The organism is Hydrobacter penzbergensis, assembly GCF_900106985.1.
Classification (GTDB): Bacteria; Bacteroidota; Bacteroidia; order Chitinophagales; family Chitinophagaceae; genus Sediminibacterium; species Sediminibacterium magnilacihabitans.
Window position 1 is genome coordinate 574,876 of sequence record NZ_FNNO01000001.1, and the last position, 57,671, is coordinate 632,546.

General features: G+C 46.3%; 44 protein-coding genes and 3 tRNA genes (2 of these 47 only partly in view). 19 read left to right on the plus strand and 28 right to left on the minus strand.

The features are described from left to right. Window positions 1–41, plus strand: the end of a protein-coding gene (locus BLU98_RS02680; protein ID WP_092721695.1) for a PQQ-dependent sugar dehydrogenase. Its footprint begins 1,225 nt before the window's first position; only the last 41 of its 1,266 coding nucleotides appear in the window; its start codon lies beyond the left edge, outside the window; the stop codon is at window positions 39–41. Between the two features lie 16 nt (window positions 42–57). Then, window positions 58–495, plus strand: a complete 438-nt coding sequence (locus tag BLU98_RS02685) for a c-type cytochrome (protein WP_092721697.1) — start codon at window positions 58–60, stop codon at window positions 493–495. Between the two features lie 97 nt (window positions 496–592). Here BLU98_RS02685 and BLU98_RS02690 read toward each other — a convergent pair whose 3' ends face one another. Continuing rightward, complete coding sequence (locus BLU98_RS02690) at window positions 593–2,020, minus strand: alpha-L-fucosidase (RefSeq protein WP_092721699.1); 1,428 nt, start codon at window positions 2,018–2,020, stop codon at window positions 593–595. Window positions 2,021–2,217: 197 nt separating this feature from the next. On the opposite strand from BLU98_RS02690, the gene BLU98_RS02695 reads away from it, so the two are divergent. Continuing rightward, entirely contained in the window at window positions 2,218–3,036 is an 819-nt protein-coding gene (locus BLU98_RS02695) for a DUF6263 family protein (RefSeq protein ID WP_092721701.1), read from the plus strand. Between the two features lie 125 nt (window positions 3,037–3,161). On the opposite strand, the gene BLU98_RS02700 is transcribed toward BLU98_RS02695, so the two are convergent. The 11 genes from BLU98_RS02700 to BLU98_RS02750 form a co-directional block, all read right to left on the minus strand. After that, complete coding sequence (locus BLU98_RS02700) at window positions 3,162–6,188, minus strand: alpha-L-fucosidase (RefSeq protein ID WP_257574662.1); 3,027 nt, start codon at window positions 6,186–6,188, stop codon at window positions 3,162–3,164. A 7-nt stretch (window positions 6,189–6,195) separates the two neighbouring features. Then, window positions 6,196–7,371, minus strand: a complete 1,176-nt coding sequence (locus BLU98_RS02705; protein ID WP_092721703.1) for an alginate lyase family protein — start codon at window positions 7,369–7,371, stop codon at window positions 6,196–6,198. A 1-nt stretch (window position 7,372) separates the two neighbouring features. Continuing rightward, the gene (locus tag BLU98_RS02710) at window positions 7,373–9,514 is read right to left on the minus strand and encodes a glycoside hydrolase family 31 protein (protein ID WP_092721962.1); all 2,142 of its coding nucleotides are present in this window, start codon (window positions 9,512–9,514) and stop codon (window positions 7,373–7,375) included. 22 nt (window positions 9,515–9,536) lie between these two features. Continuing rightward, window positions 9,537–12,119 (minus strand): glycoside hydrolase family 95 protein, encoded by a 2,583-nt coding sequence (locus BLU98_RS02715; protein WP_257574663.1) that lies wholly within the window; start codon window positions 12,117–12,119, stop codon window positions 9,537–9,539. Between the two features lie 81 nt (window positions 12,120–12,200). After that, the gene (locus BLU98_RS02720) at window positions 12,201–12,998 is read right to left on the minus strand and encodes a hypothetical protein (RefSeq protein WP_092721705.1); all 798 of its coding nucleotides are present in this window, start codon (window positions 12,996–12,998) and stop codon (window positions 12,201–12,203) included. 12 nt (window positions 12,999–13,010) lie between these two features. Further along, window positions 13,011–14,585: a RagB/SusD family nutrient uptake outer membrane protein gene (locus tag BLU98_RS02725; protein ID WP_092721707.1), complete on the minus strand. Its 1,575-nt coding sequence runs from the start codon at window positions 14,583–14,585 to the stop codon at window positions 13,011–13,013. 10 nt (window positions 14,586–14,595) lie between these two features. Continuing rightward, the gene (locus BLU98_RS02730; protein WP_257574664.1) at window positions 14,596–17,745 is read right to left on the minus strand and encodes a SusC/RagA family TonB-linked outer membrane protein; all 3,150 of its coding nucleotides are present in this window, start codon (window positions 17,743–17,745) and stop codon (window positions 14,596–14,598) included. Between the two features lie 159 nt (window positions 17,746–17,904). Continuing rightward, window positions 17,905–19,095: a mannonate dehydratase gene (gene uxuA, locus BLU98_RS02735; RefSeq protein WP_307777208.1), complete on the minus strand. Its 1,191-nt coding sequence runs from the start codon at window positions 19,093–19,095 to the stop codon at window positions 17,905–17,907. A 42-nt stretch (window positions 19,096–19,137) separates the two neighbouring features. Next, a complete protein-coding gene (locus BLU98_RS02740; RefSeq protein ID WP_092721709.1) occupies window positions 19,138–19,953 on the minus strand; it encodes an SDR family oxidoreductase in 816 nt (271 codons plus the stop codon). Window positions 19,954–20,058: 105 nt separating this feature from the next. Next, complete coding sequence (locus tag BLU98_RS02745) at window positions 20,059–20,979, minus strand: alpha/beta hydrolase (RefSeq protein ID WP_092721711.1); 921 nt, start codon at window positions 20,977–20,979, stop codon at window positions 20,059–20,061. A 31-nt stretch (window positions 20,980–21,010) separates the two neighbouring features. Continuing rightward, window positions 21,011–21,373: a DUF1573 domain-containing protein gene (locus tag BLU98_RS02750; RefSeq protein WP_257574665.1), complete on the minus strand. Its 363-nt coding sequence runs from the start codon at window positions 21,371–21,373 to the stop codon at window positions 21,011–21,013. Between the two features lie 331 nt (window positions 21,374–21,704). On the opposite strand from BLU98_RS02750, the gene BLU98_RS02755 reads away from it, so the two are divergent. The 7 genes from BLU98_RS02755 to BLU98_RS02785 are packed head-to-tail and all read left to right on the plus strand — an operon-like array spanning window position 21,705 to window position 31,799. Further along, on the plus strand, window positions 21,705–22,097 hold the full coding sequence (locus tag BLU98_RS02755; protein ID WP_092721715.1) for a response regulator: 393 nt from the start codon (window positions 21,705–21,707) through the stop codon (window positions 22,095–22,097). Further along, entirely contained in the window at window positions 22,094–23,263 is a 1,170-nt protein-coding gene (locus tag BLU98_RS02760) for a HEAT repeat domain-containing protein (protein WP_092721717.1), read from the plus strand. The genes BLU98_RS02755 and BLU98_RS02760 overlap by 4 nt, the downstream gene beginning before the upstream one ends. Then, complete coding sequence (locus BLU98_RS02765; RefSeq protein WP_092721719.1) at window positions 23,263–24,705, plus strand: glycosyltransferase family 2 protein; 1,443 nt, start codon at window positions 23,263–23,265, stop codon at window positions 24,703–24,705. Before BLU98_RS02760 ends, BLU98_RS02765 begins: the two co-directional genes overlap by 1 nt. 8 nt (window positions 24,706–24,713) lie before the next feature. Continuing rightward, the gene (locus tag BLU98_RS02770) at window positions 24,714–26,240 is read left to right on the plus strand and encodes a glycosyltransferase family 2 protein (protein WP_092721721.1); all 1,527 of its coding nucleotides are present in this window, start codon (window positions 24,714–24,716) and stop codon (window positions 26,238–26,240) included. Beyond that, the gene (locus tag BLU98_RS02775; RefSeq protein ID WP_092721723.1) at window positions 26,237–29,110 is read left to right on the plus strand and encodes a tetratricopeptide repeat protein; all 2,874 of its coding nucleotides are present in this window, start codon (window positions 26,237–26,239) and stop codon (window positions 29,108–29,110) included. Before BLU98_RS02770 ends, BLU98_RS02775 begins: the two co-directional genes overlap by 4 nt. Before the next feature lie 9 nt (window positions 29,111–29,119). Continuing rightward, on the plus strand, window positions 29,120–31,384 hold the full coding sequence (locus BLU98_RS02780) for a glycoside hydrolase family 20 protein (RefSeq protein ID WP_092721725.1): 2,265 nt from the start codon (window positions 29,120–29,122) through the stop codon (window positions 31,382–31,384). A gap of 19 nt (window positions 31,385–31,403) precedes the next feature. Next, the gene (locus tag BLU98_RS02785) at window positions 31,404–31,799 is read left to right on the plus strand and encodes a response regulator (protein WP_092721727.1); all 396 of its coding nucleotides are present in this window, start codon (window positions 31,404–31,406) and stop codon (window positions 31,797–31,799) included. Window positions 31,800–32,504: 705 nt separating this feature from the next. Here BLU98_RS02785 and BLU98_RS17665 read toward each other — a convergent pair. The 7 genes from BLU98_RS17665 to tgt form a co-directional block, all read right to left on the minus strand. Then, a tRNA-Pro gene (locus BLU98_RS17665) sits at window positions 32,505–32,575 on the minus strand. After that, window positions 32,557–32,808, minus strand: a complete 252-nt coding sequence (locus BLU98_RS18010; protein ID WP_092721731.1) for a GIY-YIG nuclease family protein — start codon at window positions 32,806–32,808, stop codon at window positions 32,557–32,559. The genes BLU98_RS17665 and BLU98_RS18010 overlap by 19 nt, the downstream gene beginning before the upstream one ends. Before the next feature lie 57 nt (window positions 32,809–32,865). Further along, window positions 32,866–32,932, minus strand: a tRNA-Ser gene (locus BLU98_RS02800). Between the two features lie 50 nt (window positions 32,933–32,982). Next, window positions 32,983–33,056: transfer RNA gene (locus tag BLU98_RS02805), tRNA-Ala, on the minus strand. Between the two features lie 271 nt (window positions 33,057–33,327). Further along, a complete protein-coding gene (locus BLU98_RS02810; protein ID WP_092721733.1) occupies window positions 33,328–34,650 on the minus strand; it encodes a citrate (Si)-synthase, eukaryotic in 1,323 nt (440 codons plus the stop codon). A 134-nt stretch (window positions 34,651–34,784) separates the two neighbouring features. Continuing rightward, the gene (locus tag BLU98_RS02815) at window positions 34,785–35,876 is read right to left on the minus strand and encodes an LptF/LptG family permease (protein WP_092721735.1); all 1,092 of its coding nucleotides are present in this window, start codon (window positions 35,874–35,876) and stop codon (window positions 34,785–34,787) included. Window positions 35,877–35,915: 39 nt separating this feature from the next. Beyond that, window positions 35,916–37,058, minus strand: coding sequence for a tRNA guanosine(34) transglycosylase Tgt (tgt, locus tag BLU98_RS02820; protein WP_092721737.1), 1,143 nt, complete (start codon window positions 37,056–37,058; stop codon window positions 35,916–35,918). A 38-nt stretch (window positions 37,059–37,096) separates the two neighbouring features. Between tgt and BLU98_RS02825 the strand changes: the two genes are divergently transcribed. Next, window positions 37,097–38,221, plus strand: a complete 1,125-nt coding sequence (locus BLU98_RS02825) for a glycosyltransferase (protein WP_092721739.1) — start codon at window positions 37,097–37,099, stop codon at window positions 38,219–38,221. Continuing rightward, window positions 38,191–38,835: a 16S rRNA (guanine(527)-N(7))-methyltransferase RsmG gene (gene rsmG, locus BLU98_RS02830; RefSeq protein ID WP_257574666.1), complete on the plus strand. Its 645-nt coding sequence runs from the start codon at window positions 38,191–38,193 to the stop codon at window positions 38,833–38,835. Before BLU98_RS02825 ends, rsmG begins: the two co-directional genes overlap by 31 nt. A gap of 97 nt (window positions 38,836–38,932) precedes the next feature. Here the strand turns inward: rsmG and BLU98_RS02835 are convergent, their stop codons facing one another. The 5 genes from BLU98_RS02835 to BLU98_RS02855 are packed head-to-tail and all read right to left on the minus strand — an operon-like array spanning window position 38,933 to window position 43,811. Next, complete coding sequence (locus tag BLU98_RS02835; protein WP_092721741.1) at window positions 38,933–40,804, minus strand: M1 family metallopeptidase; 1,872 nt, start codon at window positions 40,802–40,804, stop codon at window positions 38,933–38,935. A 34-nt stretch (window positions 40,805–40,838) separates the two neighbouring features. After that, the gene (gene rsmI, locus BLU98_RS02840; protein ID WP_092721743.1) at window positions 40,839–41,507 is read right to left on the minus strand and encodes a 16S rRNA (cytidine(1402)-2'-O)-methyltransferase; all 669 of its coding nucleotides are present in this window, start codon (window positions 41,505–41,507) and stop codon (window positions 40,839–40,841) included. Between the two features lie 8 nt (window positions 41,508–41,515). Continuing rightward, the gene (gene purS / locus BLU98_RS02845; protein WP_026769397.1) at window positions 41,516–41,764 is read right to left on the minus strand and encodes a phosphoribosylformylglycinamidine synthase subunit PurS; all 249 of its coding nucleotides are present in this window, start codon (window positions 41,762–41,764) and stop codon (window positions 41,516–41,518) included. After that, complete coding sequence (locus BLU98_RS02850; protein ID WP_092721745.1) at window positions 41,761–42,525, minus strand: CDP-alcohol phosphatidyltransferase family protein; 765 nt, start codon at window positions 42,523–42,525, stop codon at window positions 41,761–41,763. Before BLU98_RS02850 ends, purS begins: the two co-directional genes overlap by 4 nt. Beyond that, window positions 42,522–43,811: an aminopeptidase P family protein gene (locus tag BLU98_RS02855; protein WP_092721747.1), complete on the minus strand. Its 1,290-nt coding sequence runs from the start codon at window positions 43,809–43,811 to the stop codon at window positions 42,522–42,524. The genes BLU98_RS02850 and BLU98_RS02855 overlap by 4 nt, the downstream gene beginning before the upstream one ends. Before the next feature lie 148 nt (window positions 43,812–43,959). Here BLU98_RS02855 and BLU98_RS02860 point away from each other — a divergent pair, with 148 nt between their 5' ends. The 3 genes from BLU98_RS02860 to BLU98_RS02870 all read left to right on the plus strand — a co-directional run bounded on the left by BLU98_RS02860 (window position 43,960) and on the right by BLU98_RS02870 (window position 45,449). After that, window positions 43,960–44,745, plus strand: a complete 786-nt coding sequence (locus BLU98_RS02860) for a hypothetical protein (protein ID WP_092721749.1) — start codon at window positions 43,960–43,962, stop codon at window positions 44,743–44,745. A gap of 159 nt (window positions 44,746–44,904) precedes the next feature. Then, entirely contained in the window at window positions 44,905–45,138 is a 234-nt protein-coding gene (locus tag BLU98_RS02865; protein ID WP_092721751.1) for a hypothetical protein, read from the plus strand. Further along, on the plus strand, window positions 45,135–45,449 hold the full coding sequence (locus BLU98_RS02870; protein WP_092721753.1) for a type II toxin-antitoxin system RelE/ParE family toxin: 315 nt from the start codon (window positions 45,135–45,137) through the stop codon (window positions 45,447–45,449). The genes BLU98_RS02865 and BLU98_RS02870 overlap by 4 nt, the downstream gene beginning before the upstream one ends. Before the next feature lie 12 nt (window positions 45,450–45,461). On the opposite strand, the gene BLU98_RS02875 is transcribed toward BLU98_RS02870, so the two are convergent. The 3 genes from BLU98_RS02875 to recG all read right to left on the minus strand — a co-directional run bounded on the left by BLU98_RS02875 (window position 45,462) and on the right by recG (window position 52,432). Then, window positions 45,462–46,484: a PorP/SprF family type IX secretion system membrane protein gene (locus tag BLU98_RS02875; protein WP_092721755.1), complete on the minus strand. Its 1,023-nt coding sequence runs from the start codon at window positions 46,482–46,484 to the stop codon at window positions 45,462–45,464. An 8-nt stretch (window positions 46,485–46,492) separates the two neighbouring features. After that, window positions 46,493–50,242 (minus strand): DUF7948 domain-containing protein, encoded by a 3,750-nt coding sequence (locus BLU98_RS02880; RefSeq protein WP_092721757.1) that lies wholly within the window; start codon window positions 50,240–50,242, stop codon window positions 46,493–46,495. A gap of 78 nt (window positions 50,243–50,320) precedes the next feature. After that, window positions 50,321–52,432, minus strand: coding sequence for an ATP-dependent DNA helicase RecG (gene recG, locus BLU98_RS02885; protein WP_092721759.1), 2,112 nt, complete (start codon window positions 52,430–52,432; stop codon window positions 50,321–50,323). 113 nt (window positions 52,433–52,545) lie between these two features. Here recG and trpS point away from each other — a divergent pair, with 113 nt between their 5' ends. Then, window positions 52,546–53,559: a tryptophan--tRNA ligase gene (gene trpS / locus BLU98_RS02890; protein ID WP_092721761.1), complete on the plus strand. Its 1,014-nt coding sequence runs from the start codon at window positions 52,546–52,548 to the stop codon at window positions 53,557–53,559. A gap of 32 nt (window positions 53,560–53,591) precedes the next feature. Next, a complete protein-coding gene (locus tag BLU98_RS02895) occupies window positions 53,592–54,227 on the plus strand; it encodes a deoxynucleoside kinase (protein ID WP_026774687.1) in 636 nt (211 codons plus the stop codon). Window positions 54,228–54,317: 90 nt separating this feature from the next. Here BLU98_RS02895 and pckA read toward each other — a convergent pair whose 3' ends face one another. After that, entirely contained in the window at window positions 54,318–55,922 is a 1,605-nt protein-coding gene (pckA, locus tag BLU98_RS02900) for a phosphoenolpyruvate carboxykinase (ATP) (protein WP_092721763.1), read from the minus strand. A gap of 268 nt (window positions 55,923–56,190) precedes the next feature. Between pckA and BLU98_RS02905 the strand changes: the two genes are divergently transcribed. After that, entirely contained in the window at window positions 56,191–57,603 is a 1,413-nt protein-coding gene (locus BLU98_RS02905) for an FAD-binding oxidoreductase (protein ID WP_092721972.1), read from the plus strand. Between the two features lie 33 nt (window positions 57,604–57,636). Then, window positions 57,637–57,671, plus strand: the 5' end (the start) of a protein-coding gene (locus tag BLU98_RS02910) for a hypothetical protein (RefSeq protein WP_092721765.1). Its footprint extends 556 nt past the window's final position; 35 of the gene's 591 nt are visible here — the first part of the coding sequence; its start codon is at window positions 57,637–57,639; its stop codon lies beyond the right edge, outside the window.

The window sequence follows — 57,671 nt, forward strand, 5'->3', positions numbered from 1 at the left end:
ACAAAGGCACTATTTATCGCATCACTTATTCAGGAAAATAATTTACACTTCACAACCATGAAGAAGAAACTGATCACAGCAATGGCTTTGTTTTCTTTCGGCATTATGCTTTGGGCACAGACCAATAACCTTTCCGTTTCTGTTGCAAGGGGCGAAGCCGTTTATAAAAAAGAATGTTTGAGTTGTCACCAGGTAGATGGCGGCGGTGTTCCACACATGAACCCACCGCTGGCACAAAGCTCCAATGTGCTGAAGGACAAGCAAAAGATCATTACTGTTGTACTGAAGGGCATGTCGGACCGTATTCCGCTCGATGATGAATATTATTCCAATGTCATGGCATCGCACAGCTATCTCACTGACCAGCAGATAGCAGATGTACTCACGTATGTTCGCAATAGCTTTGGCAATAAAGCAACCGCCGTTACTGCTGCCGAAGTGAAAGCTATACGAGGGCCTGTTAAAAAAACAACTTCACAAGTAAAGAAAAGCTAGTGAGAAGATGTTAGTTGTTAGTTGCTAGTTGTAAGGCCAAAATGCTAACAACTAACATCTAACAACTATTAATCATTGAGCCATTAACCAGATTATCTTAATCCAACGCACCCGTTTTCATCTTACCGTTAGCGGCGGACTGCTGGCTTTCTACTTTTCCCTTCAATATTACTTTGATCACAGAAGCGTTTGCATCAGGCGAATTGAACGGCACTGCAATATTCAATCCATCCGTTGTAGTAGTTGTTTTCAAAGCAGCACCACCGGCAAGCAATTTGGCCGATACAACTGTATTCTTAATGCCGGGCACTAAGAGCTGCCCATCGGTGGGCCAATTGAAAACAGAAAAATAAAGAATGGTCTGGCCGTCATTTTCTTTCATGGTACAGCGGCCCCAATTCAGCGGTGCAAGCGGATTTGCTTTGGTTGCATAAATGGCTTCTCCGTTCACTTTCATCCACTGGCCGATTTCTTTCAGGCGCTCTATGCTGGCATCGGGGAATGTTCCATCTGGTTTGGGTCCTATGTTGAGCAGGTAGTTTCCTCCTTTGGAAGCAATATCTGCCAGGTTACGGATCAGTGTTTCGGTAGATTTCCATTTGGTATCGGAAGTTCTGAAACCCCAGGTACCATTCATGGTCATGCAGGTTTCCCAGTCTTTACCATCGAGTTCGCTGAGGCCGGGTATTTTTTGTTCCGGTGTTTTGGTGTCTCCGGGAAAATTGGGTCGCTTCAACCGGTCGTTCGTGATGATCCGAGGCTGCAGTTTCAAGAGCTCCTGTAATTTCAATGCGGCATCATCTGTCATGTTGGTGGGCGTATCCCACCACAATACAGCCACATCGCCATAATTGCTCAACAGTTCTTTCACCTGCGGTACGGCAACACGGTCAATGTATTGCGCAAAGGTGGATGTTTCCTGTGCTGCATCCCAATGGCCATTGTGCGCAGCGGTAAAAGCATCGATCTTCGCACTATCGGGATTAGCCCAGCCCTCCGACATCAATTTACGGGCAGCGGCGCCACCGGGGTTATTCCAATCCTGCGCCTGCGAGTAATAAAAGCCCAGCTTCATACCCTGTTTTTTACAAGCTGCCGCCAGTGCTTTTAAAATGTCTTTACCATAAGGTGTTGCATCGACAATATTCCACGGACTCGCTTTTGATCCGAACATGGCAAACCCATCGTGGTGCTTGGCTGTGATAACGATGTATTTCATACCCGCCTCTTTTGCCATCCTTACCCAGTCATCTGCATTGAATTTTACAGGATTGAATTGTTTGGCGTATTGCTGATATTCAGCAACGGGTATTTTAGAACGGTTCATGATCCATTCGGCACCGCCCCGCTGCTGCTCGTGCCCATTATATACTCCCGCAAGCTGGGCATATACACCCCAGTGTATGAACATACCGAAACGGGCTTCACGCCACCATTTCATGCGTTCGTCTTTCGGAAGTTGCTGACTGAAAATCAATTGTGAAGTAAAGAGACAAGCTACAATAAAAAAAACAGTTTTTTTCATGAGTTTAGCAATGATGATGAATGATGGGTACCGGCCGGGTTCAGATGCGTGAAATAAGCAAGAAGCCTCCAGCCTGCAATGCAGGGGATTAACTATCTATTCAGTGATTTTGGCGCGTAATAATTAATTATTAGGTCATGTTATCATATTCGATTACTTTTAATATCTATTGATTCATTCTTAACTAAACCTCATCTATGAAAATCTTATCCGCCCCGCTGCTGGTTGCAGCGATCTTGTCCGGCTCCATGACTTTTGCACAATCCAAAGTGCCTGTAAAGACCGGCGAGAAAATCCACAGCACCATCAATACAGTCAATAATATCACACAGAACATGATGGGACAGGAAATGAAAATTGTTTCCAATGTTACCATGACCGTTCAAACGGAAGTGAAAGAGATCAATCCTGATATTCATTTGTCATCTGTTGTTACAAAACTTTTATTGAAGAACGAAGCGATGGGACAGTCCATGGATTTTGATTCTGATAAAAAAGAAGATATGGATGGACAGATTGGCCAGGCGGTGAAAGGTTTCATTGGCACTGCCAACGATATCTTTATTTCAACCGATGGCAAGCCGGTTGAGAAGAAAAAAGACGACGGTGCTGCCTCTGCCGAAGCAGTATTGGGTGGCGACATCAACGATATTGCTCCTGAGTTGTTATTGGCAATACCTGCTTCTCTGAAAGCGGGTGATAGCTGGACCGAAGAACACAACAAGGACGCCGATAACAAAAGAAAAATTGTTTACACCATCCAGTCAATCAATGGTAATGAAGCTGTTATTGCATTTACCGGTGAAGAATCAACAAAGAAACCCAAATCTATCCAGGGCATGACAGCTACCATCAGCGGCACCAACAATTACAAAGGCACACTGACCATTGATACCACCTCTGGTGTGATCAAAGAAAAAAAGACCAACATAGAAGGTAAGGGTGAAACAGCTATTATGAGCCAGACTATTCCTTTTTCTATTTCAGCAATAGTGAGTACCAGCGCCCGTCAATAATTAAAAGAGCAATCATTAAATAAAAAAGGAGTCAGGAATATCTCTGGCTCCTTTGGTACTACTAAAATACCATTTATTGATCAGATCATCATTGAGGCATGGGTGTTTTCTTCATAAACAATAGCTTATTTAGCAAGTTGTAAAACAGGTTTACCTTCCTGCAAGTTCTTACCGCGCAGTAATGCTTCCAGGTAATAATAATCTGCATAGTTCAAAGGAACATCTACTTCACTGTTAGCCGGTTTGGCGCCGGTGCTGTGCAACAGAATGAAGCCTTTGTTTTCATTCGCGGGTGAAGTGTACTGGCTGCCTGCGAGGCTCTCCAGTATCTGATCTGCCGTTGCACGATATATCTTCGCATTCGTTTTGGTATAGGCGCTGAGTTCATACAATGCAGACGCTATCACTGCGGCGGCAGAAGCGTCTCTTGGTTCATTGGGAATACCCGGCGCATTGAAATCCCAGTAAGGCACTTTGTCTTGGGGAAGGTTGGGATGGTGTAAAATGAAAGCAGCGATATGCTCTGCATGATCGAGGTAGGCTTTGTTCTTAGTTTCACGATAGCACATCGTGTAACCGTACAATCCCCATGCCTGTCCGCGTGCCCAGGCCGATTCATTGGCATATCCCTGGTGCGTGGTTTTCTTTACCACTTTGCCGGTGAGCGTGTCATAATCTACTACATGATATGAGCTGTAATCGGGTCTGAAATGATTTTTCATAGTGGTATTTGCATGTGCTACGGCAATACGATAGAGTGAAGTATCGCCTGATAGCTTAGCGCCTTCGAACAATAATTCCAGGTTCATCATGTTATCGATGATCACCGGGAAGCCCCATTTATCGCGGCTGTGATCCCAGGAACGAAGCGTGCCAGTTGTTGCATTGAATCTTCTGGCCAGCGTGCGGGCCGCCTGTACGATCACTTCTTTATAGTGCGCATCTTTGGTGATCCTGTAACCTGTACCAAAACTGCAATACACTTTAAAGCCCATATCGTGCGTAGTGCCATTGGTCTTTTCTTTCTCTATGTTAGCAGTAAATTGTTTGGCAGCCTGCAACCATTCCCGTTTTCCTGTGTACGCATCCAGGAACCAAAGTACACCGGGAAAGAACCCGCTGGTCCAGTCGCGCGATGCTACCAGTTTCAGGTTACCATGTTCCAGTGTTCGCGGGGAAACCAGGTCGGGCTTGCCTGCATTGGCTTTGGCTATTTCCTGTATCATGAGCCTGCTTTGCGCTTCAGCGTTTGTAAATATTGCAGCCAGGTTTTGTGGTACCAACTGCACTTCCAGTAATCGCATCAGTTCACTTTTACCCAATGCAAGCGGCGCAATGGTAAGCTGGTGATATCCCGCAATCAAATCAGCAGTACCCAATTCTATTGTTTGTATCACATTCCCTTTTTCGGTAGCCTGTACTTTGCCCTCATATTTGTTTTGATCCAATTGCAATTGATAAGCACCTGCTGTTTCCGGTGTGGCTACATATTTCACTACTATTTTAAAACGCGCAGACTCTCCAAGATTGAAATGCCAGGCAATCTGTTGATTGGCCGACTTCCATCCATCTACATAATAACCGCTCGCCTTACCATCTCCAAAACCAAATCCTTTTCCTTTCAATATAGCATCAAAGGCCAGCAGCCTGGTAGCTGTATTGCTCGCTACAAAGCGAACCGAATCTGTCTTTGGCTTCTCTTTCAATGCAAGTACGATCACTGTATTGCTGGTATCAGGCGCCTGGGGTGGCACCATGATACTGGTCATTCGATTACCTGTAATTATTCTGAGCGGTTGTTTAGCCGGATCGGTAAGCAGATAGGCTTTGTCAATTTTGTTCAGTAAACCTCCGAGCTGCAACCTGCCATCGGATGGCCAGTTGAATACGTGCAGGTACACAAGGTTGTTTTTTTGTGTTGTAACACCCCAGCTTTGCAAAGGCAAAGAAGATGGTCCCACATCGTATATGCTTGCTTTATTTTTAGCTACCCATTCGCCAATACCTTTTAATATTGTTACATCTTTCACATCCATTTCACCATCTCCCCTTGGTCCTATATTCATGAGCAGGTTACCCCCTCTCGATACCGCTTTGGCCAGCAACTGGATGAAGAAAGCAGCGGGCTTGTGACTATCGTCGTATTTGGAATAACCATAGCTTTCATTGGTAGTTGGGATGGCTTCCCAATCGCCTGTTACGGGATAGAATTCAGCGGGTCTGTCTGCCGTATTCTTATAGTCACCAAAATTCATATCACCTGATCTTGCCAGTCGCCCATTGACCACTACGTTAGGATCTGTTTCCCGGATGGCTTCCAGTATGCGTATGTTCTCCGACAATGGCAGTTTATGCGGCGTATCGAACCAAAGTATATCGGGATGATAATTGCGCAACAATTCTTTGATCTGAGGAATGGCTTTTTCATTCACATATTTCACCGCTTTAGGCAATAGTTCAGGATGCACATCGAACCAGTTTGTTCCGCCGTATAAGTTCAGGTCGCCTCCGGGGTTCTTGTATTCCCAGTCGTTGCCCGGTGCATCGGGATGTTCCCAGTCGAACGCATGTGAATAATAAAATCCAAACTTCACTCCATATTTCTTACAGGCGGCTGACAACTCTTTCATGGGGTCGCGCTTGAAAGGCGTTTGTTGCATGATGTTGAAGTCAGATACTTTACTGTCGTACATCGCAAAACCGTCGTGGTGTTTGGAAGTAATGATGAGGTAATTCATGCCCGCTTCCCTGGCATTGCGTACCCATGTATCGGCATTGAACAGAACGGGATTGAAATGATGTGCCAGCTCGAGGTATTCAGCGCGGCTGATCTTTTCTTTGCGCATGAGGTGTTCGGCATACCCGCTTACTTTTTGTCCCTTCCATTCACCACCAGCTTGCGAATACACACCCCAGTGTATGAACATACCGAATTTCGCTTTGTGCCACCAGTCGATCCGCTGGTCGTGGGTCTTCATCGATTGCGCCCACCATCCTTTGACTGCTTTGTCTATCGCCTGTTGATCGCGTGCTTTGGCGTTGTTGAACATGTCTTTGTCTTCATCGCCTTTGTTGTTTTGTGCAAATACTATGTTAACAGCCAACAAAGCGGTCGCAAGCAGCGCAGATTGAATGTATATCGTTGTTTTCATGTGTTGATTAGTTGATCCAGATCAATGGATTTCGCACAGGCAGGTTGCGTATGATCTCTTCGTCTGCAGGTGCATGGTTCAATCGTTTCCAGGTATCCAGCCATTCTTGCTGGTGATACGCAGATGCGCCCATGAACAGAAAGGTTTGCGCTACCGGCCATGCTTCCCAATGCATCACATCGTGCCGGAAAGGCCATTTGTTTTTATCCGCTACAAAAGGATATAAATAAGCAATTCCTTTTTTGATGGAACGTCCGTCCGGCGTCTGGTAATTCCAAAGATCATCTTCTTTGGTCGAAAGCAACTGACAGAGGGTGGTCATGGCATCCATGTTGAAAATGGAATAGCCATAAGGTTTCGTCCTTTTGATCTCCCTCGGAAAACTGCCGTCTGCCGCCATCTGGTTGGGCAGCAGCACCTGCTTGTAACGATCCCTGCAAAACTGCAGGATCTTTTCATTGCGGGTGAATTTTGCAAAAGCCGCTACCTGCATGGCCCAGCAAGTACCATGATTGTTCTCTGCATTCATTTCATCTTTGCCATATTGATGCGTAGTGAGCCATTGCAGGTATTGTTCAAACCATTGTTTGATCGATTGCAATGCTTCCTGGTCCATACCGTTCGCCTGTTCCATTACCATCAAACCCTGCACTACATCCAGTAATTGTATGGTATCGATGATGCCGATGCCGCGGCCGGTAAAACGTCCTTTGATCGCCTGCGCGTACAACAGGTTGGGGTTCATTTTTGTATCGGCATTCACAAACCAGGCAATACAATGCTTCATGGCTTGTTGCACATAGCGCTTATTGCCTGTTAATTTATACGCCGAAGCGAGGGCCCCCACGATCTTGCTGAACCGGATCATTGCATGACGATGGACTACAAAATTATCGGGGTTGGTTATGCCGTCTTTTTGAATATACGGACTGTCCACACTCACCGGATTGGGCCACCAGTAATCGCCTTCCGAATAAAAATCGTGCTTTCCTCCTGCACTTCGTGGCGAAGCAGCAGCCGTTACCGTAACCGGTTCCTGTTGCATGGCCCAGGCTGCTTCCTGCATAATCTGTTTGCGTAATACAGCGGCTATTTGATTTTCAAAGCCTGACTTCTTTTGAACAGGCATGCCTGCAAAACACAACACAGTAACAATGCACAAGCAAATGCTGGTTCTTTTCATATTATTTGGTCATATAGGTCCAGGTAATATTGCCTACTGTGTTCGGCTTACCGTTCACCGGTGCTGAGATGGTTCCTTTGAATTGCCCCTTTGTACCTTCTACTTTGATCTCACGGAAACTATATTCGCCTTTTTCATAGTTGAAAGTTTCTCCATCATCATCGTACAATAAAAAGCTGCCTGGCTTTTCTCCGTAATGACGTATTTCCAGGTCTACCTTCTCGCCTGCTTTAGGTGCGTGCATGCGTGCAGGCATCAGGGGTATGATGCCACCATCTTTCACATACACTGGTATCTTATCCAATCCTGGTTCTACGGTGATCACAGTACCATCTCCTGCAAATACACCGGTATAAAAATCATACCATCGTCCTTTGGGCAATACTACTTTCCGGCTCTTTTGTCCGGTGAACAAAGGGGCCACCAGCAGGTTCTCACCGGCCATGTACTGGTCTTTGATTTCTTTTGAAGTGGCTTCTGCGTAAGGATTCTCTTCCAGGTTGGCATTGGCTGCTTCTTTTTTCGTTGTCTGTTTGAACCCATATTCCAATCCCATTCCGTAAAAAGGCGGCGTTCCTGCAAAATGATATTGCGCAAAGACCGAATACCAGTAAGGCATCATGCGCATGCGCAGCAATGCATATTCTTTTATCTGCGATGCCACTTCAGCGTACGACCAGGGCTTGGTACCGCTGGACCATGCATTGATCATGGCCATTGGCGAGAATACAACCGTTTGGAAACGGCGCAACCATTCTTCCGCCGTTTTAGAAGCGCGTGCCTCGGGTGTCCACAATACACCGGCCGTTCCGCTATTGATCAATGCCGTGATAAAATCTTCGTGGTTATAATAATCGTTGTAGATCACATAGGGAAAAGAAACAGCGCCTGCGTTGGAAGCGCGCACCAATCCATAAGTACGCTGATTTTTCTGATGGAACATTTTAGCGCTGTATCGCATAGCCAACACACCAAAGGTCTGCCGCATCTGCTCTGCACTCGTACCGGAAGGAAATGTGGCTACATCGGGCCAGAGATAATAATCGTATCCGTCCACTTCATCAATTTTATATCCGCTGACGCCGATAGCTACCTGGTCTTTTTTCAGTTGCCCGAAAAAAGCATTCCTTGCCTGCGGCATGTTGAAATCGGGCACTTCACCTGTCCACACCGTATGCGAACCGGTATATGGTTTAATGGTCTGGTAAAAAGGCGCATCGGCAGCAACATAGGGATTGATCCACAAGTTCAACCGGATGCCCTTGCTGAGCATCTGCTGCACAAAGGTTTTAGGCGCAGGATATCTTTGAGGGTCCCATGCAAAAGTGCCGGGATAGGCTTTGCTTTGCCAGCCCGGTTCCAGCCCGATAAAATCGAGCGGGAATCCTTTCTCTGCAAAAGCATCTGCCTCTTTTGCTACTTCTTCTGCCGTATACAATGATTTCACGCGTTGTGTGAACCCGAGCCCCCAACGCGGCGGCAATACTCCGCCGCCGTTGAACAGGTTGAACCTTCGCACTGCATCCATGGGTGTGGGGCCTGCAAATACATAAACTTCCGCACCGGCTGCAGGCACCTGCATTTCCACTGCATCGGAATAAGGTCTGGCGCTCCAGTTCTTGTCTGTGTTGCGGTCTCTTGATACCGGCGGATGCTTGCTGTCTTTCCGCACAGCGCTTCCCGCGTATACTTTGATATAACGTGCCGCATTCACAAACACACCATAACCTTTCGATGAAACATAAAAAGGCGTGGGTGCATGTGTACGGCCATTGTCTTTGCCGCCGTAGTGATCTACATGCAATTCCAATATTTTTCCGCGCTGGTGAACTGTTTGAAAGTTCAGTCCGAAACCATACAACTGTTCTTCTTTATCAAGCGGAAAACGAAGTGCAGTTTTCCCATCTGTTACCATTCCTGCAATGTCGCCATTGGAGAAAGGGAAAGATGCTTTGGTCATCTTACCCAATGCATTGGTATTGGGTTGTGCACCGGCAGCTTTCAGGAGATCATAGGCTTCCGGTTTGCCTACCACTCCCTTCCATACACCCGGCGCTACTTCTTTCCAGGCAATGGTTTGCGCGCGGGCAACCATGCAGACCAACATACAAAATGCGATGGACCAATTTTTTTTATTCATCATATAAATGCATTCAAACAATGACTTACAATGGTAGTATCGTATAGGTTTTTCCTTTCTCTGTAGCGAAATCAATAACGTATCCTTCTGTACGATCCAGTTCCTGCAATGTTGCATGCGTAACATTTTCGAAAGGAGGCATTCCATACACCGTATTCAGCCCGTTCCTGTTCTCTCCTTTTGCAGACATACTTTTTACTTCTACGATCTTCACCGGCTGCCATGTGCGTATCCTGCAATTACCGCCTATGCCTGATAGAATTTTCCCTTTCACCAGTTTACCTTCTTTCCATTCCATGCTCACCGTGAAATTACCCCTGGCTTTGAGGCCGCTTACCGAACCGTCTTTCCAGGCTTTGGGTAATGCAGGCAATAAAGCAATATAACCGGCATGGCTCTGCAAGAGCATTTCAGTGATGCCGGCCGTTGCACCAAAATTTCCATCGATCTGGAAAGGTGGGTGTGCATCGAAAAGATTCGGGTAAGTGCCGCCTCCTCCCATGGTTTCGCGTGGTTCTCCCGGATTGATATAATTAAATGCTGCACTTAATATTTTGTAAGCATGTTCCCCATCCTGAAGCCTCGCCCACCAGTTGATCTTCCAGGCCATAGACCAGCCGGTACTCACATCGCCGCGATGGATAAGCGATTGTTTGGCAGCAGCAGCCAACGCTGGCGTATGATTCACTGTGATCTGGCTGCCCGGATAGAGTCCGAATAAGTGAGAGATATGCCTGTGCTTGTCTTTCGGATCATCCCAATCTTTGAACCATTCCTGTATTTGTCCGTATTGTCCGATATGATAAGGATATAATTGCGCCTTTGCTTTCACCAGCTCATCATGAAATGCTGCATCTGTTTTCAACTCCTCAGTTGTTTTGATCAGTGCGGTAAACAATTCGCGGATGATGGACATATCCATGGTAGATGCCATGGCCATATCGTATTCCTTGCCATTGATCTTAATGCTGTTTTCCGGTGAGGTAGACGGATTGGTAACGAGGTAGCCTGACTGTTTATCTTTCACCAGCCAATGCAGCATGAATTGCGCAGCGCCTTTCATCAGTGGATATGCCTGCTCGCGCAAAAACTGTTTGTTGCCCGTGAACAAATAGTGCTCCCATAAATGGGTGCTGAACCATGCTCCCGCCATGGGCCAGGCCGACCAGCGAGGTGATCCTTTGGGATCCTGGTCGTATCCGCCGGGTGGAGATGTTTTGGCCCAGATATCTGAGTTGTGGTGCACTACCCATCCTTCATTGATATTGTAATTCACTTTGGCTGTAACAGCTCCGTTCACTGCCAACTCTTTCATGAAATCAAATAATGGCTGGTGGCATTCTGAAAGATTGGTATTTTCTGCCGGCCAGTAATTCATTTCGGTGTTGATATTGGTGGTATAGTTACTTCCCCATGGCGGCTGCACATGATCATTCCAGATACCTTGCAGGTTGGTAGGCCTTGAGCCGGGCCTGGAAGAAGCGATCATCAGGTAACGGCCAAACTGGTAATACAAGACCTGTAAAGCATTATCGTGCTGTGTTTTGCCAAAACGCTTCAGTCTTTCATCAGTAGGCAATTTGTCCGCTTCGGTGTTTTCACCAAGGTTTAACTTCACCCTGTTGAACAACGACTGGTAATCGGCAATGTGTTTAGCACGGAGCGATTGAAAGCTTTGCTGTACAGCACGCTGCAGGTTGGCTTTGGCTTCTATGGAAGGATCTTTTCCTTCGAGCCCCGGTGATTTGTTGAAACCGTTGAAGCTGGTTGCTTCAGATAAATAGATCACTACTTCATCTGCATTACGCACATTCAGCGCACCTGCATGTTGCTTGACCGTTCCATTGACGGCAAGCAGTTTTACATGCACTTCAAAATTCATTCCCTCTCCATTCGCGTTCTCATCGTATACTACCTGGTGTGGGTCGTATTCGCGGTTGGCTACATACTTGGGCGCTTTGCCTTTCAATACAAGGTAATTATCGCTCACTGCATTGACATGATACTTCAATTTACTGGTCAGTGTTGTTTGGATATTGATGGATGCTTTTTTATTGGCTGTGATCCTTACCATCATGATCTTAGCGGGATGACTGATGAATGTTTCCCTTGTGTAGGTAATATTGCCTACCGTGTATTTTACCAGTGAAGTAGCATTTTGCAAATCCAGGCTGCGATAATAATAACTGGGGATGGTGTCCTTCATAGCTGATTTCACCCACAAATCGGCCAGCGGCAGGTATCGCGCAGAATAAGGACCTTGCATTTTTCTCCACAGTGCGCGTGCACTGTCGTAGTTGCCTTGTTCTACCTGCACCCTTACTTGTGGTAATATTACCGGTCCGTTAGGATTATTACCAGGATTGGGAGCAGCCGACCACAGCGTGTTATCATTCAGTTGATAACGTTCTGTAGTCACGCCACCGAAAACCATTGCACCGGTTTTAGCATTGCCAAGTGGCAATGCTTCTTCCCAAATACCTGCTGGTTTCGTATACCAGAGCGTTAGCGGTGATGTTACTTTAACAGGTGCCGGCTTCACCTGTGCCTGTATCGAGCACATGCACAGGAGGCTGAGCGCTCCCAATATTTTTTTCATCGTATCCATTCTTATAAGAATGATCTGTTTGGTATAAGAAATTGAGTAATGATTGTTGCAACAAAGCTATGCTGCAACAATCATGATATATTATTTCGAAGGATACAAAGCTGCCCCGTACACATGCACAACACCGTTGGTTGCTATATACCCCATAGAGCGGTCATTGGTACGATCGTTGAACACAATCGGAGCAATATCGGCATTATTCTGGATACGCAGGTAAAACTTGCCATCCTGGTCAAAGCCCTTGCCGCCGTTTGGATTGAACGCAGAAACACTGGGATCCCAATAGCCCAAGAGGGACTCCTTGGTTGCTGCTGTACCGGCAGGGAGGGCTGACTGCACGGCTTTGTTTTCTGCATTCAGGTCGTAATAATTGTACACTTGCTGACCGATCAGGTATTTGAAAAAGTTCCTGACTGTTTCTTTCGAATAATCTTCCCAACGGGTTGCAGGACGTGTCTGCGGCAATCCCGTAGTAGGATTCATGACCGGGTTGCCATTGGCATCCGGTACAATGATCTGGAAAACAAAGAACAATCCCTTATCCATCACCCCCGAACTGTTGAACCCCCGCACTGCGTCGTTGTGCAGAAAGATAAAAGTTCTTCCCGGTCTCTCATATTCTGAAAGATCAAATCCACAATAATCGAGTCCTTTTTTCATCCACCGGAATACGGTATCTGTTGGTGCATCGGGTGTTCCATCTGCTCTTTTCAGCAGAAAGTCCTTCGCCGTCATGTTGATATTCGGATCGAGTGTCTTCTTTTTATAATCGTAATTCTCCTGTAAGTTGAGACCCAGCATTTTTTTACATCCGGGTAAAAAAGTGGTCGTAACTGCAAGCAGCAGGAAACAGTTGATTGTTATTTTAAGTGCTTTCATAATTGCTGTTTTTTATCCTCCATAACCTGGGTTCTGAACTAATTTTTTATTGGCATTCAAGACGCTCCGATTGATCGGCCACAAAATGCGCCGGGGATCGCTGAAGCCTATCGCTTCCGCCGCCGGTGTTCCCGCTGAAACCTGTCTTCTCCTCAATATCGGATCCATGATCTTTACCACATTACCGGTACGAACCAGGTCGAACCATCTTTTACCTTCGCCCACCAATTCCCATTGGCGTTCCTGCAAAATTGCATCGGCCATAGCCGCCTGGTTAGCTACAGGTGCACTGCCGGCTGTATAAGCTGGTAGTCCTGCTCTTACGTGTACATAGTTCAGGTACTTCAACGCGTTATTGAGATCGCCGGTTGCATTCAATGCTTCTGCATACAACAAGTATAAATCGGCCAGCCTGTACATGGGCAGGTAAACGGGCAGTTCTTTGTAATAGTAAAGTGCCAACTCTGCAGCGGTAGATGCTTTGGTAGGATTAACCGGAGAAGCATACCATTTGATAAACCTGTCGCGATTGGATTTTGTAGCATCACTGCTGGCAGAATACGGATCGATGGTCTGCTTGGGTCTGATATCGGCAGTAGCTGGTGAAGCAACAGTTTGAGGTATTACCCAACTGTTGTATAATCCAATATCCATAACGATCGGCTTGTTATTGGCAGTCCATGATGTTGTCATGCATGCGCAATCGTTCTTCAGAAAATCCCAGTGGATGCTCCATATCGATTCTATACTTGTATTAGGTGCAGTAAACATGCTTTTCCAACTGGCTTGCGGCTGCAGGTTGGCGCCGCTGGTGCCGGTATAAACAGCGCCGGTGGGACCTTTCGCTTTGAACAGGTTATTGATCCATACGATGGCGTTGGCATAGTCTTTCTTCCACATATACACATCGGCCATGATAGCGCATATCGCACCTTCGCCGAGTGTCCACACAGAAGGCGTTTGATTTTTAGTAATCAATGCATACGCCTGCGTAAGATCGGGAAGGATCACCTGGTCAATGATCTTACTGGCCGGGTCACGGGGTTTTTCCAATGTGTCCGTCAGGTCTTCCAATGGTTTTGTCCGGATCGGTGCATCGCCCCATACCCTTACGATATAGAAATAAGCCATCGCACGCATGGCATAACACTCAGACAATGCTTTATTGATCACGTCCTTTGTTACCTTACTATCTGTAAGTGCCGCGCCGGGGATGTACTTGATATTGGTATTGGCTCTTCCGATCACTGTATATAAACCGGACCAGTCAGAAAAATCGTTATCGGTTGTCAGCGCATTCATGGCTACTTCCGTAGTGTTGATGCTGGTATAGCTCAAAAAACGGTCGAAGTTATCAGAGCGGTAATCGCCCCAGAATAAAGCCCTTTCCTTATACTGTGCTTCTCCTATCATCTGTTGCTGGAAACCGGAGTACATGCCGGCCATCGCTGCATCGACATCGTATTTCGATTTGAAGAACCGGCTCTGCGACACCTGTGACTGCGGTGTGAGGTCAAGGAATTTTTTACAACTGCTGAATGCAGCAACCATACTGCATGCAGCCAATATATATTTCAATCTTTTCATTGTTCTCGTTTTAGAAGTTAACGTTTACACCAAATCCGAACTCTCTTCTTTTCGGATATTTTCCGGTATCATTTCCTGGCTGCAGGATATTGGTGGCACTGAACTCAGGATCATACCCCCTGTAATTGGTCCAGGTAAGCAGGTTGGTGCCATACGCATATACCGTCAATCCTTTCATGAATATTTTCTGCACGGCGTTGGGTAAAAACGTATAAGAGAGGCGCATGCTCGACAGGCGTATAAAAGATCCGTCTTCGATAAACAGGCTGTTGCCATCTGTTTTCTGGTTACCGCGGTTCTTGGCTTCCGGGTAGTAAGGATATTTTGCGATATCGCCTGGTTTCCTCCATACATTATACACCATATCGGGACTACCCGCACCTGTGTTGGAAGGATAGCTTTGGTTGAACAACAATGCATTGTAAACATTGGAGCCAAAAGAAGCATTGATAAGGAACGAGAGCATGAATTGTTTGTAGGTAATGTTGTTGAGGATACCCAGGTAGAATTTGGGTTGTGCATTGGCCAGTATCTGGCGGTCGCGGTCGTCGATCAGACTGTCTTTATTGGTGTTTTGCCATATCGCATCACCGCCGCGCAATTTGCCCGAGGGGTCATATAAACTGTGTACATACCCGGTATAACGTTGTCCGTTGAATAGATAAACCGGCGCCCCATTGTCGTACAAAGGCTTGCCGTCTTTATCGAGTACCAGCGTTAACCGATCCCAATTATCGTTATAAGCATTTGATTCATTCCAGGCATATACACCCAGGTTTCTCCATCCGAAGAAATTACCGATCCTGCCACCTGGTTCTATGTACCATTTGTTTCCCACTACGAAAGGAGTACCGTCGCCCAGTTCTTTGATCCTGCCTCTTTCAAAAGAAATGTTTCCGCCTATTTCCCAGGTAACGCCTTTGTTCCTGCTTTTTGCAACAATGGGCATTCCTTTTACCGAGAACTCAAGTCCCCTGTTCTCAAGTGTGCCCAGGTTCACTTTCACATTATCAAATCCTACTTCACCAGGCAGCGCTTTTTCATACAAAAGATCCTTTGTTGTTTTGATATAGTATTCTGCTGTAAACAATAACCTGCCGTGGAAGAAAGTAAGGTCTACACCGGCATTCTGCTGTATGGTTGTTTCCCAGTGTACTTGTTCATTACCGAATGTGGGCGTGGTATAAGCGCCTCCTACACCGTTGTAGTTACCGGCAAAAATGATCTTGTTGAGATAATCATTCGAACCGATCTTGTCATTCCCTACCTGGCCGATACCGATCCGGAACCTGCCATCAGAAAGTACATTGCGCGTCCAATTCATGAAAGGTTCGTCGGAGAAACGCCAGCCTGCAGAAGCCGAATAAAAATTACCCCATCTTGCTTCACTGCCAAACCTGGAAGAGCCATCACGCCGGTAGATGCCTGCCAATGTGTAACGGCCTTTATAGCTGTAGTTCAATCGCGTAAACAAACTTGCGCCGGCATTGACATCGGCATTGGTATTGGTTTTGGAAGCGGTGATATAAGAAGGATTGGTTACAAATATATCCTCGCTTACTACGTTGGCATATTCAGAGTGCGCCTGGTCGAAACGCCTGGTATCTGCATCGAAGCCCAATACGCCTTGCAGACTGTGCACGCCGCCAAATGTTTTATTATAGTTGAAAAATGCCTGGTACTCCCATGTGAATGTCTTTTGCATATCATTTGAACCACTGTTCTGGTCCCTGTTGGCCGAAAGGTAGCGGGGTGAGAAGCTAATGTTCTGCCGTTGATCCAACATTGCATTGAACGTTGTGGTGAACATGAGGTCTTTATTGAATTGGTATTGCAGCGAATTACTCAATTGGATGCCGAACACTTCCGTCTTATTTGTTTCCAGCAATGCGTTGGCTACGGGGTTTCGCTTGGAACCTACATAACTGGTAAGCGATCCGTCGGGATAATAGATCAATGAATAAGCGGGCCTGTCAAACGCAACGTTCACCGTTCTGCCTATGGGTATTTCATTTCCTTTTTGCCAGATGAAAGACATATTGCCTATATATTTCAGTTTGGGGGAAGCCTGGTACTCCACATTGGTTCTTACCTGCATCCTTTTGATATAACTGTTGATGATGATCGATTTATCATCGAGATAATTCAATCCTGTATAAAAATTCAGTCCTTTTTGTCCGCCGCTCACACCCAGGTTGATTTGCTGCCTGTCTCCCAGGTTGCCCAGGAGCAATTGCTGCAAATCGTTATCGGAGTTGAATCCCGGGTTCAATGAATCGGTATTGCCACCGGTTGAGCCTGTAGGATTCGTGGATTGTATTCTTCTGAATTCGCGAACTTCTGCTGCATTGTTTTGTGGAAGTTTATGCGCCAGTTTTCCAAAAATGCGGGAATAGCTCAGGTCGATCCTGGGCTTTCCTTCTTTTCCTTTTTTAGTAGTGATGATGATCACACCATTGGCGGCACGCGCACCATAAATGGCCGCAGAGGCCGCATCTTTCAACACTTCCACCCTCTCAATATCCATGGGGTTGATGGTGGATGCGTTGGGCGTGATCACACCGTCTACCAGGTACAACGGGCCGTTGCCACCATTGAGTGTAGAGGCTCCACGTATTTGAATGATACCTTCGGCACCAGGCGCTCCCCCGCCATCATTCACCACCAATACACCTGCCGCTTGTCCTTGCAAGGCGTCGAACAGGTTCACGGGTTGTCTTTCTTCAATGTTCTTGGAGTTGATAGAAGAAATAGCGCCGGTTACATCTCTTTTCTTCTGGGTGCCATAACCCACCACCACTACTTCATCCAGGTCAGATGCGGAGGCCGTTAAGGAAGGGTTGATAACTGTTCTTCCATTGACGGGCTCTTCTTTACTTGAGTATCCGACATGAGAAAATACCAGCACATCCTTTGCCTCGGCGTTGATGGTGAATTTACCATTGGCGTTGGTAACGGTTGCTGACTGGGCTTTTCCTTTAACAGAAACTGTTGCACCGGATAAGGGTTCTCCTTTAGCATCTTTGAGGGTTCCGGTGATCTTGAGCGCTTGTGCATGCGTCCAACTAAAAGAGAGTAATAGTGCAATTAGTAATAAAGGCCGCGTCTTGTATTTTGCACCGGACACAATAAGACGCCGGATGATCGTTGTTTTCATCATAGCAGGCAGTTTTGGTTTCGCAATTAGCTTAGTGGTGCAAGTAAGTTTTTTTAAATCGCGGCCCTGCCTGCTTTGTTTACATAGTAGTAAACTATTTTAACCTCATTTTAAGGTGTATTTTGAAATAATTGGCATATCGAGTTTAATTTTTTGCCAGTATTATTGTAACCCCCTGCTGATGCCCATTTCCAGGCCCCTCAATTCTGCCATACCGCGCAACCGGCCGATGGCTGAATAACCGGGATTGGTTTTCTTCTTGAGGTCATCGAGCATCTGGTGGCCATGATCAGAACGCATGTAAATGGCTTTGTTCCTGCGGCGCATGATGTGTACGATTTCTTTTACCACACCGTACATGTCTACATCGCCTTCGAGGTGATTGTCTTCATAAAAATCGCCCAATCCGTTTCGTTTGGTAGCACGGAGGTGCACAAAGTTGATCTTGTTGCCGAATTGTTTGAGCATGGCAACGAGATCATTGTCTGCCCGCACACCAAAAGAACCTGTACAGAAACAAAGTCCGTTGTGGTCAGATGGAATGGCATCGAACAATGCCTGTACGTCGCTGGTAGAAGTAACCACGCGGGGTAAGCCCAATATTGAAAAAGGCGGGTCGTCGGGGTGGATGACCATGTAAACGCCTGCTTCTTCGGCAACAGGTATCACTTGTTGTAAGAAATAAATAAGGTTGGAGCGTAATGTTGCCGCATCGATGTTACAGTAAGTATCCAATGCCTGTTGAAACTGAGCCAGTGTAAAGCTTTCTTCACTGCCAGGCAATCCTGCAATGATATTTTTTTGCAGCAGCTTTTGCTCTTCATCGGTCATGTTATCGAAACGCTGCTTGCCTCTTTGCAGTTCTTCCGCTGTATAATCTTTTTCTGCGCCAGCGCGTTTCAGCATGAATACATCAAAAGCAATGAATGCAGCTTTTTCAAAGCGCAGCGCTTTTGATCCGTCTTCTACCGTATAACTGAGATCGGTGCGGGTCCAGTCGAGCACCGGCATAAAATTATACGTGAGCACCCTGATATCACAAGCTGCGAGGTTACGTATGCATTGCTTGTAATTTTCTATATACGTGTTGAAATCTCCTGTTTGTGTTTTGATGGCTTCATGAACCGGCACGCTTTCCACCACATCCCAGCTCAGTCCGGCTGCCGCTATCTCTTCCTGTCTTTTTTGAATTTCAGCGATGGTCCATATTTCACCATTGGGAATATGATGCAACGCTGTTACCACACCCGTGCAGCCTGCCTGTCGTATATCGGAAAGACTTACCGGATCGTTGGGGCCAAACCACCGCATGGTATGCACCATTTTCGGAAGTCCATTTTTATGTTCAGTCACTTTTATTATGCAGTTTTCGATATTGATTGAAGGGTTGTTCGCTTATACGCCGCCGAAAATAGAGAAGCCGCCATCCACGCAGATCATGGCGCCTGTTACAAATTTCGATGCATCGCTCAGCAACCATACCAGGGCGCCTTTTAATTCATCGGCATGTCCGAATCTTTTGAATGGTGTTTGTTTGATCACCAGTCCGCCTCTTTCTGTATAGCCGCCATCGGGTGTGGTGAGCAGGTTGCGGTTTTGTTCTGTGAGGAAAAAGCCGGGAGCCAATGCGTTCATTCTTATTTTATCGCCATAACGATTCGCCAGTTCAACGGCAAACCATTGTGTATAGCAATCTACAGCAGCCTTACCCATGTTGTAACCCAACACTTTGGTGATGGCGCGTTTGGAATTCATGGAAGAGATATTAACGATGCTTCCCTGTCCGTTTTGTGCAATGGCTTCACCGAATACCTGTGTAGGGATCAGTGTTCCCCAAAGGTTCAGGTCCATCACCTGCTTCATGCCATTCATGCTCATCTTGAAAATATCTTCGTTGGGTTGCAACACTCCTGCGGGCATATTACCGCCGGCGGCATTCACCAGGCCATCTATTTTTCCGAATGTAGATAACACTTTATCCCTCGCTGCTGCCAGTTGATCTTCTTTCAAAGCATCTGCTACCAATGCCAGCGCTTTACCGCCTGCTGCATTGATGGCATCTGCTCTTTCGTTTGCAACCGCTTCATTTCTTCCCAGGATACCTACTGCGCCGCCTGCTTCTACAATGGCATTTACAAATGCGTTTCCTAAAATACCGGTACCGCCGGTAACCACTACCACTTTGCCTTTCAGCGAAAAATCGTTCTCCATAATAATATATTCAAAATGATTTATGTATACAAGTTTAAAAGCCGCACAACCTACGCCAGTTCACCGTAAAAAGATTGGCAGATTACTAAGTTATTTTGATGAGGCTCATTTCACCCACCGGTGTTGTTGCATCCAGGTATGCAGTTGATCCATCCATTTCACTGTGCTGGTGTGGTTATGCATACCAAATCCATGTCCGCCTTTCTCATATAAATAAGTGGTGGCTTCCACGCCATTCTTTTTGAGCGCTTCCGCAAATACCAGGCTGTTGCCCGGCGGAACTGCAGCATCATCTTTGGCGTGTACTAAAAAAGTGGGTGGTGTTTGCGGAGTTACCTGTAATTCGTTACTGAAGAATTTATCTTGTTCTGCTGTTGGTTTTGCGCCCAACAAGTTTTTTCTGCTGCCTGCATGCATCAGTTCTTTGGAGAAACTGATCACAGGATAACCCAACACCATGAAATCGGGTCGCAGGCTTGTCTTGTGCGGGTTATCGATATACGCTTGTTTGAAATGTGTGCCGGCAGTAGAAGCCAGATGCCCGCCGGCGCTGAAGCCTGCAATACCTATCCTGTTTGATTGGATATGCCACTGTTTCCGGTTCTCCCTCACAAACTGGATAGCTCTTTGTGCATCCTGCAGCGGGCCCATGGTTTTATCCACCATGATGGAATCATCTGGCAGTCTGTATTTTAACACAAAGGCCGTAACGCCCCACTCGTTGAATTGTTTGGCTACATCTATTCCTTCATGGCTGAATGCCAATATGCTGTAAGCGCCACCCGGACAAATGATTACCGCCGTACCGTTGGCTTTACCGGCGGGAGGCGTAAACACAGTAAGCGTAGGCACTGTTACATGGCTGATGCGCAGGATACCATCTTTACCCAGTTCGCTTTTTTCTTCCATAGCAACCTGCTTTGCATTCGGAACAGCATTTGCATACAAAGGGATGACCTCCTGGGCTTTGGTTTGAAAAACAGACATACAGGAAAGAGCGATGATGGTGAAGGTTATTTTATGCATAATTAAGATGAAATTATAATCGGAGCAGTTATTATTTGCAACAACCCTTAACCCTTCCTTCTAATACAAGGGTATGCAAACGGGTGCCGGTTGTGTTGGTTTCTACCGTTATGTATTTGTGTACTTCTTCATATTGTTGCTTCGTTTTCAGCTTGACTTTGATAAAACTTTCCCCCCCGGGTTCTATAGGCTTCTCTTCATATTCCGGAATCGTGCACCCGCAGGATGCTGTTACTTTTACCAGGAACAACGGATACCTGCCTGTATTCCTGAAGCGGTATTGTGCATTTACATCTTCTTCCTGGGATATGGTTCCGAAGTTATAAATGGAATCCTGCCAGACAATATTGGTAAAGTGAAGACTGTCTTTTAATATCTGCTCTTTTTCCTGCATTGTAGCACCATAGGGTCGGGGTTTATTCAGCCCGCATCCTATTAACAAAAAAACAAATATTGTCCATTTAAATGGATTTATATAATTAAGCATAGACGAGTAAGTTTCATGCGTATAAAAAAAACACACTAAATTGGGGGTAGTAAAATATTCACTTGCAGTGAATTGTAACCATTTTAACCCCATTCTTACAGCAAAATAAACTAAATTTGCAGTACAATATGTATGGTTTTATTCATGATTGCCATATACTGCGTACATGTCCTCTTGTATCCTTTCGAACAACTATAAGCAAACCAATTTAATTACTCAAGATTTTTAATACAGTTGAATGATGACTGTGAATATTCTTATTGCAGATGACGATGAAGTGATGCTTCAGATTATCAGGTCTGTTCTCAGCCGCGGAAAGGGCTTTCAGTTATTCATTGCCAGGAATGGCAAAGAAGCGATCCAGATCAAGGAAAAGAACAAGATAGACCTGGTGATCACCGACCTGATGATGCCTTATGCCAATGGTTTTGAAGTCATCAGCGCTTTCCGGAGAGATCCGGAAACTGCCGGGGTGCCGGTTGTTATTGTATCTTCGATAGGCAATGAAGAGGCAGTGATTGAAGGGTTTAAATTAGGCGCCGACGATTTTATCCAGAAGCCGATCCAGGTTGGTGAGTTCATGAGCAGGATCAACAGGCTGCTTGCCAAAAGTTCAACAAATCTCCCATGAATATTCCTGTACAGACCGATTCATTTTTCGAGCGGTTTTTCAGACAGAATTTCTTTTACTTCGACCGTTACCCATTGGTCATTAAGATTGCGGTGCTGCTGACACTGATAGCGGTGATCACGATCCTGGTTGCATACTCTTCTATCCTGCTAAGGCGTTTTGCAGCTTATTTGCGGGAGAAGCGCCTCCATGCCATTCATCCGCATATCGACGAATTACTGACAGAATATGTGCTCCTGAACGAAGATGCCATGATGCAGGTGCCTGTTGAAGAAGTGAGGTTACAAACCGAAGTCTTCCTTTCCCGCCAGTTCCGCAAGCGCTGGCAGAAGCAGGCTTTGATTGACCGTATGATTCATTTTAAGAAAAATGTGACGGGCGATATATCCATGCTGCTGACAAGGGTTTATGTTGAAACGGGACTTGACAAATTCTCCATGTCGAAACTGAAGAAAATGGGCTGGAGCAGTAAAGTGATAGGTATCGTTGAGCTCACTTCCATGGATATGACCATTGCCGATGTTACCATCCTTCCTTTAACCAACAGCCGCAACAGAACATTGAGAGCCGAAGCGCGCAATGCCTATATCAAGATGAGCAAAAACGATCCTTTTAAATTTTTCGATGTAACAATGGAGCCATTGCTTATGTGGGACCAGTTGGAGTTGTTTCGTACCATCACCACTACGGAAGGATTGTCCATTCCTAATTTTGCACGCTGGATATCTTATTCAACCAATAAGAGCATTGTTGCATTCTGCCTTAAGCTGGCATTACATTATAACCAGCGCGAGGCCATTCCATCCATTATTCATTTACTGAATACACGCGACCACTATCTCCGCGCCGATACCATCAACTGTCTGGGCAAATTCATGGCGGAAGATGCAGAGGAAAAACTGGTGCACATGTATTTCAATCAACCCGTCAATTGCCAGATTGAAATACTTAAAGCCCTGGGACGCATTGCTACCGGCAACCACCTTGATTTTTTAAAGAATGAATTCCTGCGTTCAACCGATTTTGAATTGCGTAAAAATGCGGCAAAATCCATTATCAGGCACCAGGCGCTGGCAACACAGATGATACAGGAGCTTTTATCCAATGCTACCACTGAAAACGCGCTGATCCTCAAACATTGCATGAACCCCCTGATCAAGTATTGATGGAACAACCTACGCTCATAGAAAAGATCACGCATTTTTTTGAATCGGGTATTTTCATTTACGGAATTACCCTGCTCATCAGCTATTCCCTCCTGGCCATACTTTCGCTTATAGCCATCCTTCGTTTCCAGAAAGAAGACCGCTATGTAGATTACAATTTGCTTATTACCAGTAAAATCCCGGTAGGCATCTCCGTGATCGCCCCTGCATTTAACGAAGGACTGACCATTATCTCCAATGTAAGATCATTGATGAATCTGAATTACCCGCGCTATGAAGTGATCATTGTGAATGATGGAAGCTCCGACGACACGCTGGAAAAAATGATCCGGGAATTCGAGTTGGTACCGGTTGATTTCGCTTATCATAAGCGGCTCAATACTTTTCCTGTGAGGAAAATTTTCAGGTCTTCCAACGCCGCATACAGCAAACTCACCGTAGTAGATAAAGTGAACGGGAAAAGCAAGGCCGATGCCAGCAATGCGGGCATCAATGCGGCATCCTTTCCTTATTTTCTTTGCACCGATGTGGATTGCATCTTAAATAAAGACACTTTACTGAGGCTGATCAAACCGATCATCGATGAACCGCGTAAACGCGTTATCGCAACCGGCGCTACTTTGCGTATGGCTAACTCCTGCGAAATGGATGAAGGAGGTATTACGAGAGTGCGTGTTCCCAAACGCATTATTCCCCGCTTCCAGGAAGTAGAATACATCCGCGCCTTCGTGCTGGGCAAAATGGGGTGGTCTGCCATCAACTGTGTACCGAATGTATCGGGCGGATTGGGTCTGTTCGACAAAGATATTGTGATCAGAGCAGGTGGTTACGACCCGCTTTCATTTGGCGAGGATATGGAACTGATGATACGGATGGAAGCGTTCTGCTGCAGCCAGAAAATTGATTACGCAGTACGGTATATACCCTTATCTCTTTGCTGGACCGAAGGACCTTCCACCGTAAAGATCCTGCGCAGGCAGCGGATACGTTGGGCGCGCGGACTGATCCAGTTAATGAGCCAGCACCGCAGGTTGCTCTTCAACCCTTTTTATGGCAGGTTGGGACTCATTGTTATGCCATACAACTTCCTGTTTGAGCTGATCGCACCGGTGATAGAAGCGGTTGGCATTATTTATTATATCATCATGATTATAACAGGCAATATTAATACACCTTATGCCATCCTGCTATTGGTCTTTGTATACATATATTCCGTCATGATCACTACCCTGGCCATTCTCTGGGATCAGATTACATATAAAACCTATAAATCATGGAGGGAAACATTCAGCCTTTGCCTGATGCCTTTTTTTGAAATGCTGATCTATCATCCGTTGGTTATGTTATTTTCACTCAGGGGTTATTTCAATTTTATCACCGGACAAAAACACAGCTGGGGCAATATGCAACGACAGGGTTTTTCCAATACGCCTAAAAAATAATTCCGTTTATGCCTGAACAACGCGCCACATGGGAAGTCATACAGTTCTTTTATGAGAGCTTCATATTCTATTATGGTGTCAGTCTCCTGTTGGTATATGCGTTGCTCGCCATCCTTTCTTTTATTGCCGTCAGGCGTTTCCTGAAAAAGGAACAGTTTGTGGACTATGAAGAGATCACCTGGGCTAAGCATGCGCCCGGTGTTTCCATTATCGCCCCGGCTTTTAATGAAAGTGTAACTATTATTACCAATATCCGTTCCCTGCTAACGCTCAATTATCCGAGATATGAAGTGATCATCATCAACGATGGAAGCACAGATGATACACTTGAAAAAATGATCGCACAGTTCAGCCTGGTAGAAGTTGATTTTGCCTACAATGAACGGATCGTTACCAAACCGGTAAAAAGAGTTTTCAAATCTACTATCGGAGCCTATGAAAAATTGACCGTGATAGACAAGGTTAACGGAAAGAGCAAAGCCGATGCCAGTAATGCGGGTATCAATGTCGCGTCCTTTCCTTATTTTCTTTGTACCGATGTGGATTGCATACTGGAAAGGAACACATTATTGCGGATGATCAAACCCTTCATGGAAGAAGAAGGTAAAAAAATCAAAGAGGTCGGAGAACCTTGCCCGGAATGCGGTTACCGGCATGTGGTAGAAGATAACCGCCGCGTTATTGCCACGGGCGCCACCCTCCGGATGGCCAACTCCTGTGAAGTGGAAGACGGTGTGATCACACGCATACGTCCGCCCAGGCAGCTACTTCCCCGTTTCCAGGAAATGGAATACATACGCGCTTACGTTATTGGCAAATTGGGCTGGTCCATGATCAATGCCGTTCCCAATGTATCGGGCGGCCTGGGCATGTTCGACAAAGAAATTGCTATTAACGCGGGAGGGTATGATGGTAAGTCTTTTGCGGAAGATATGGACATGGTAACCCGTATGGTTGCCTATATGACCAGCAATAAACTGAAATATAAGATCAAATACATCCCTTTTACTCTCTGCTGGACCGAAGGCCCCGCTACATTGAAAGTGTTTGGAAGACAAAGAATGAGATGGGGCCGTGGATTGTTTGAAGTGATGTCGATGCACAGGCGTATCTTCTTCAACCCTTCCTATGGTTCCATGGGATTGATCGTATTCCCTTATAACCTGTTCTTCGAATTCCTGGCCCCGCTGATTGAAGCTACGGGCATTCTCTATTATATTTATCTGATCTCGGCAGGCCATATCAATTGGCCCTATGCCAGGATACTCCTGGTATTTGCATATTCTTTTTCAGTGATGATCACGTCACTGGCTATTTTGTGGGACCAGATTACCTTTCATTACTATCGCAGGTGGACCGAAGTACTGGGATTATGCCTGATGGCGTTCCTGGAACCATTTATTTATCATCCGCTCATCGTGTTCTTTGCTCTTCGTGGTTATTTTAATTTTATTACCGGTAAAAAACACAGTTGGGGCAATATGCAAAGACAGGGCTTCAGGCCAGCTCAAAAAACAAAGGAGGCAGTTGTATGAGAGTTGCTATAATAACTTGCTGTACCATACTGTTGATGGTATCCGGAGTACATGGACAGTTTAATAAAAAAATGAATGCCGATGATTATACCGAGCTCACCACGCAAAGTATACAGCAAAAAAATTACACAGCTGCTATCCGGTATGCCAAATCAGGATTAGCCAACAGGTCGGGCGATGTGGACCTGTTGTTCCTGCTGGGCAAAGCTTATATGCTCCGGGGCAATGCCGACAGTGCCCGGCCCGTATTAAGACGGGTAGTAGTGAATCAACCTAAATACCGGGACGCCTATCTGTTGATCATCAACCTGGAAATGCAGGACAAACACCCGGAGGAAGCCCTGTGCTTTGCAGATGATGCGCTTTACTACTTTCCGTATGATCGTGAGTTCATGCTGAAAAAAATGGCTGCACTGGACGCCGGGCACGACAGGAAAAGTGCAGACAAATGGGCCGATGGTTTGTATGACCGTTATTACAACGACAGTTCGATCCTTCGTTTTTACATCAACTACAAACTGGAAAACGCCAGGCGCTATCTCAAAAACGGAAATATACCCAGGGCCCATTACAATTATGATAAAGTACTGGAAGAAGACCCGGTCAACAAGGAAGCCATTGATGCATTATACAGCCTCGAACTCCGCAAAAGTAATAAGCAGGCTGCGCTGGACCTCACCAACAGGATGCTGGGAACCGACCCGCGTTCTTATACTTACCTGCTGCAGAAAGTGAGTCTGCTGGAAGAAATGAAACGATATGCCGAAGCGCTGGAGACATTGCAGCTCATGCAGCATTATTTTCCCAATACACCTAAGCTACAGCAGCTGCAGCAATCGCTCCAGATGGCTTCTGGTCGTTTCTATATGAAGCAGGACCCTTACCTGCAATTCCAGTCCATTTTATCTCAATCACCTGCCAACCGCGAAGCAATCGACTATACCATCAATCTGGCCACATCAAAAGGTCTTTATACCGATGCGCTTGCTTTTGAAAATAATGCGCTTCGCCACTATCCCGGCGACCTTAACCTGCTTTTAAAGAAAGAAGGTACATTGGAAAGCCTGCACCATTATATTCAGGCTGCGACTGTTGCAGAAGACATTTTTAACCGGCAGTCTACTATTGCCAACAAAGACCGGCTGGTTGAACTGACACTACAGGCCGGCAGGCAGTATCAACAAGACATGAATACCGACAGCGCACTGGCTGCTTTCAAACGCGTCCTCACACTTGAACCGAACAACCTGGCAGCGCTTCAGTACTCCGCCAATTTGTTGGTTGCCCGCAGACAGTTCAAGCCTGCGCTTGTATTACTCGATCAGGCCATTTCCTCGCAACCTGGCAACAGGGATGAATGGTTGTTTAAAAAGGCTGATATACTCGCCCAATCAGGCCAGGTCGATGATGCGCTGGCAATCGCATGGCAGCTTGTGCAAAGGAATCCCGGCAACAGCGCTTACAACAACTTCTTGGTGGATCAGGCGCTTACATTAGGCAGGCAATACATGCAATCGGAAGATTACGATGGAGCCCGTGAGGTATTCAGGACCGCGCTGGCAAGCGACATATCCAATATGGATGCTTTGAATGGCATGATCAATCTGGAAAGCGCTGTGCACCGTTACGATTCTGCATTGTATTATGCCAACAGGGCATTGCTCGTACAGCCCGATGATAAAAACCTGCTGTTGAAAAAAGCAGGTGTGCTGGAATCGATGCAGTCATTCAGGGAAGCTTATGTTATTACCAGTGCATTATACAAGCGCTACCCATTCAGTAGTAAGCTGCGCAATACCTACCTGGAACAGGTATTAGCCTCAGGCCGCTACTTCAATAAAATGCAGCAGACCGACAGTGCGCTGTCTGAATTTTCCAAAGTGCTGGCGTTATCGCCTGCCGACAGCAATGCACTCATGTATACCATCAATATACTGAATGAAAAAAAGGCTTACGATACGGCACTTACATTGATAGACAGGGGACGTGAGCATTACCCTGAGAGTGAATATTTCCTATTGAAAAAAGCGGTGGTCCTTGAAAACAAAGCGTCTTATCTCGATGCATTCAAGGCAGCCGATTCCACAGCAAAATTGTTCCCTTCCTTGAAAAACAGGGAGTATGCCGATTATCTCCGGTCGAGAACTTTTAAAAACCAGGTAGGAATGCAGTTCCTGTACAGTGTGCTGGATACAGGCAGTCAAACCAGTCGTGCCAATATTGCCACTTTGCAATACCTGCATTATTTGAGCAAAGGATCTATTGCAGCCAGGCTGAATTTTGCAGGCCGCAATACAGGCACCGGTTTACAGATGGAACTGGAAAGTTATTATAAACACAATCCCCGTTATTATTCTTATGCCAATATTGGAATATCAAACAATATTGTGTTCCCCCAGTGGAAATTGGGGTACTCGTTGTTTCACAATTTTGCAAAAGGATGGGAAGCGGAATTGGGTGCCAGGTACTTGTGGTTCAAACAGGATCAGTCGGGGATATTTTCCATCGTTGGTTCCGGCGCTAAATATTTCGGCGACTTCTGGGCCAACCTGAGGTATTTCCTTATTTCCTCCGGTAACAGTAGCCTGTATCATGCAGCCACATTAAACATACGCCAATACCTGAATGATAAAACAGATTACCTGAGCGCTGCTTTCGGAATTGGCAACTCGCCCGATGAGTTCAGCAGGAATTTCCGGTTACCGGCTAACCTCGGCATTACTACTTACAGTATTGGAATGGGATACGCACATACCATGCAATACAGGAATACAGTCAGTATTTCGGGGAACTGGTACAATCAGCAATTGACATCGGGTACTTTCCGGAACCAGTATGATATATTCTTCAGTTTCCTGAGAAAATTTTAAATACCAGGCATGATGCGTTTTGTACTGACCATAATGATCTCGTTGATGCTCACATCCTGCAACCGGGCTGCGGACCTGGTATTGGTATCCAAAGGCCACTCTGCTTATACCATTATCATCCCTGCTGAAGCTACTGCAAATGAAAAGAAGGCCGCCGGCATCTTGCAACAGTATATTCAACAGTTATCCGGAATTAGATTGCCCATTCAACCCGAGCCAGTTTCCGCTACAAGCAAATCGCCTTCTATTTATGTTGGCAATACAGAGAAAGCGCAAAGTTTTCAGGTTGGATCAGTAAATGGTGAAGGTTATTTGCTGACCCGGCAAGATAACAACCTGGTGTTGTATGGCAGGCATGGCCAGGGGGTGGTATATGCGGTGTATGCATTCATCGAGAAATACTTCCATCTTTTTAAAGGCGCTGGCGAGCCTGTTTTTATTACTCCGGTTAGAGACCTTGTGGTGACCGGTTTTACGCCAGCAATATCCAACCCTGCTTTTATTTATCGGCAGGCTTATTTCCCTGCATCACAGGATGCGGAATACCTTTCGTGGCATAAACTACAACAGTTTGAGGACCTTTGGGGTATCTGGGGACATAGTTATTTTAAACTGGTAGATTCCGCTATCTATTTTAAAACACACCCGGAATACTTTTCAGCCATCGACAGCATCAGGCAACCTGTACAGCTTTGCATGAGCAATGAAAAGGTGGTAGAAATCGCCATAGCAGCGCTCAAAAAAAGAATGGAAAAATTTCCAGATGCTGAATATTGGTCCGTCAGCGCCAACGACGATATCAATTATTGTACCTGTGAAAAATGCAGGGCTATCCAGAAAGAAGAAGGGAGTGCATCCGGCGCCCATCTGCGGTTTGTGAACAGGATTGCTGCTGCTTTTCCCGATAAAAAGATCACCACACTGGCTTACCAGTACACAGCGGAGCCGCCTGCAAAAACCAAACCCCTGCCCAACGTGTTCATCATGCTGAGCACCATAGACGCTTATCGTTCAGCGCCACTTGTACAAGAAGCTTCTGCGCGTCTTTTCATGAAACAAATCAAAGGCTGGCGCAAGCTCACAGGCAATCTCATGCTTTGGGATTACAATACCCAATTCACTAACTATCTCTCGCCATTCCCAGATCTCTTTTTCCTGGCCGATAATATCAGGTTCTATCAATCGCTTGGCGTCAAAGGGTTGTTTTCGCAAGGCAGTGGTGAAAGTTACAGCGACCTCGCTGAACTGAGGTCTTACTTGCTGGCTAAACTCAGCTGGGATCCCCAGGCTGATTGGCGCCAGTTGATCGAAACGTTCTGCTCGCAATATTATGGCGCTGCGGCTCCATTCATACGCAGTTATATTGATCAGCTACAGGAAGCAGCACAGCATTCCGGGCGTCCAATCGATATCTATGGCAACCCGGTATGGGAATACAATACTTACCTGAGCCCTGAAAAAATAGATGCCTATTCAACGATACTCGACAAAGCCGCGGCGGCAGTTGAGAACGATACATTGAAGAAAGCAAGGGTGGAAAGAGTAAGGCTATCCCTGGAATATACCGTATTGCAGCAATCCCGGTTTTTCGGTCCGGAAAAACATGGTTACCTCGAGCTCTTGCCGAACCAAAGCGGCTATCGGGTAAAAGCTTTGTGGCCTGGAAAAGTAGAACGCTTCGGAGCTGCTGCAACAAGGGCGGGTGTAAGAGAATTATCAGAAGGCGGGTTGAGTCCTGATGCATATGGCCAGGAATGGCAAGGACTATTTGAAAAAGGATGGCAGCCCAATCTGGCATTGCATGCTGCTGTAAAATTAGCTACTCCTTTTGCACCTGAATATACCAACAAAGGACCATTGACTTTGGTGGATGGCGTTACCGGCAATCATGATTTCAGTTATAACTGGCTTTGCTTTTACGGACAAGATATGATTGCAACCATCGACATGGGCGAAACGAAAACGGTCAGTAATATACATGCCGCATTTCTCGATGATCCAAAGCACCATATCTTTTTACCAGCTTCGTTACAGGTGGAAGTATCGGCAGATGGCAGCCGGTATGAAGCCGTACAAAGCACTTATATGAATCAGCTGGGGGGCGCTCTTGAAGAACATTACAATATACACCGGATTGTGTTTGATTTTTCTGTTCCGGAAACGAGGATACGTTACATCAGGTTCTCTGCAAAAAATCATGCTGCCTTGCCTAAGTGGCGTTATCATCCTAATAAAAAGCCTATGATCGCTTGTGATGAAATATATGTTTTATAATACCTAATGTATTGATGATATGACACAGATACTGACTGTTGATGACGACCATATTATGCTGGTAATACTGAAGACCGTTCTTACGAAAGAGGGTTACCATGTTACACAGGTCAAGAACGGAAAAGAAGCCATTGCGCTCAAAGATCGATTTGCATTCGACCTGGTCATTTGTGATCTCATGATGCCGTATGCGAATGGATATGAAGTGCTCAGCAGTTTCAGGAATGATCCTGTTACCGCCAATACACCTATCATCATTCTTTCATCGATAGGCAATACAGCTACTATTGAAGAAGTTTTGTCGCTGGGAGCAAACGAATTCATTTCCAAACCTTTCACTTCAGCAGATTTGCTTCACAAGATCAAAACATTATTGAACACCAGGAAACAAACAAATACTATGTTGCGTAATTAAGTTGCGGATACACTAGCTATTCGTTGCTGGGCAATATTCTCTCCTAAAGCAAGGTTTTCAGGAGTATAGCTACCCAACTCCAACAGTGTAAGCTTCCCTGAAGTCCGGCCATGACGAAGTTAGCAAAACTGTTAATGTGAGCTCCTCCCTTTTTTAGTGCCACCCCTATTAATTGGTTGATATTCAATGGACTGTTGAAGGAAAATAGTTCGATGGTTCGAAGCTGCTTCGAGAGCGTTTCGAGTGTTCTTCGACTGTCTCTCGGGATCGATTCGGGATTGATTCGGGTTTCCTTCGGAGATCCTTCGAGACCGCTTCGGGATCGCTTCGCAAATTCCCGAAGCGCTCCCGAAGGAATGCCGAAAAAACTGCTTTATCGCAGATAGCTTTTTAAAAGATTGTGCATTGTCCATGTTGGGACATTATGTAGAAATTCTTTCCATGTTTACAGATGCCTTATGGAATAAAGGAGATGCTTTTGCAGTACATAAATTAATCAAAAGAGAAAGCGAACTATCCCCTTTGACGTTGGAAGGCCCATAGATGTTCTCGAAATAAGTGCGAAGGGCTTTAAATAGAAATATAAAGCCGATAAGAAGATCAATTAACCTAATCTTAGTTGCCACCTTCTATTGTTTAAACTATGTTTAAACCAGAAAAAACAAAAGGGTTTCATTTTTCAATGAAACCTTTGTCGTTATTGAGTGGAGAATACCGGATTCGAACCGGTGGCCTTCCCGCAATCCTGCGGGACGCTCTAACCAACTGGACTAATTAACCATTCAATGTATTTTCTACTCTTCTTGGATTTAATTTCATTTTCACGGTTTACTGCTGCTATCCGAGTTTCATATTGCTCGTAATATAACATGATCCATGGCGCTCCTGCCCGTGTTGATTTGCTACGTCCTGAATTGTGTTGTGCTAATCTGATTTCAATATCCTCACAAGAACCGGTATAGTATTTATTGGTCTTAGTGGAATGCAGTATGTATACATAATAGGGCATATCATATACGTTGAAAATAAAAAAACCTTACACTGTCTTTGTGTAAGGTTCTATTTGTGGAGAATACCGGATTCGAACCGGTGGCCTTCCCGCAATTCTGCGGGACGCTCTAACCTCCTAAGCCGTTACTCACAATAAAAAACCTTACACTGTCTCTGTGTAAGGTTCTATTTGTGGAGAATACCGGATTCGAACCGGTGGCCTCTTGCATGCCATGCAAGCGCTCTAGCCAACTGAGCTAATCCCCCGTCATTTTTTTTCTCGTAACCTAAGGCCTTCCCGCACACTTGCGGGACGCTCTAGCCAACTGAGCTAATCCCCCGTTGAGGACTGCAAATGTAGGATCCTGGAAGAAGTTGTCAAAATTTTAGTTTATTAGATCGTTATTACAGTATAAAAAAGAGCCCTAAAAAAGGGCTCTTTAAAAACTTAACCTGCAAACTTAATTAGCACAAAGCTAAACAGCGGCATCGCAGGGATTCACTGCAAAGCTAGAAGATGCAGTAGATACGAAAAAATTTATTCCCATATCTCTCCCTTGCCTTCGAGCCAAAGCTTCACGGATTGTGTAGTAACAGATTTAGGTCTTTCGAGCGGGAATCCGAGGGCACGATCCCAGCAGAGACTGGCCAGTACGCCCAATGCACGGCTTACGGCAAACAATACGGTATAGAACTCGTATTCTACCAATCCATAATGCACCAGTAAAGCGCCGCTATGCGCATCTACGTTGGGCCAGGGGTTTTTGATCTTACCCAGCGACTGCAGAATGGGCGGCACCGTATCGTAAATTTTCCAAACTGTATTTACCAGTTTATCATCGGGCATATGCTTCTTACCAAATTCCATCTGCGCAGTGAAACGCGGATCGGTCTTACGCAATACAGCATGTCCGTAACCGGGCACTACTTTACCGGATGACAAGGTTTTACGAACGTACTCTTCTATTTGTTCTTTGGAAGGATCATCGGTACCCAATTCTTCCTGCATTTCAAATATCCACTTGATCACTTCCTGGTTGGCCAGTCCGTGCAAGGGACCCGCGAGTCCGTTCATACCTGCGGCATAACTCAGGAAAGGATCGCTCAGCGCAGAACCCACCAGGTGTGTAGTATGTGCCGATACGTTTCCACCCTCATGATCGGCGTGAATGGTCATATACAAGCGCATCAGTTCTTTGAAGCTTTCATCTTCAAAGCCCATCATGTGGGCCAGGTTACCGGCCCAGTCGAGCAATCCGTTCGGCTGTATATGATCGTTGTTCTTGTATTTCCTGCGATAGATATAAGCGGCGATACGCGGCAGCCTGGCAATCAGGTCCATCGCATCGTCGTAGATAGAATTCCAGTAATCTTTTTTATTGATGCCCTTGGCATATTCCTTGGCAAAATTGCTTTCTGTTTGCAAGGCCATCACGCCCGTAACGAACATGGTCATGGGATGCGTATTGATAGGCAATGCATCAATGATATCAAATACATGATTGGGCACATGGCTGCGGCGTTGCCACAAACTGGTGATCTCCGCGGCATCTTCTTCCGTGGGCAATTCACCCATCAACATCAGGTAAAACAATCCTTCGGGTAAGGGCTCACCGCCTTCGGGCGCTTTAGGCAATTGCTGTTGCAGTTCAGGAATGGAATACCCGCGAAAACGGATGCCTTCCTGTGCATCGAGTAAACTGGTTTCTGTAACCAGTCCGGTCATACCCCTCATCCCCTGGTAAATCTGTGCAAGTGTTACTTCGCCAATTTTCTTGCTGCCGTGTTCTTTTAATAATTCTTTGATTTCTGTGTTAGCCGCGTCCGCTGTTACCTTGAACCGCTCTTTGATCGTCCCCATGACACTTTTTTTATGAAATGTAACAGATTATATACAATCTGTTCCTGATGTTAAAAAATGGATGGCTAAAGGTAACGCAACTTGCTATTGGTAACAAATGAATTAGGGCTAATCACTTTAAATAAAGGTAAATTCTACTTGGGAGCCCGCTTATAAAGCCGTATAATTACAAAAACAAATATGATATTGGGTATCCAGGCCGCCAGCAAGGGAGGCAGGCTACCCTTAGTGGAAAAGATGGTAGAAAAGCGGTCGGTGATGATGAACAGGGCCGCCGTTACAAAGCCTACCGCCAGGTGTACCCCGCTTCCACCCCTCACTTTACGGCCGCCCACAATCGCACCAATCAGGGTCAGAAGCAATACCGTTACACAGGTGGCATCGCGGCGATACCGTTCTACTTTGAGGTCGTTGAGTCCCTCAGAGCCACGCAATTCTTCCAGTTTGATGAACCGGTCGAGGTCGGGTGTGGTCAGTTTATCTTTCGTGTATTTATCCCTGCTGAGATCGTAGGGCTTGAAATTGAATTGCATGCTTTGGTTGAAATTCATGCTCATCTGTTCTTTCAATGGCTCTACTTTACGGTCTACCAGGTACTCCAATTTCCATTTTTTAGTAGGCGCATCCCAAATAATTCCATCGGCCCGCATATTCTCTATCACTTTTCCATTCTTCACTTTATAAGCAAAAAAAGGCCCGCCTCTTTTGCCCAGCGTATCATACGAATAAATGCCCGCATAGGTAAACGAATCTATCCGCAGGTAAATATTACTGCTGGTGCTGAGCAAAGCATTGTAAGAAGAATTGTTATCGACATACCTGGCTTCAAAAGTTCCCCTGATCTGGTTGGCGCGGGGCACTACATATCGATTGGCAAACCACAATAGTACAGCCAGTATTACGCCTCCTATCCAATAAGGCCGCAGCCACCGGTTATAGCTGGTGCCGCTGGCCAGTATGGCAATGATCTCACTTTTACCCGCCATTTTGGAAGTAAAAAAGATCACTGCAAGAAATACAAACAAAGGAAACAGCAAGGCAATGATATGCGGCACAAAGCCATAATAATAATCGGTGATGATACGTCCGGCACTCAGGTGCGACCTGTTGAAGTCTTCCGTCTTCTCACTGATATCCACCACCACGGAAATGATGGTAAAAAGAAAGATGGCGAAGAAAAAAGTGGTAAGGAATTTCTTCAGTATGTACCAGTCGAGTTTCTTCATTTATACAAATATACTGTTCTGCCCGGCAGCATCGCCGAACTATAACCGCTGTTTAACAATCTGCACCATTTCATTTTTCCATGAAACAAAATCGCCTCCCAGGATGTGTTTGCGGGCTTCGCCCACGAGCCAGAGGTAGAACGACAGGTTCTGCAGGCTGGCCAGTTGTAAACCCAACAACTCTTCCGATACGAACAGGTGCCTCAGGTAAGCTTTGTTATAGTACTGGCTCATTTCGTTGGGCAGACCAGGATCAATAGGACTGAAATCGGTGGCCCATTTTTTATTCCGGATATTCACAACGCCCTGTGTGGTAAACAGCATGCCATTGCGTCCATTGCGCGTGGGCATCACACAATCGAAAAGATCGATCCCCCGGTGAATGCATTCCAGTATGTTCCAGGGCGTACCTACTCCCATGAGATAACGTGGTTTGTTGAAGGGCAGGCGGCTGGCACAGCTTTCGGTGAATTCATACATCATGTCTTCGGGTTCACCCACACTGAGTCCGCCTATGGCATTACCCACCGCATTTTTCGAAGCGATATAATCACAGGAAGCATCGCGGAGGTCTTTGTAAGTGCTACCCTGTACAATGGGGAACAGGTTCTGTGTATAGCCGTATTTATCGGGTGTTTCAGCCAGTCGCTGTATGCACCTGTCGAGCCAGCGATGCGTGAGTTCCATGCTTTTTTTCGCATAGTGGTATTCGCTGGGATAAGGCGGACATTCATCAAAAGCCATCATGATATCGGCGCCGATGGACCGTTGTATATCCATCACCGATTCGGGTGAGAAAAGGTGACGGCTACCGTCGATATGCGACTGGAACCATACGCCTTCTTCTTTGATCTTACGGTTACCGGCCAATGAAAACACCTGGTAGCCGCCGCTATCGGTGAGGATGGGCCGGTCCCACCCGTTGAAACGGTGCAGCCCGCCCGCCGCTTCCAGCACGCCGGTGCCGGGCCGCAGGTATAAATGATAGGTATTGCCTAAGATGATCTGCGCCTGTACATCGTCTTTCAACTGTTGTTTGGTAACGGCTTTCACGCTTCCTACCGTTCCCACCGGCATGAAAATGGGGGTAATAATTTCCCCATGATCGGTACGGATCTTACCCGCCCTCGCTTCGGAGCCCGCTATTCCTGATGCCTGCAATTCAAAGGTCAACGCTGCCATAGGGCGCAAAAATAAGTTGAAAGCTTTATTTTTGCCGCATGACTATACCGCCGCTGACCTGGGACATTGCCTACTACCTGTTCTGTGCAGTGATCGCCATCCAGGTCTTTTACTATCTCTTCTTTTTCCGCAGACTTGCTTTTTATACCGCGCCCCAACGTTCCCTCAGCATTGAACACCCTGTGTCCGTTATTGTGTGCGCGCGTGATGAAGCGCATAACCTGGTAAAGACATTGCCGGGCATACTGGTACAGGATTATAAGACGAGCTTTGAGGTAGTACTGGTGAACGATAATTCAACCGATGACACCAAATACCTGGTAGATGAGTTCATGAAATCGTTCAAGAACATCAATTATATACCCCTCACCCAGGAAGCTAAAATGATCAGCGGCAAGAAATTCCCTTTATCGATGGGTATCCGCAGCGCCAAATACGAGATCGTGTTGCTTACCGATGCCGACTGCGTACCGGCCAGCGAATTCTGGATACAGCAATTGCAGGACAGCTACGATGAGCAGGTAGAGATCGTACTGGGTTATGGAGCATATCATAAAAAACCCGGCCTGCTGAACAAACTGATCCGTTTCGAGACCTTCCATACCGCACTGCAATACCTTTCGTATGCGTTGGCAGGCAAGCCCTATATGGGTGTGGGGCGTAACCTCAGCTATAAGAAAGATGTATTCTTACGCAATAAAGGTTTTTCTTCCATCAACCAGATACCCAGTGGTGATGATGATCTCTTTATCAACCAGGTAGCCAATGCAACCAATACGGCGATATGCATTGATCCGGCATCGCATACATTGAGCGAACCCAAGACCACCTGGAACGACTGGATGTCGCAGAAATACCGTCATTATACTACCAGTAAATATTACAAAGGGGCACATAAAAGGTGGCTGGGATTGTACTCCCTGACCTTGTTTTTCATCTACCCTTTACTGGCCGTTACCCTTTTTTCTCCCTATTGGTGGATGGCGTTGGCGGTATACGGGATCCGTTTCATTATTCAGGCCATTGTGTTGTTTAAGGGGATGAAAAAACTGAATGAAGCCGATCTCTGGCCCTGGTTCCTCTTCATGGATATCTGGATGTTCTTCTATTATATGTTTACTTTACCTGCTATATGGAAAGCGCCCCGCAAAAACTGGAACTGATCTTACAATACTTCGATGATTTCAATGAAGTGCAGTTGCAGCAACTGGCTGCGCTGGAAGAATTGTATAAGGAATGGAACGCCAAGATCAATGTGATATCACGGAAGGACATCGATAGCATTTACCTGCACCATGTATTGCATTCGCTGAGCATTGCCGCTATTGCTAACTGGCAGCCGGGCACCCATGTGATCGATATCGGTTGTGGCGGCGGTTTTCCCGGCGTACCGCTGGCGATCTTTTTTCCCGAAGTAAAATTTCATTTGGTAGATAGTATTGCCAAGAAATTAAAAGTGGTGGATGCAGTTGCGGAGGCCACCGGCATTCGAAACATCACCACACAACATACGCGTGCCGAAGAAATCAAAAACAGGAAATTCGATTTTGCTGTTTCGCGTGCGGTAGCGCCTTTGAAAGACCTCTGGCAATGGAGTGCGCCTCTGTTGAAAAAAGGCGGCAATCAGGAAATTGCCAACGGACTCATCTGCCTCAAAGGCGGTGATCTAGCACAGGAAATCTCCGAGAGCCGTTTACGACCGCGCATGATGCCGGTTGACAAGATTTTCCCGGAAGCTTATTTCGAAGACAAGTACATACTACATGTAGCGAAATAATCCCTCCATCGTCATCCCGAGCGAGCGAACGCGAGTCGAGGGATCTGCTGACAACTTCATGAGATCCCTCGGCTACGCTCGGGATGACGGTCGAGTATTAATCGGGTATCACCAGTTTATTATTATTCCTGTTCACATCCGCCATGCGTTGTGAAGGGTCTATCTCTATTGATTTCAGATTTTGTATACTTCCCTTGATGGTGAGCACATACTCCGGATGTGTCCAACGCCATTCAGTATCTGTGATTACCGGCATGCGGCTCTCGGGTAATTTACTGCCGAACATCAGATCAAGCGGAATGGTATGTGCTTCCTGGGTGCCGTCTTTGTATGTGATGAGTACATCTACCGGCATGGGCATCTTCCCTAATCGGTGCAGTGTTACCTGTGTTTTGCCATCCATTATATTGATATCGCCTACTGCGTAGTCGATGGTCTTGGTGGTATAGATCCAGTATTCTTTGTACCAGTTGAGTTCAATGCCACTTACCTGTTCAGCAACACGCATGAAATCATTGGGGTTCGGATGTTTGAAATGCCATTCTTTGTAGTAAGTCAGCAATATTTTATCACGCACACTATCACCTACTATATATCCCAGTTGTGAAAGGAATACTGCCCCTTTGCTATACGCAGCCGCAGCGTACGCATAATTGGTATTGTAATGATCGGCATGGGTAGAAGCCGGCTCTTCATATCCGCTTTTGGCCAGGTTGAAATAACTTTTATATGCCGCTTCGTACCAGAATCCTTCCTTGTTGCGCAGCGCCGATAATACACGGGTGCTGGAATAATCTGTAAAGCCTTCATCCATCCAGGGGTACAACGATTCATTCGTTCCCATCATCATCTGGTACCAACTATGCATCCATTCGTGCAAAGCCGTGCCTACGCTCGCACTTTTGATGAGTGTGGCCATGGGATATTCCATACCACCATCGCCTCCCTGGATAAATGTATAGGTCTTATAAGGATAGGCGCCGAAAGTTTTGCCCATGATGGGATAAGCCAATGCAGCCGTATCGGCCATTTTCTGCCAGCGGTCTTCCAGTGAGTCCACGGCTTTGTATACTACCCTGATGAGCGGGCCATTAACCGGTTTGCGCGTGATCATTTTGTATTGTGGATCTGCCGCCCACACAAAATCATGCACGTTATTGGCCTGCCAGTTCCAGGTAACCGTATTGCCGGTTGCCGTAACAGGCTTAACGCCGCTTGCTTCATAACCTCTTCCTATTTCATTGGCATTGAGTAAATCACCTCCGGCGGCAACAAAATAATTTTTATCGATGGTGATGCGCACATCATAATCGCCCCACACACCATAAAATTCGCGCGCGATATACGGATTGGGGTTCCATCCCTGGTAATCGTATTCTGCCAGCTTGGGGTACCATTGGCTCATGCTGTACCGGATGCCTTCTTTGTTATCGCGACCTGAACGACGTACCTGGAGTGGCACCTGAGCTTCAAAACTCAGTTCCATTTCTGTTTTACTGCCGGGCAATATGGGTTTATTCAACTTCACTTCCAGGATGGTCTCGTGTTCTTTGGTTGTTTGCACCATACCATTCACCTTAATAGCGGTTACTTTCTGGTAACCGATCTCATCTGGTTTCAGTTTGCTGATGCGGTCTTTTACGCGCTGGTCCCAATCGCGCCCGTCGAAGTCTTTTTTAGGTTCAGTAAGCACTGTTTTGCCCAGTTCTCTGCTGCGCACATCCATGCTGCTGTTGGGCTGAAAGGCATTCCAATACAGATGAAAGAAAAGACGTGTGAGCGTATCGCGTGAATTGTTCCAGTAATCGATCTTTTCATGACCGGTGAAGCGGTTGGTTTCCACATTCATCTGCACGCTGATATTATATTTGATGCGCTGCTGCCAGCGGTTGGGCTGGGCAATGGATGCACTTAATTGTAATACCATGAACAGCAATAATGCCGCACGAAGTAATTTCCTTTCCATCATCGGTTGATCTTTTGGGAGGGTAAATGTAGGCCTTCTAAGCTTCCGTACCAGCAAGTACAATCACAATCTCGCCTTTGACGGCCTTGGATTTAAAATGTTCACAGAGTTCCTGCAAGGTTCCCCGCGCGTTTTCTTCGAACAGTTTGGTGAGTTCGCGGCTCACGCTGCAGCGCCTGTCAGGACCGAAATAAGTAATGAACTCTTCCAGTGTTTTCACCAGCCGCATGGGGCTTTCATAAAAGACCATGGTTCTTTCTTCCTGCGCCAGTTGTTTCAACAAAGTTTGCCGGCCTTTTTTCAACGGAAGAAATCCTTCAAATACAAAACGGTTGGTAGGAATGCCACTATTAACCAATGCCAGAACAAAAGCAGTAGCGCCCGGAAGACATTCCACTTTAATGCCTTCTTTTATGCATTGCCGAACCAGCAGAAAGGCCGGATCCGATATGCCCGGTGTGCCTGCATCGGTGATCAATGCAAAAGTTTTCCCGGCACGCATCTGTTCAGTGAGGTGTTCAACGATCTTGTGCTCGTTGTGCTGGTGATAAGGCGATAAAGGTTTTTGAACCTGGTAGTGCTGCAGCAGTTTCGAAGAAGTACGTGTATCCTCGCAGAGGATCACATCTGCCTGTTTCAGCACTTCGAGTGCGCGCAGCGTGATGTCCTTTAAGTTACCTAATGGTGTGGGAACGAGATACAGCATTCAGCAATTTAATTCACGAACTCTATTTCATAAAACTCCATCACCGGGTTGGCGAGCAGTTTTTTGCTGGCTTCATCGGCAATTTGTTTGGCAGCGGCTTCATTTTCTGCATCGATCTGTAAAGTAATATGTTTGCCTACCCTTACATCGGCCACATTTCCAAGGCCCAGGTTCTGTAAACCACCCAGTACGGCTTTACCCTGGGGATCCAATAAATCTTTCAAAGGCATTACTTTGATCTGCACGTTATAAGTCATGATTCCTGTTGTTTGAGCGACAAAGATAAAATTACATACGCAATAAACGTCACCGGAACTGCCAACCATCCAACCAGCAACGCTCCCACCACGGCAATACCTGCCAGCAAGATAAAGGGCGATAGCTTTTTAAAGCTCAGCGCTTTGAATTTCAATGCCATCATGGGCAGGGTAGATACCATGAGATAGCTGAGTACTACTACCAGCAGGTACCAGAACCACTTGTTCAGTAATAGTTTCAGCACCCAAAACTGGCTGCTATTCCAATAGATCAGCGGGAAAGAAGCCACCAGCAGGCCTGCGGCGGGGATAGGCACTCCCGCAAAACCATTGCGCTGGGTAGTATCGATATTGAAACGGGCCAACCGGTAAGCCCCGGCGCAAGGCAGTAAGAAAGCCGGTAATAACCAAAGGGCATTGATGTCCAATCCGTTTTCCTGCTGTGCAAAACACAGGCGGAGGAACTGGTAAGCGATCAGTCCGGGCGCTACACCAAAACTCACCACATCGGCCAGCGAATCGAGTTGCTTGCCTATGTCGGACGACACTTTGAGCAGCCTGGCAGTAAACCCGTCGAAAAAATCAATGAGGGCGGCCAGGCCAATGAACAGACTGGCCATATAAATACGCTCGGGAATCATCACCAGGTCTTCCCCATCGGGTTGGGGCGCTAGAGTAAGACCTGTTTGCATGATACACACAATGGCCAGGCAGCCAAACAAAAGATTGAGTAAAGTAAAAAGGTTTGGTATCTGTTTCATTTTTTCATCAATGCTTCTATGTCTTCCGCCGTGATCGGAATATTTTTCATGAGGTCTGTATTGCCTGTCTTCGTGAGCCATACATTGTTTTCGATACGAACGCCCATCTGCTCCTCTTCAATATAAATGCCAGGCTCAATGGTGAGCAACATGCCGGCTTTGAGCGGAGCTGTGCGGGTGCCGAGGTCGTGCACGTCGATACCCAGGTGGTGTGAAATGCCGTGGTAGAGGTATTTGCGGTAAGCACGGTTCTCGGCGTCTTCGTTTTTGAGGTCGCTTTTGTGCAACAAACCGATCTTCAAAAATTCCTGCGTGGCTTTCTCTCCTACTTTTTCTGTGTAATCCACCACCGAGATACCCGGCTTTAAAATGGTCTTGCAATAATTGTGTATGTTCAAACAGGCGTTGTACACTGTTTTCTGCCGCTTGGTGAATTTACCGTTCACCGGAATCGTACGCGTGAGATCGGCACAATAGCCGCCGTATTCTGCACCAAAATCCATCAGTATCAATTCTCCGTCTTTGCATTCCTGGTCATTGCTCACATAATGCAGCGTGCGGGCCCGGTCGCCACTGGCAATGATGCTGCTGTAAGCGGGGCCGGTAGCGCGGTTACTGAGGAAGCTGTGCCATATCTCTGCTTCGATCTCGTATTCCATCACACCCGGATGAATGAATTTGAGTAATCTGCGGAAAGTGGTATCGGTGATATCGATGGCTTTTTGCAATACTTCTACTTCTTCTTTTGTTTTAACAGCGCGCAGCTCTTTCATGATTTTTGCTGCGCGATGGAATTGGTGCAAAGGATAACGCGATTTCATTTCATCGATGAAACGGTAATCGCGGCTCCTGATGAGGGATGCTTTGCGGTCGTTCTCGTTGCTGTCGAGATAAATATGATCGGCCAGGTGTATCCATGTTTGCAATAACGCATCCAGGCTGTCTACCCACAATACAGTAGAAATGCCAGAAACAGCAGTGGCTTCCGCGGCGCGTAAGCGCTTGCCATCCCATTTTTCCTTGAGTTCATTCGGACGAACCAGCACCAACACTTCGCGGTATTTGGGATCGGGATTATCGGGATACAGGATCACCATGGAATCTTCCTGCTCGATACCCGAAAGCCAGAAAAGGTCGCTGTTCTGCTTGAAACGGTGCAGGGCGTCCCCATTGGAGGGCCATTCGTCGTTACTCACAAAAATGGCAATACTGTTAGGCAATAATTGCTTGGTAAATCTTTCCCGGTTATGGATAAAAATAGCAGGTTTCAGTGGCAGGTATTTCATAAATAAGTATTGAGCGTGTGCAAGATAGATATTAAATCAAAAAATTCAATTGTTAAAAAATCTCTAATATGATAAGTGGTAGTCAACAATACGAATATCATCGTACATTTACTACGAAATAATTCGTCTATCAAATAAACACTATTGTATGAAACAATCAAAACCCATTCATTGGCCATTATTAGGCGGCTTAGCGCTGGGTGTAGTGATGCTCAGCTCCTGGACATTGCCCGAACTGGTAATGCCGGCGTATTTTTACGAAGTTTCCTCATCAGGCGACACTTCCCTGCCCCGGAAAAAAAGTCATTTTAACAACCGCGATTACAACCAGGCCGATCTCGACAAGGCCATGACTGAATTAGATAAAGCCATGGTTGACCTGGACAAGAACCTCAAGATCGATTTTTCCAAAATGCAGAAAGAGCTCAAAGAAGCCATGGACCAGGTAAACAAGATCGATTATGAAAAGATCAGCAAAGAAGTGCAGGCATCACTGAAACAGATCAACTTACAGCAAACCAAGGCAGAAATAGACAAAGCCATGCACGAAGCACAGGTACGTTTGCAGGAAGTGGATATGAAAAAGATCCAGCAGGAACTGAACAAAGCGCAGGAAGACCTCAAATCGAAGAAACTCGCGGTGCATATTGATGCCGATAAGATCAGTCGTGAAGTAACTGAAGGTCTTTCTAAAGCGAGGCTGGGTATAGAGAAAGCAAAAAAAGAACTGGCAGAGTTGAAAGCCTTTACCAATCAACTGGAAAAAGATGGCCTCATCGATAAAAAGAAAGGCTACAAAATAGAGATCAGGAACAAAAAGCTCATCATCAATGGCAAAGAGCAACCAAAAGAAGTCAATGAGAAATACCAGAAATACCTCGACAAAGAAGATTTCAGCATCAGCAGTGATGGAGAAGGCACCGCATCGGTGTAAAAATGATATATGGGAGCTTCTTATTTGTGATAGTATCATATGATACTATCACTTTTAGAAAGTCTCCCTATCTCATTACTGAAAAACCAATTTGCAAAGTCTGCCAACTCACTTGGATAACAGTTTTTTAAAGATTAAATTTGTAGAAACAATATAGTCATGAGTTCAGTAGCAAAGAGCATTGACCAGGAAATCACCCGTTACCTTCCCAGATTGAATGAGCGGCAGAAAAAAACCATCTTGACAGTGGTGAAAAGCTTTATGGATGAGCAAAAGGACTGGTGGGATGAAATCGGTGAAGAGCAGCAACATGCGATAGATAAATCATTGGCAGAAATGAAGGCCGGCAAAATGACTCCACATGATGAGGTTATGAAAAAACACAGGAGATGATTGAAGAAGTAGTGCAAGATGTACAATGGACACCGAGCGCGAAAAATAGCTTTAATAAGATCGTAGTGTATTTGAGGCGAGAGTGGACAGAAAAAGAAGTGGAACGATTTATCGATCGGACAGAAAAAATGATAAATTCTTTAAAATGTTATCCTGAGATGTGCCGCCCATCAGTGAAAAGAAAACATGTCCGCATTGGGATATTGGATAAACACACCCAAATAGTCTATCATTACAAGCCCGGTAAAAAGCGTCTTGAAATCTTATTATTTTGGGGTATGAAGCAAGATCCCGCTGGATTCAAGTATTAAAATACAGGAATACTAAAACCGCACAGTCGGGCATTTCACAGACCTTCCGGCAGAGGAGTTGAATACACCGCTTTTAATAAGTGATATTTCATACGCTCCTCTGCCTCCGTTGAGATTACGGAGAGAGGAAATCGTAGCATCGTAACTGGCAATAACCTTGAGGTCATTCACTTCATAACCCAGCATGGGAATGATGGCGTCGTTGTTGCGGTAGTAGAGTCCGAATACCATTTGCTTTTCCCCATCGCCACTGAGGTTTCTGTTGGCATTGAAGCCCAGCACCGCTTCCCAGGCCGATCCCATTTTGCTTACATATACATTTGGATTCACGATCCACAAATCCTGCAATTTGATGCTGGCATTCACGAACCCGGTATAACGCCTTGAAAGCGTAGCGTTGGAAACAGTAGGGTCGAAAAAACTTTCTCTTGGTGTGTTGATGTGCATGATGCTTACTCCGGCATTGAAATAAAAATTATCTGAAGCGAAATAGGCATAGTTGAGTCCCATTTGCAAATCGAGGTATGACACACTGGTATTTGTAAATGGTTCATTGGAAGGAATCGTGACATCAAAAAATTTTCCGTTCCACTGGTTATCGAAAGTGAGCTTGTTTACATCCACCCGTTTGTTCACATAAGCCAATCCAAAGCCTCCGCTCAACAAACTGTTATAACCCAGCATCTGGTGATAAGCAATGGTAGCAGTAGCATGTGTAGCGCTCAGGTTGCCGCTGCCTGCCACATCTTTCATCAATGAGCCACCGATACCCATCCAGCCGCTTTCGAACCGGTCGCGGAACACTTTCACATCACCCCAGGCGCTCATGGTCTTATAAGGATTGCCTACCGATGCCCACTGGTTGCGGTAATTGATTCCTACACGATAATCATAATCAGGGTTGAAACCCGTGTTGGCCGGATTGATGAGCAAAGGGGTATTGAAATATTGCGAAAAATGCAGGCTCTGCGCCCTGGCCATCGAGCCGGTCAGCAGCGCCACACAACATCCCGTTATTTTAATCAATTTCCGCATATCGCCTTTTATCTGAGTAAAGTAATATCTCCTTTCTTGGTGGCTTTGGTTCCGTCGGCAAATTCAACCAGCAATGTGTAATGGTATACTTCCTGTGGTTGCAATACACCTTTGTAAGTGCCATCCCAACCTTCATCCTTATATGTTCCCACATATACCAATACACCCCATCGATTGTAAATACGCCATACCATTTTAGCAATACCGAAACCTCTCACATAGATCCGGTCGTTGACACCGTCGCCATTGGGCGTGAAAGCATTGGGCACATCCATTCCCGGTATAATGGTAATGGAAATAAGCTGGCAGGTAGTATCTGTACATCCCGCAGCATTGTATGCAACAAGACAGGTATTGAACTTACCTGAATAATTATACAGGTGTGATACAGTGGTATCTTTTCGCCGCGTAGCCAGTGTATCTCCATCGTCAAAGATCCATTTATACCGGGTGGCTGCCAGTGAACTGTTGGTGAACACAACAGGCGTATTAGGCAAAGTGGGTTCGGGCGAATAGCTGAATCCCGCCTGTGGTTTGGGGTTCACAGTAATAGTGAAGAAAGTGGAGTCTTGCATATTACAAGTGTTGCTGTCCACTGCTGTCAGCTTCACCAGGTAACTGCCTACATTGTTGTACAAGTGGATGGGATTGGTTTGCGTTGACGTGGTACCATCGCCAAAATTCCAGTTGAATTGTTGTCCGCCCAGTGATGTATTATCAAACACAGCAGTATAAGGCGCACAGCCCGCTGCAGGTGTAGTAAACTGTACCTTCAGGTTATCGGCAATCCTGATCTGCACGGATATCGTATCATCGTAATTACAATAAGTGGTATCAACCAATACCAGTTTGATGGTGTAGGTACCGGGTGCTTTATAACTATGTACCACTTTACCTGTGCCTGCATATTGCGTGGTACTGTCTCCGAACATCCACAGGAAACTCTGGTTCTGCAATGGTTTGCCGGGAGGCGCTACGGACGTGTTGTTGAATTCGTATTGAAGCGAAGTACAGGGCGGCAGTTTTCGGTTGGTGAAAGACATTTTCACTTCATCACTCCGTACCCGCATGGTTACAAAAGAGCTGTCTGCCAGGTTACAGGACGAAGAATCAACAGCAATAAGCTTCACCCGGTAATTACCTACAAGATTGAATGTATGTGAAGTATTGGGAGCGCTGGTAGTTACCGGTGGCGTACCATCGCCAAAATCCCATATATAGTTTTTACCCATCGCCAGTGTATCGCGAAAATCTGCGGTAAGTGGCACACAGCCGGTAGTATCCCTGATCCTGCCATTGACAGAAGCCTGTATACCGGCTTCCACGCCGGCAAGATTGAAAGCAATTTTTACCATGGCCAGGTTACAGCCCGATGGCGCGGCACCATTGTTAGGAGCCCATACACCGCTGGTAGTGGGGAAACGCGCACCGCCTCCACAGTTGGCACAGATAGCCTGGTAAATGATCCCGTTGCGGTCGAAGCGACTGGTACCTCCATCCACATGTTCACCGGTGGCACCTCCTTGTTGTCCGAAGAAACTGCCAAAGAGCTGCGATTTGGCATCACGTTCCAGTACAAAGAAATAAAAATCCGCACCATCGGTGATGGTTTGTCCGCCCCCGACGACAGGCAACCCTACGGTAGTAGCATTCGGAAAATTATTGTTGTGCGAATCAATACCTCCACCCCATCCCGACATATACACGTTTTCGCAACGATCCACCAGGAAAGCCACAGGCGAGATATTGGGATAAATAGTATTGGTGCCGAATACAGTTGAATATACAAAGTCTGATAAATCGGGCATCAGCTTGCTGATGTATTGCTTGCCGTTGGTTTGCATGAAAAAGCTGCCGGCATTCGCAGGCTTCTTGATGGGCCAGGAGCCGGTGGTAGTGCCCATGACATAAGGGAAACCGAATTTATCGAACTGGATACCATAGAGCATGTCATTGCCCGATGTACCGATATAAGTACTCTTTACAAACGTACCGTCGTTATGGAACCTTGCCACAAAGCCATCGCAGATACCCTGGTTGAAACTGCTTGAAATGGTACCGGTTTTATCGCCCGGGAAATCGTTGCTGGCGGTAGTGCCACCCACATACAGATCGCCGGTAAGCGGACTGATGGCCAGTACAAATGCTGCATCGTCGTTACTGCCTCCGATCCTGGTGGAGAAAATAACGCCGGAAAGATCGGATTTGAGTTTGAGCACCACACCATCCTGGTGATTTCCGAGATTGCCTCCTGAAGCAGATTGAAAAGCGCCTGGTGTGGTAGGAAAACTATCTGACTGTGTACAGGAAGCTACATAAATACTGCCGGCGGCATCAATGATCACTTCACTGCGCGCATCATCTCCATAATTCCGGTTGATGGATTGCGCACCGGGTGTACCGGAATATTTGGGTTTGATATTCACGCCATCGTCCTGCAGGCCGCCTATTTTAACCGATGCCACCAAGTCTGTTCCATTCTGGTTGAGTTTGGTTACAACAATATCCCATCCTCCTCCGGGGCCATAAGTTTTTAACGCACCTTTTACCGGGTAGTCGCTTGAATTGGAGCGCCCTGCCACCACCAGATTACCGGCGGGATCTACAAAAAGACTGTGCGGCTGTTCGTTGCCAGCAGCGCCTCCCAGGTAAGTAGCATATATGCGGTTAGTACCAAGGGGGTCTAATTTGATGATACCGATGTCAAAGCCGCCGCCTTCGCCGGTATTCACTCCTCCCTGGAATGTAGTTTGGAAAGCGCCATTGCTGGTGGGGAATTTTCCATTGCCACTGAAAACAATACCTCCTCCATAAAAATTTCCCTGTCCGTCGTATGTAGCGGTATAACCCCAGTTACTCGCCGTACTTCCCGAGAAGGAAGAAAAAACGAATGAAGGATCTATCACCAGGGTAGCGGTTTTAGAATAGGCGCCGTTGATGCGGAAGCGTACGATGTTTCCTTTCACTTCATAGCTGCAGGGCACTTCCGTACGCTCGTTGTTCAGTAACTGGTAACTATAGGGAGGAAATTCCTGCACTTCTTCCACAGCGGTTTTCACCATCAGCTTACCGTCTTTCACGCGCAAGCCGTTGGCGCCTTCATAATACATGGCCACATTGGATATATCGCCGCCGGGATGCACAATGAGGTCGTATTTCAATACACCACTGGCCGTATAATAACGGATATCTATGTTCGGATAAATATTTTTATAAGTGATGGCCTGGTAAGAAGCGCATCCCGAAGCCCATTGGGTAGAATCCCTGCCTATCAAATAATTAACCTTACCTGGCAGGGGTTTTTCAGGAATGACCTGCGCATGTTCATTCGCATTGAGGAAATGCACTTGATAAGCATGCGAGTGTAGTATAAGAGGCTGATCGTTGTCACGATCCGGTCCTGCCCCACCTATATTTACCGGATGTTCTGTAGCAGCATTGGTTTGAGTCTGGGCAGGTTGATCGGCATGTTCACGACCTGAGCCACCGCCTGAGCCACCAGAAGTACTACCAGATGAATAACTGGGTCCATGCCCATGTATTTTTTCGGTGAGGCTCTCCAGATCGGCCCCCTTATGCAGCAGCACCCTGTAACCGGTGGCTTGCAAGGCGAAAGCACCGGTGCTCATCTCGCCCTTATATTTAATGGAAGGCTCCCATTGCCCTTTATTTTCAACGAATTCAAGATAACCCTGCGCCGAGCCATATACACTGATCAGCATCAATACCAATATCCTTGCTATTGTTCTTCCCGACATCAACCTTATTTTATTTAAAAGTTACGACATATATACGTGATTCAGATGCTTTGCACTAGGTTTATTATGAGCGGCCCTTCAGGATATCTTGCCCCAACCATTCTTCTGAGGCTGGGATTGCAAATAGGCTTTGAGTATCAAATTCTTTGCCATCTTTAGCTCATTATCTTCTTCACATAATTTTTCCGCCGCTGCCCTCGCTTTTTCCAGCAACTCCTTGTCATTCACAATACTGGCCACCTTGAAATTCAACGCCCCGCTCTGCCTCGTGCCTTCTATATCGCCCGGTCCGCGCAACTCCAGGTCCTTCTCCGCGATCCTGAACCCGTCATTCGTGGCGCACATAATCTTGATACGTTCCCGGGCTTCTTTGCTGGCCCGGGATCCTGTTAATAATATGCAAAAACTTTTCTCACTGCCTCGTCCCACCCTTCCCCGCAACTGGTGCAGTTGGGAAAGTCCGAATTTTTCAGCGCTTTCTATCACCATCACAGTGGCATTGGGCACGTTCACCCCTACCTCTATCACCGTAGTACTTACCATGATCTGTGTATCGCCGCTCACAAAACGTTGCATATTGGTATCTTTTTGCTCCTGCGGCTGCCGGCCATGCACCATACTGATCCGGTAAGCTGGCTCGGGGAAAAAGCTTTTTACCTGCTCGTACCCCTGCATCAGGTCTTCATAACTCAGCTTTTCACTTTCTTCTATCAGCGGGTAAATAAAATAAGCCTGCCTGCCTTTGGTGATCTCTGTTTTTACAAAATCCATCACATTGGCCCGCGCCATCTCCGACCGGTGTACCGTTGTCACCGGCTGCCTGCCTGGCGGTAACTCATCCATCACACTGTAATCGAGATCGCCATAAGCCGTCATTGCCAGGGTCCTGGGTATGGGGGTGGCGGTCATCACCAGCACATGCGGAGGGACCGCTGCTTTCTCCCATAATTTTGCCCGCTGCGCAACACCGAAACGGTGCTGTTCGTCAACGATAACGAGTCCCAGGTTTTTAAACTGCACGGTGTCTTCAATCACCGCATGTGTGCCTACTACAAAATGGATGGTATCTTCCCGCAGGCCCTTTAATATTTTTTTACGTTCGGCCGCCTTGGTGCTGCCGGTAAGCAATGCTATTTCAACAGGCATTTCTTTGAGCAATTCACTGAGCCCGGTATAATGCTGCTGCGCTAAAATCTCCGTGGGCGCCATCATACAACTCTGGTAACTGTTATCGGCTGCCAGCAGCATACTCAACAACGCCACCATGGTTTTTCCACTACCCACATCTCCCTGCAACAACCTGTTCATCTGATGTCCGCGCGCCGTATCGGTGCGTATCTCCCGCAGCACTCTTTTTTGTGCACCCGTTAATTCAAATGGCAAATATTGATTGTAAAATGCATTGAAGTAATCACCTACTTTTTCAAACACCACCCCTTTACTGGCCCTGTGCCGTTGTATGCGCACCAAGTTCAACCGAACCTGCGCCATGAACAACTCTTCGAATTTGAGTCGATGCAAAGCCTGCTGGTATTGCGCAGGATCGGCGGGAAAATGAATGGCGCGGATGGCTTCGTAACGCGGCATCAGTTTGAGCGATATTCTGATAGCATCGGGAATATTTTCGGGCAGGTCTTCCGGTCTGATCTGCGTCAGCAACTGGTAGGTAAGCTTGCCCAATTGCCTGCCGTTGAGTCCGCGTGCTTTTAATTTTTCTGTAGCGGGATATACCGGTTCGAGAAATGCTTTGCCCTTTGCCTGTGCAGGTACATACGGCTCTATTTCCGGGTGCACGATCTGCGGTCTTCCGTTGAAAAAACCGGTGCGACCGAACACCAGGTATGACATGCCCGGCGTAAGACTTTTCTGCACCCAGTTGATGCCCTGGAACCAGGCCAGTTCCAGCACACCTGTATCATCTTTCAATTGCGCTACCAGTCTTTTAGCCCTTCGTTCACCTATTATTTCTGTATGTACCAGTTTACCTGCCACCTGTATGAATTCTGTGTGAAGATTGATCTCACCGATCTTGCTCAGCTTCGTCTTATCGATATGCCGGTGCGGATAATGTTCCAGCAGGTCGCCGAAGGTATAAATGTTGAGTTCTTTCTTCAACATATCGGCACGCAAAGGACCTACGCCTTTGAGGAATTCGATGGGGGTGGATAGTATGGAGTTGGTAGTTGTCAGTTGTTAGTTGTTAGAAGACTAAAGACAAATATCCGTACAAAATATATAATCTGACAACTAACAACTAACAACTGACAACTGACCTAACCACTGATTACTTATCTTCGCAGCCTATGACAAAAGAGGTAGTAGTAAGCGGCATCAGGCCGACCGGTTTTTTACACCTGGGGAATTATTTCGGCGCCATGCGCAATTATGTTCGCATGCAGCACGAGTATAACTGCTATTTTTTTGTGGCCAACTGGCATAGCCTTACTACCCACCCCGATACTTCTGAATTGAAAGCAAGCGTTCACCGGGTGATCGCTGAAAACATCGCGTGCGGACTCGATCCTGAAAAAGTATCGCTTTACATTCAAAGCGATATCCATGAAATAGCCGAACTCTATCTTTATCTCAACATGCTTGCATACAAAGGCGAGCTGGAGAAAACGCCCACTTTCAAAGACAAAGTACGTTTGCAGCCCGATAACGTCAATGCAGGATTGCTCACTTACCCTGTATTGATGGCCGCAGATATTTTAATTCATCGTGCGGTAAAAGTACCCGTGGGTAAAGACCAGGAACAACACCTGGAGATCGCACGCAATTTTGCCGAACGGTTCAACCACCGTTATGGTGAAGTATTGCCGGCGCCTTATGCTTTTAATTATGGCGGAGAACTGGTGAAGATCATGAGTCTCGATGGCAATGGCAAAATGAGCAAGAGTGAAAACCAGATGAATACGCTTTACCTGGCAGATGATGGAGACCTGATCCGCAAAAAGATCATGAAAGCCAAAACAGACCAGGGACCTTCCGAACCTAATTCGGCTAAGCCCGATTATATAGAGAATCTCTTTACGTTGATGCGTTTGGTAAGCACTCCCAATACCGTGCAGAAATTTGAAGATGATTACAATGCCAGCAGCGCAGGCCATACAGTTATCCGTTATGGCGACATGAAAAAGCAGTTGGCAGAAGACATGGCGGCATTCATTGCACCTATCCGTGAAAAAGCAGCTGATATCCAAAACAACCAGGAACTTTTGTCGCGGATCATCCGCCAGGGAGCAGAAAAAGCAAGGCACAGCGCTGCTGAAACAATGAAACTGGTGAGGCAGTCCATAGGCATGAATTACGCCTGATGGTAATATAAAATCTTCGTACATTCACTCCTATGGCCAAACTAAAAAAACCCAAACATGTTGCTGTAGCCGGCAATATCGGCGCCGGTAAAACTACTTTAACTGAAATGCTGAGCAAGCATTACCGTTGGATTCCCCAGTTTGAAGACGTGGACCATAATCCTTACCTGATGGATTTTTATGAAGACATGCCGCGTTGGAGTTTTAACCTGCAGATTTACTTCCTGAACAGTCGCCTCAACCAATTACTCGATATACACCATGGTACCGAAACCGTGATACAGGACCGCACCATCTATGAAGACGCCAATATATTTGCTCCCAACCTGCATGAAATGGGTTTGATGAGCAAACGAGACTTCGATAACTATTTCTTATTCTTCCAGACTTTGAAAACAATGGTGCAGCCGCCCGACCTGCTCATCTACCTCAAAGCTTCCGTGCCCACACTGGTTGCGCAAATACAGAAAAGGGGCCGCGAATACGAAGAGAATATTCGTCTCGACTACCTGAAAAGACTCAACGAATATTACAACAAGTGGATCGAAAGTTATAAGGAAGGTCCGCTGTTGGTGATCGACTGCGACAAGAACAAGTTTGCAGAGAATGAAGAACATTTCGGAGAGATCATTGGCAAAGTAGATGGCATGTTGTTTGGACTTTTCTAAAATAAAACTCCACCAGGTGGTGGAGTTTCGCGTAACAAACAAAGCAATCGAAGAGACCGAGTTCTTGTCCCGCAACGGGACAATTATTTTTTAGGGTGTAGGCGCTGCAGCCAGTATTTCTTCGCTGACACCTCCCGCATATTTTTCAAAGTTTTTAATGAATTGCCTGGCCAGGTCTTTACATTTCGCATCATAGGCAGTTTGATCGGCCCAGGTGCTGCGTGGATCTAAAATTTCTGACGGCACACCGGGGCATGCATCGGGTATCATCATACCAAATACCGGGTGCGCTTTGTATTGTGCCTGATTGAGTTGTCCGTTCAATGCCGCAGTGATCATAGCCCTTGTGTACGACAGTTTCATACGACTGCCCACACCACAGCATCCACCAGTCCATCCGGTATTCACCATCCACACATTCACGCGATGGGCTTTCATTTTTTCGCCCAGCATTTCGGCATAACGGCCGGGATGCAAAGGCAGGAAGGGCGCGCCGAAACAGGCGCTGAAAGTAGATTTGGGCTCTGTAACACCGGCTTCTGTTCCCGCCACTTTAGCCGTATAGCCGCTGATGAACTGGTACATGGCCTGACCGGGGTTCAGCTTGCTGATAGGCGGTAGTACGCCATTGGCATCGCAGGTAAGAAAGAATATATTTTTAGGCAAGCCTCCCATCGCGGGTTCCTGTGCGTTGCTGATATAATGCAAAGGATACGATACCCGCGTATTCTCTGTGATGGCTTTGCTGGCAAAATCAATGCGCCGGGTTCCATTGATGAAGCCCACATTTTCTACCAATGCGCCGGGGCGGATGGCGTGATAAATTTCCGGCTCTTTTGCCTCACTCAGGTCGATGGTTTTGGCATAGCAGCCACCTTCGAAATTGAAAACACCCTGGTTGGTCCATCCATGTTCATCATCACCGATCAGTTTGCGGTCGGGGTCGGCACTGAGTGTGGTCTTGCCTGTGCCACTCAATCCAAAGAAAATGGCTACATCGCCTTTCTCCCCCATGTTGGCGCTGCAGTGCATACTCAACACCTGCCTGTTTTGTGGCAGTATATAATTGAGGATGGTGAAAATACCTTTCTTGATCTCGCCGGTATAACCGGTACCGCCAATAAGAATGGCTTTATGTGTAAAAGAGATCACGGCAAAATTATGTTGCCTGGTGCCATCTACTGCAGGATCGGCTTTGAAGCCGGGTGCATGGATGATATGCCAGTCGGCCTGAAAGCCTTCCAGTTCGTGCTCTTCGGGGCGCAGGAACATATTATGCGCAAAGAGATTGCAAGATGGTTGCTCATTGATGACCCTTATGTTTATACGATAAGCCGGATCGGCACAGGCATAAGCGTCCCTGATCCACACTTCCGGCTGACGATTCAGGTAATCGAGCAGCTTTTTTCTGAGTTGGTGAAAATATTTTTCTTCGATGGGTATGTTGAAATTATTCCAGTCAACCGTGTTTTCGGTGATGGCATCTTTAACGGTGAATTTGTCGAGCGGACTGCGGCCGGTGAATTCACCGGTACGGATACACAAAGCGCCGGTATCGCTTAAAAGTCCCTGTCCGCGTAATATGGTCTGTTCGGTCAACTCTTCGGGTGAAAGCTGGTAGTGAACCGACCGGCAGGATCCAAGACCCAGAGAAACCAGTGTTTTGTCTGATAGCATGATGGGGGTACTGAGCATAATACGAACAATCGTTTGTTAGCCGACAAAAATAAGTGTTTGCCCGTTGTCATCATTTCTTTATGTGGGTCTTACACGTTGGACTTTATCAATTGTTTTTACCGATTTCTGTAGAATTTCAAAAAAAACTGTAGCGGCTTTGTAGTTTTTTGCACGCATCTCGTTGAAAAATTGAACGATTTGTAAAAAAAATTGCCGCAAACAATGTCAATCGTCCCTCAGTTCTCCTGTTAACCATCTATTTTTACAAAAAAAATAGATGCAGGCTATGGCGCCGAAAGGATTAGTGACTACCGATCATTTGAAACAATTCAAAGCCATTATAGGAGAGCAGTTTGTGCTGGCCGATGAGGAGACCCTGACCCATTACAGTCATGATGAAACAGAACGTTTATCCTATCTCCCCGAAGTAGTACTGAAACCGCGTACTACGGAGGAAATAGCGGCCATCATGCGTTTGTGCAATGAATACTATATTCCTGTTACCCCAAGGGGTGCAGGAACCGGATTGAGTGGTGGCGCACTGCCACATTTAGGCGGTGTGTTGCTTTCGAGTGAGCGGATGAACAGCATCCTGGAAATAGATGAACGCAACCTGCAGGTAATTACCGAGCCGGGTGTGATCACCGAAGTATTACAGAATGCAGTGAAAGAAAAAGGACTTTTCTATCCACCCGACCCCAGCAGTCGCGGCAGTTGTTTTATTGGCGGCAATATTGCCGAGAACAGCGGCGGCCCCAAAGCGGTGAAATACGGAGTGGTGAAAGATTATGTGCTGAACCTCGAAGTGGTATTGCCCAATGGCGAGATCATCTGGACGGGCGCCAATGTATTGAAGAATTCAACCGGTTATAACCTCACGCAGTTGCTCGTGGGCAGCGAAGGCACATTGGGCATCGTTACCAAGATCGTGCTGAAGCTGGTACCCTTACCCAAATACGATCTGCTGATGCTGGTACCCTTTGCCTCTTTGGAAAAAGCCAGCGAAGCAGTGAGCGCTATTTTCCGTGCAGGATTTGTGCCCAGCGGATTGGAACTGGTAGAGATCGATGCATTGAAAATTGTAAGCCAGTCTGTAGACAGCAGCGCTGTTCCGGTGAATGATGATATAGCCGCGCACCTGATCATTGAAGTGGACGGCAATAATATGGATGTGCTCATGGGCGAGATGGAAGCCATTGCCGAATTGCTGACGCAATTCGAAGCGGGAGAAGTATTTTTTGCCGATGATGCCCAGCAGAAAACTGAATTGTGGAAACTGCGCCGCCTTGTGGCCGAAGCAGTGAAAACATCGGGCTATACCATTGAAGAAGATACGGTAGTGCCAAGGGCCGAACTGCCGGCGCTGATCAAAGGGGTGAAGCAATTAGGTAAGCAATATGGTTTTCATGCCGTATGTTACGGACATGCCGGGGATGGTAACCTGCACATTCGTATCAACCATCCTACTATTAAAAACAGCCATGGCAATGCAGAGATGACGGCTGCTTTGCAGGCATTGTTTGAATTGGTGAAAAGCCTGGGTGGCACCATCAGTGGTGAACACGGTATTGGATTGATACAAAAACCTTATCTCCATACTGTTTTCAGGGAGGCCAACCTGCACCTGATGCGTGAGATCAAAAAAGCATTCGACCCCAATAATATTTTAAATGCCGGTAAAATATTCGACCTCAATTAAAGGAGGTGTAGATTTGTCTTAAATCCTATGATGATGAAAAAAGGACTGATCACCTGTTTAACATTGCT

What these genes read in the sequence shown, in the direction of transcription:
- BLU98_RS02685 (WP_092721697.1), top strand. Translation starts at nt 58, where the DNA reads ATGAAGAAGAAACTGATCACAGCAATGGCTTTGTTTTCTTTCGGCATT.
- BLU98_RS02690 (WP_092721699.1), bottom strand. Translation starts at nt 2,020, where the DNA reads ATGAAAAAAACTGTTTTTTTTATTGTAGCTTGTCTCTTTACTTCACAA.
- BLU98_RS02695 (WP_092721701.1), top strand. Translation starts at nt 2,218, where the DNA reads ATGAAAATCTTATCCGCCCCGCTGCTGGTTGCAGCGATCTTGTCCGGC.
- BLU98_RS02700 (WP_257574662.1), bottom strand. Translation starts at nt 6,188, where the DNA reads ATGAAAACAACGATATACATTCAATCTGCGCTGCTTGCGACCGCTTTG.
- BLU98_RS02705 (WP_092721703.1), bottom strand. Translation starts at nt 7,371, where the DNA reads ATGAAAAGAACCAGCATTTGCTTGTGCATTGTTACTGTGTTGTGTTTT.
- BLU98_RS02710 (WP_092721962.1), bottom strand. Translation starts at nt 9,514, where the DNA reads ATGATGAATAAAAAAAATTGGTCCATCGCATTTTGTATGTTGGTCTGC.
- BLU98_RS02715 (WP_257574663.1), bottom strand. Translation starts at nt 12,119, where the DNA reads ATGGATACGATGAAAAAAATATTGGGAGCGCTCAGCCTCCTGTGCATG.
- BLU98_RS02720 (WP_092721705.1), bottom strand. Translation starts at nt 12,998, where the DNA reads ATGAAAGCACTTAAAATAACAATCAACTGTTTCCTGCTGCTTGCAGTT.
- BLU98_RS02725 (WP_092721707.1), bottom strand. Translation starts at nt 14,585, where the DNA reads ATGAAAAGATTGAAATATATATTGGCTGCATGCAGTATGGTTGCTGCA.
- BLU98_RS02730 (WP_257574664.1), bottom strand. Translation starts at nt 17,745, where the DNA reads ATGATGAAAACAACGATCATCCGGCGTCTTATTGTGTCCGGTGCAAAA.
- BLU98_RS02740 (WP_092721709.1), bottom strand. Translation starts at nt 19,953, where the DNA reads ATGGAGAACGATTTTTCGCTGAAAGGCAAAGTGGTAGTGGTTACCGGC.
- BLU98_RS02745 (WP_092721711.1), bottom strand. Translation starts at nt 20,979, where the DNA reads ATGCATAAAATAACCTTCACCATCATCGCTCTTTCCTGTATGTCTGTT.
- BLU98_RS02750 (WP_257574665.1), bottom strand. Translation starts at nt 21,373, where the DNA reads ATGCAGGAAAAAGAGCAGATATTAAAAGACAGTCTTCACTTTACCAAT.
- BLU98_RS02755 (WP_092721715.1), top strand. Translation starts at nt 21,705, where the DNA reads ATGATGACTGTGAATATTCTTATTGCAGATGACGATGAAGTGATGCTT.
- BLU98_RS02760 (WP_092721717.1), top strand. Translation starts at nt 22,094, where the DNA reads ATGAATATTCCTGTACAGACCGATTCATTTTTCGAGCGGTTTTTCAGA.
- BLU98_RS02765 (WP_092721719.1), top strand. Translation starts at nt 23,263, where the DNA reads ATGGAACAACCTACGCTCATAGAAAAGATCACGCATTTTTTTGAATCG.
- BLU98_RS02770 (WP_092721721.1), top strand. Translation starts at nt 24,714, where the DNA reads ATGCCTGAACAACGCGCCACATGGGAAGTCATACAGTTCTTTTATGAG.
- BLU98_RS02775 (WP_092721723.1), top strand. Translation starts at nt 26,237, where the DNA reads ATGAGAGTTGCTATAATAACTTGCTGTACCATACTGTTGATGGTATCC.
- BLU98_RS02780 (WP_092721725.1), top strand. Translation starts at nt 29,120, where the DNA reads ATGATGCGTTTTGTACTGACCATAATGATCTCGTTGATGCTCACATCC.
- BLU98_RS02785 (WP_092721727.1), top strand. Translation starts at nt 31,404, where the DNA reads ATGACACAGATACTGACTGTTGATGACGACCATATTATGCTGGTAATA.
- BLU98_RS18010 (WP_092721731.1), bottom strand. Translation starts at nt 32,808, where the DNA reads ATGCCCTATTATGTATACATACTGCATTCCACTAAGACCAATAAATAC.
- BLU98_RS02810 (WP_092721733.1), bottom strand. Translation starts at nt 34,650, where the DNA reads ATGGGGACGATCAAAGAGCGGTTCAAGGTAACAGCGGACGCGGCTAAC.
- BLU98_RS02815 (WP_092721735.1), bottom strand. Translation starts at nt 35,876, where the DNA reads ATGAAGAAACTCGACTGGTACATACTGAAGAAATTCCTTACCACTTTT.
- tgt (WP_092721737.1), bottom strand. Translation starts at nt 37,058, where the DNA reads ATGGCAGCGTTGACCTTTGAATTGCAGGCATCAGGAATAGCGGGCTCC.
- BLU98_RS02825 (WP_092721739.1), top strand. Translation starts at nt 37,097, where the DNA reads ATGACTATACCGCCGCTGACCTGGGACATTGCCTACTACCTGTTCTGT.
- rsmG (WP_257574666.1), top strand. Translation starts at nt 38,191, where the DNA reads ATGGAAAGCGCCCCGCAAAAACTGGAACTGATCTTACAATACTTCGAT.
- BLU98_RS02835 (WP_092721741.1), bottom strand. Translation starts at nt 40,804, where the DNA reads ATGATGGAAAGGAAATTACTTCGTGCGGCATTATTGCTGTTCATGGTA.
- rsmI (WP_092721743.1), bottom strand. Translation starts at nt 41,507, where the DNA reads ATGCTGTATCTCGTTCCCACACCATTAGGTAACTTAAAGGACATCACG.
- purS (WP_026769397.1), bottom strand. Translation starts at nt 41,764, where the DNA reads ATGACTTATAACGTGCAGATCAAAGTAATGCCTTTGAAAGATTTATTG.
- BLU98_RS02850 (WP_092721745.1), bottom strand. Translation starts at nt 42,525, where the DNA reads ATGAAACAGATACCAAACCTTTTTACTTTACTCAATCTTTTGTTTGGC.
- BLU98_RS02855 (WP_092721747.1), bottom strand. Translation starts at nt 43,811, where the DNA reads ATGAAATACCTGCCACTGAAACCTGCTATTTTTATCCATAACCGGGAA.
- BLU98_RS02860 (WP_092721749.1), top strand. Translation starts at nt 43,960, where the DNA reads ATGAAACAATCAAAACCCATTCATTGGCCATTATTAGGCGGCTTAGCG.
- BLU98_RS02865 (WP_092721751.1), top strand. Translation starts at nt 44,905, where the DNA reads ATGAGTTCAGTAGCAAAGAGCATTGACCAGGAAATCACCCGTTACCTT.
- BLU98_RS02870 (WP_092721753.1), top strand. Translation starts at nt 45,135, where the DNA reads ATGATTGAAGAAGTAGTGCAAGATGTACAATGGACACCGAGCGCGAAA.
- BLU98_RS02875 (WP_092721755.1), bottom strand. Translation starts at nt 46,484, where the DNA reads ATGCGGAAATTGATTAAAATAACGGGATGTTGTGTGGCGCTGCTGACC.
- BLU98_RS02880 (WP_092721757.1), bottom strand. Translation starts at nt 50,242, where the DNA reads ATGTCGGGAAGAACAATAGCAAGGATATTGGTATTGATGCTGATCAGT.
- trpS (WP_092721761.1), top strand. Translation starts at nt 52,546, where the DNA reads ATGACAAAAGAGGTAGTAGTAAGCGGCATCAGGCCGACCGGTTTTTTA.
- BLU98_RS02895 (WP_026774687.1), top strand. Translation starts at nt 53,592, where the DNA reads ATGGCCAAACTAAAAAAACCCAAACATGTTGCTGTAGCCGGCAATATC.
- pckA (WP_092721763.1), bottom strand. Translation starts at nt 55,922, where the DNA reads ATGCTCAGTACCCCCATCATGCTATCAGACAAAACACTGGTTTCTCTG.
- BLU98_RS02905 (WP_092721972.1), top strand. Translation starts at nt 56,191, where the DNA reads ATGGCGCCGAAAGGATTAGTGACTACCGATCATTTGAAACAATTCAAA.